Raw genomic sequence first — 56381 nt, forward strand, 5'->3', positions numbered from 1 at the left:
CCGGGTGGTCTTATCGGGCCGGTTGACCTCGATCACCTCGATCCCGGCCGCCAGCAGATGCACCGTCAACCCGGCCCCATACGAACCGGTCGACTCGACCCCGATCGCGGTGATCGGTCCGTGGCCGGCGACCCAGTCCACCAACGCGGCATAACCCGCGCGGGAGACCGGGAACTCCCGATCAGCCAACAACACCCCGGTCTCGGTGAGCACGACCGCGTGATGGGTGCGTTGATGAGTATCGACCCCGGCCACCACCGGGGTCGGGTCTTGAGGCGTGGCATGGTTGGTGGTCATCATGGGTGATGTCTCCCTCTACAACTGGATCGAGGGATGACCTCCCAGGCCGGGCGGACACCACAGTGATGAGACACCGATCAAGGTCCTATCAAGTCACACCCGCCCGGTCTGGCCATCCAAACCGAAAGAGGGGCCCGGCGGGCCGGCCGTCGACAAGTCGCGTTCAAGGCACCCAACCAACAGCGCCAGTGTCGAGATCGGTCAAACGAACAACCCAGACCCCAAAGACATCATCCCCAAGGCCACCGGACCCCCACCACCATCCTCACTGTGTCGAGATGTGCGGCTCGGGCCGGTTCGAAACGCAGCGAGCCGTCCTGCACCGGCGCATGGCGCAACAGCTTCACATCGTCGCGGTAGTCGGTCGAGGTCCGCCACGGGCCGCGATCGCCCTGCCGTGGCAGGGATGCCAGGGATCGCCGCACGTATCCGGCGCCGAAGTCGAGCAGCGGCAGCGTACGCACCCCCTCGGTGGGCAGCTCGGCCCGGCAGACCGCCCAGCCCTCGGCATCCATGTGTGCGAGCAGCCGGGTGAAGTACTCCCCGAGCAACCCGATCTTGAGCGTCCAGCTCGCATTCGTGTAGCCCACCGCGTAGGCGAAGTTCGGGATGTCGTTCAGCATCAGGCCGCGGTAGGCGACGTGTTCGCTGAAATCGACCGGGTTGCCGTCGACGCGCACCCGGATGCCGCCGAAGAGCTGCAGATCGAGTCCGGTCGCGGTGATGATGAGGTCCGCGCCCAGCTCCCGGCCGCTCTCCAATTGCACCCCGCGCTCGGTGAACGTGCGGACCCGGTCGGTCACGATCGACGCACTGCCGGCCCGGATCGCGCGGAACAGGTCGCCGTCGGGCGCGATGCACAGCCGCTGGTCCCACGGGTCGTAGGGCGGGTTGAAGTCCACCTCGACCGGATACCCCTCGGGCAGCAGGCGCCGGTTCACCCGCCGGATGAATCGGCGGACCAGGCCGGGAAACCGACGGGACAGCGACCAGATGACCCGCTGCCGGCGGATGTTGCGGGCGCGGTTGATCGCATGCGCCCGATCCGGGGCGTACCGGCGGCGGGTGCGCACCGCGGCACGGTCCACCGACGGCAGCGGCAGCACATAGGTGGGGGTCCGCTGCACCATCGTCACGTGCCCCGCGGTCTCGGCCAGTGCCGGAACCAGGGTCATCGCGGTGGCCCCGCTGCCGATCACCACGATCTGCTTGCCGGCGTACTCGAGATCCTCCGGCCAGAACTGCGGGTGCACGATCGTGCCCTCGAACCGCTCGGTGCCCTCGAAGCTCGGCGTGTACGCCTGGTCGTAGCGGTAGTAGCCGCCGGCGCAGAACACCCAGCTCGCGGTCAGCTCGGACCAGTCACCGGTGTCGGTGTGCTGGACCCGCGCGGTCCAGCATCCCTCGGCGCTGGACCAGGAGAGCTCCGTCACCCGGCGGGAACAGCGGATGCGGGCATCGATCCCTTCCTCGGCGGCGGTCTCGCGCAGATAGTCGAGGATCATCCCGGCCGGGGCGATGGTCTGATCGGACTGCCAGGGGCGGAACTCGTAGCTGAAGGTGCTCAGGTCGGAGTCGGAGCGGATCCCCGGATAGCGGAACAGGTCCCAGGTGCCGCCGAGGGTGTCGCGGGCCTCGAGGATCAGATATTCCTTGTGGGGCAGGCGATCCTGCAGATAGTGCGCGACGCCGATGCCCGAGAGTCCGGCGCCGACGATGAGCACGTCCACCCGATCACGGCCGGTACCGGTGTTCTCCACGCCCGGTCACTCCACGAACGACAGCTCGAAGCTGCCGAAGCGGCCCCAGTCGCCGGTGATGGTCTCACCGCCGGCGATCGGCAGGGGATCGGTGCAGACCCCGGTGGTCACGAATTGTCCTGCCTGCACGGTGATTCCGGCCGCCGAGAGTTCGTTGACCAGCCAGGTCAGTGCGATCCGCGGGTCGCCGAGGGCGTTGCTGCTGCGACCGGGATGCACGATGCCGTTGCTGTTGCTCGCGCGGACCTCGACGGCGCTCAGGTCGGCGTTCTTCCAGTCCTGCTCGGTGGCGGGTCGCAGCGCCAGCCGATGCCCGCAGGCGTTGTCCAGGATCAGCGGCAGGGTGCCGACCGCGGCCACGTCGGCGTACCGGGTGCTGGGCAGCTCCCAGGAGAGCAGCAGTTCGCCGGCGGCGTCGACCACTTCCTCGACGGTGTACGCCGCAGCGCGCGGCGCGAGCTCCCGGTCGAGCCGGAACGCGAACTCCAGCTCCGCCAGCCGCATTCTGTTCCCGGCAAGGGAAATGGGTCGATCGGGGTCCACCAGCATCGCCTCGCTGGTCAAACCGCCGAGCGGCCCGTCCACCTGCAGGTGCCGCTGCCCGGCGAGCGAGGTCGCGGCGATCTTCCACCCGGCGATCCGCTCGCCGCGCGCCCAGGCCGCCTGGGCGGCGTACGCCTCGGGGCGCGAGCTGGGCACCGCACCCGTCGGGAGCTCGCCGACCGGCTCACCGGATCGCTCGGCATCGATCAGCAACTGCACAGCATCCATGCGGGGCACTCTAGGTCGTCGGCTGGGACCGGCCGAGGCGTCTCGCGGCGCTGGCCGTCTCCTTGGTCACCTGCTCCACGCCGAGCGCACTGCCCAGCCCGAAGTCCGGCATGTTCACATAGACGCCCTCGACCGCTCCGGGCTGCACCTGGTACGTCTCGTGCCAGATGCCGACATCCCCGCTGGTGCCGATCAGCCGGTTGAAACCGCTCCAGGCCGGACGATGGTTCGCATCCGGGCGCGCGGCATAGCGCAACAGGTGCTCGGGGCTGCGCCAGTAGCTGAGCAGCAGGGTGGTCCGGCCGAACCAGTTGTGGAAACCGAGCAGACCGGACTCGGGATCGCGGGCGAGCTCGCGCAGCATCGGCGGCATCTGGCTGATCGTCCAGATGGTGCTGCCGAGCTTCCACCAGCGATTGACGCGCATTCCGATCAGGAAGACGGTGATCGGTTCGGTGACGGGTTCGTGGGTGAAGCGGCCGGTATTGAGCATCAGGCTCTCCAAGGTTTGGTAACGCTGTTACGAAACAGTGTTATGCAAGACTGGGTGAATGGCAAGACCCAGGACCCACGACGCCGGACTGGCCGATCGGCTGCTCGCCGAGGCCGCGGTCCTGGTGGCCGCCGACGGCCCGGACGGGCTCAGCCTGCGTCGGCTGGCCGACAACGCGCAGACCTCGACGACCGCGATCTACTCGCTGTTCGGCGGCAAGGACCAACTGCTGCTGGCGCTCTTCGAACGGGCCTTCCGCAGCTTCGGCGCCAGCCAGCACGGGGTCGCGGTGGGCGACGACCCGGCCTCCGAACTGCTCGCCCTGGGCCGCGGCTACCGGCGCTGGGCGCTGGCCAATCCGCACCTGTTCCAGCTGATGTTCGGACCCGGTGTGCAGCGCACCACCCCGGAGACCGAGCGGCTGGCCGAGCAGACCAAGGAACCCCTGCTCGCGGCGGTACGCCGGGCCCAGGCGGCCGGTCGGATCGCTCCCGCACACGACCCCGAACTGGTCGCACTCGGGCTGTGGGGGCAGGTGCACGGGCTGGTCACCCTCGAACTCACACTGGGGGACCGGGCCGCCGCCGGCCAGCAGGCCGAGCAGACCTTCGATGCCTGCCTTTCTGCCGCCCAGCGCGGTTGGGCGTAGGGTCGGCGCGTGATCATCGGAATCGGCGTCGACGTGTGCGCGGTCGACCGCTTCGCCGGCGCCTGCGCACGGCGGCCCGGGTTCGCCCGCCGCTTCCTGACCGCGGCCGAGGCGGAGCTGTCGATGGCTTCGATGGCCGGCCGGTACGCCGCCAAGGAGGCGCTCGCGAAGGCGCTCCGGATCGAACGCGGCCTGGGCTGGCAGGACGCCGAGGTGCTCGTCGACGAGTTCGGCCGGCCGTCGTTCGCGGTCGCCGGTACTGTCGCGGCCCGCGCCGCCGAACTCGGCGTCGGTGCCATCCACCTCTCGCTCTCCCACGACGCCGGAATTGCGACCGCCTTCGTGGTCTGTGAGGCTTGATCCGTGCCCGAAGCGCCCGGAACGAACCAGCGAATGCCGCAGCAGAGCGCGCCCAGCGTGGGACTGCTGGTGCTGCTGACCTTCAGCTTCGGCTTCCTGATCCTCAACGGCGCGCTGACCCTGACCGGCGGGCGGTCCATCGGCGGGCTGATCCTGCTCGGTGTCGGCGTCGTCGGCCTCATCATCGCCCACATCCTCTACTGGCGGGCCCGGGCGCTGCAGCGGCGGCGGTCCTGAACCAGTCAGGTCTCCTTCTAGGCTGGCTGGCATGAGGTACGCCTACTCGACGCCCGCGATCCGCGCCGCGGAGGAACGTGTGATGGCCGAGGTCGGCGACGGCGCCCTGATGCAGCGGGCCGCCGCCGGACTGGCCGCCGTCTGCGGTGACCGATTGCAGCGCCGGCGCGGGCGCGTCACTGGCGCCCGGGTGCTGGTGGTCACCGGACCCGGCAACAACGGCGGTGATGGCCTGTACGCGGCCAGCCGGCTCGCCCGGCGGGGCGCGCAGGTCTTCGCGTGGCTGGTCACCGAGCAGGTGCACGGTGCAGCGTGGCGGGCCTTCGAGCGCGTCGGCGGGCGCCGGCTGGACACCGAGCAGACGCTACGCCGGATCGCGGCGGGGGACTTCGACCAGGTGATCGACGCCGGCTTCGGCATCGGTGGCCGGGCCGGGCTGACGGGTGACCTCGCCCGGATCGCCGACGCCACCCGCGGCGGACCCGGGGACGTGGTCGCGGTCGACCTACCTTCCGGGCTCGATGCCGACAGCACCCGGCCCACCGAAACCTGCTTCCCGGTCGATGCCACCGTCACCTTCGGCGCCCGGAAACCCTGCCTGCTCAGCGAACCCGCGCGATCGCTCGCCGGGGCGGTGACCCTGGCCGACATCGGCCTGCCACTCGACCCGGGGGAGGCCGAGCTGGCCCAGTGGGAGCTGCCCGAGCTGGCCGCCGCCTGGCCGTATCCGGGCCCGACCAGCGACAAGTACGCCCGCGGTGTGGTGGGCATCGACGCCGGCTCCGCGCACTATCCCGGTGCCGGGCTGCTGGCCGTCGGTGGTGCGGTGCACGCCGGCCCCGGCATGGTCCGATTCCTCGGTGACGAGCGCGCGGGATCGATTGTGGTGCAGCGATTCCCGAATGTGGTCACCGCTGCGGGCCGCTGCCAGGCCTACCTGCTCGGACCCGGCTGGGGGGAGCGCGACGACGCCCGCACCACCATCGACTCGGTGCTCGCCACCGGCCTGCCGGTGGTCCTCGATGCCGACGCCCTGCGGAACCTGCCGCAGCGCCGGCTCGAGCACGCGCTGCTCACCCCGCACGCCGGCGAACTGGCGCGGTTGCTCGAGGTCGACCGGGACCGGGTGGAGGCCGACCCACGGTGGGCGGTGCGGACCGCGGCCGAACGCACCGGCGCCACCGTGCTGCTCAAGGGCGCCACTCAGTATGTCGCCCGACCCGGTGAAAACCTCGTGCACACAGCGATTCCGGGCCCTGCCTGGACGGCCCAGGCCGGCTCCGGTGACACCCTCGCCGGGGTCTGCGCGACCCTCCTCGCGGCCGGATCGGCGCCCCGCGACGCCGCCCTGGCCGGGGCCAGCCTGCAGGCGTACACCGCCGGCCAGCACCCCGGCCCGTGGCCGCCGCAGGAACTCGCCGAACGGTTCCCCGCGGTGATCGCCTCACTGTCGAAGGAGCGGCCATGATCGACCCCGACACCGCCAGCGCGGAGATCGACCTGGTGGCGTACGCCGCGAACCTGCGCGCGATCGCCGACCTGGTCGCCCCGGCCCAGCTGATGGCGGTGCTGAAAGCCGATGCCTACGGCCACGGCATGCTCACCTGCGCCGCCGCGGCCCGGGACGCGGGAGTGCCCTGGCTCGGGGTGGTCACCCTCGGCGAGGCGCTCGCCGTGCGGGCGACGGGGGACCGCGGCCGGTTGCTCGCCTGGATGTATGGCCCGGCGGAGGAGCTGGCGCCCGCGATCGCCGCCGACGTCGACCTCGGCGTACACCGACTCGACCAGTTGGAACGAGTGGTCGCCGCCGCGGCCAGTACCGGCCGACCCGCCCGGGTGCACCTGAAGATCGACACCGGGCTGTCCCGCAACGGCGCCCCGGCGGATCTCTGGTCGGAACTGACCGCCGCCGCAGCGGCGGCCGAACGGGCCGGAAACCTCACGGTGGTGGCGATCTGGTCGCACTTCATCGCCTCCGACGACCTGTCGCTGCCCGCCACCAAGCAGCAGGTGGCGGCGTTCGAGGAGGCGGTGGCCGTCGCCCGGGAGGCCGGACTGGACCCCGAACTGCTGCACCTGGCGAACTCGGCGGGTGCGCTGCAGGTGCCCGAATCCCGTTACGACCTGGTCCGCGTGGGGATCGCCTCCTATGGCGTCGACCCGGGGGAGGGGGTCGCCGCCGGCGCCGGGGTCGAGCTGCGCCCGGTGCTGCGGCTGCGGGCCCGGCTGGTGAACGTGAAACGGGTCCGCGCCGGGGCCACCGTCTCCTACGGGGCGACCTGGACCGCCGAGCAGGACACGGTGCTCGGGCTGGTTCCGCTCGGGTACGCCGACGGCATCCCGCGACATGCCAGCAATGTGGCCGAGGTTGAGGTGGGCGGCCGCCGGGTACCGGTCCGGGGACGGATCTGCATGGACCAGTTCGTGGTGGATCTGGGGCCGGACGCCACCGAGGAGCCGGGTGCTGAGGTCACCCTTTTCGGCGGACCCGCCAGCCCCAGCGCCGAGGACTGGGCGGAGGTCTGTGGCACCATCGGCTACGAGATCGTGACCAGGATCGGTGCCCGGGTACCCCGGGTGACCGCCGGGTCGGACACCCCCGTCCAAGGAGGCTGACCAGAGTGAGTCCCGCGCGTGGTTCGCGGTTGGCGCAGGGTATCGGTCTGGTGACCGGGATCGCCGCCCTCACCGCGGGTGCGGTGGCCACCGGCTGGGAACTGGAGCGCCGGGTCGTCGGGCAGAAGCTGGCGAAGCGCCGCGAACTGCCCGCCGAGGCGTTCTTCACCCTGCGCGCCCCCGGACCGGAGGTGGTGACCCCCGACGGCGTACGCCTGCACGTCGAGGTCGACGAACCGGGCCCCGACGCCGACCCCGAGGCGGTGACGGTGGTGTTGGTGCACGGCTACGTGCTCTCGCTGCACTGCTGGCACTTCCAGCGCAAACACTTCCGCGGCAGCCGCAAGGTCGTCCTCTACGACCAGCGCAGCCACGGCCGCTCCAGCCGCTCCAAGCCGCGGTTCTGCCGGATCAGCCAGCTCGCCAAGGACCTCAAGCGGGTGCTCGATGCGACCACCGAACCCGATGAGAAGGTGGTGCTGATCGGCCATTCGATGGGTGGCATGACCATCCAGCAGTTCGCCCGGCAGTATCCGAAGCTGATCGGCACCAAGGTCGTCGGCGCCGGGTTGCTCGCGACCTCCTCGGGGAATCTGGCCCAGCACTCGATCGTGCCCGGCATCTCCGGTGAGCTGTTCCCGCGGCTGGCCGAACCGATCCTGTCGGTCACCAACCGGATCCCGGCGCTGATCGAACGCTCCCGCCGGGTCTCCACCGATGTGTCGTTCGTGATCACCCGGCGGATGGGTTACGGATCGCAGGTGCCGGCGGAGTACGTGGATTTCCTCAGCGAGATGGTCGCCAGCACCCCGATGGAGGTGGTGGCCGACTTCTATCCGGCCTTCGCCGAGTTCGACGGCCGCCGGTCGATGCCGGTGCTGTCGCGGATCGAGACCGCGGTGATCGGCGGCGAGAAGGACTCGATCGTCCCGGTGGAGCACACCGACCGGATCATCGAACAGTTGCCGGGCGCCGACTCGCTGATCGTCCCCGATTCGGGCCACATGGGCATCGTCGAGCACCACCAGGCCTACAACGAGGTCCTCGACCATCTCGTCGAACGAGCCGAACGCAAGCACGCCGGCTGAGTCCCCTTCGTCTCGTCGCTGGCGCTCCTCGCTCAGGAACCGCGAGGAACGAGCGAGTCGAAGCCACTTGCCCGGCGTACACACCCGGTGAATCGGACAGCTTCCCGAGCCGCGGGCCGGAAGGCGGTGGGATCAGGCGGCGGCGTAGCTGACCGCGTCGATCGCTTCCTGGTAGTGCATCACCAGCTGCGCGCAGGTGGTCTCCCAGGTGCGGTGCTCGACGGCCTCGCGCGCCTTGCGGGCGAAGGTGGCGCGCTTGAAATCGTCGCCGAGCAGGTCGCGGACGTGGGCACGCATCCCGGCCAGGTTGCCGGGCTCGTAGAGCCAGCCGGTGTGCGAGGGGTCGATCAGGTCGATCGGGCCACCGCGGGCCGGTGCGATGGTCGGTACGCCGGAGGCCTGGGCCTCCTGGATGGTCTGGCAGAAGGTCTCCAGCTCACCCGGCGCCACGAACAGGTCGAACGAGGCCATCGCCCGCGGCAGCTCGTCACCGGTGAGCTGACCGAGGAAGACCGCATGCGGCAGGATCCGTTGCAGTTCGTCCATCCGCGGGCCCTTGCCGACGATCACGGTCCGGGTGCCCGGCAGATCGGCCAACACCTCCAGATCGTCGACCTGCTTCTCCGGCGCCAGTCGCCCGACATAGCCGATGATCTTCTCGCCGTTCGGCGCCCAGGACCGGCGCAGCGTCTCGTCCCGTTTGCCCGGCCGGAACCGCACCGAGTCGACACCGCGGCCCCATAGTCCGACGCGCTGCACGCCCAGCCCGACCAGCTGCTGGCGGGCATAGGTCGAGGGCGCCAGGGTCATGGTGGCCAGCTGGTGCACGTTGCGGACCCACTTCCAGAGCAGCTGCTCGGCCTGCGGGATGCCGTAACGGGTCACATAGGTGGGGATCTCGGTCTGGTAGATCGCGACGCTCGGCAGGCCCATCCGGTGCGCGGCCAGTCCGGCGCGCTGGCCCAGCGCGAAGGGCGCGGCCAGGTGCACCACATCGGGGTTGAAGTCGGCGAAGATGCGCTCGAAGCGCCACTGGGGGGTGGTCGACAGCTGCACGTCGGCGTACCCCGGCAGCGCCACCGAGGTCACCGGCACCACCGGGAAACCGGCGTACTCCTTCGGCGCCCGTCCGCTGTGGGAGGGCGCGATCACCATCGCCTCGTGCCCGGTCGCGCGGAGGTGCTCGAGCACCCGCATCACCGAGTGCGTCACTCCGTTGATCTGGGGCAGGAAGGATTCGGTCACAATGGCTACCCGCACATCCCCAACGTAGCCCGCCGCAGGCAAAGACCCCCCACCGTGGAGTCGTCGTGTCCGCCAACAGCAGGTGACGAGTTGGTTGCGATCTCCTCGACTGGGTGATAACGGTTCGGGCTGCTAGACTGTTCGCTTGCGATCGGGCGGTACGCCGACCCGGTCCCCGACTGCGCAGCGCAGCTCGGGACAGAATTAGTTTCGAATCAGACATGGGTGACTCCCTGACGGGGGGCCCGAGGTTCGTCTTCCGCCACCAACTCTGCATCGCAGCACGCCGGGCCTGCCCGGCGTTCGGGGCCGCTGACGTACCTACCAGCGGACCGATGCGTCCAGAGATGAGTGAGTTGTGTCCAAACGCCCCACGACCAAGGTGCGGAGCAAGACGGCCCCGGGCAAGAGCCGGCCCAAGAGTTTCAAGGCCGACGGTACGCCGAAGAAGCGCTGGAGCGCCTCCGAGCGTTCCGAGCGCGGCCATGCCCCGCGCCGCAGCGGCGGCAAGCCCCGTGTCGAGCGGGATCGTTTCGAGCGGTCGAGTGAGGAGCGGCGTACGCCGGATCGCCGCGGTCGGTCGTTTGCGAAGGTCGAGCCCCGTCAGGACCGGGATTTCCGTGATCGTGACGAGCGCCGGGATTTCCGCAGCCGTGACGACCGGCGGGATTTCCGGGACCGGGATGATCGACGTACCGACCGCCGGGACTTCCGCGATCGTGATGACCGCCGGAACTTCCGCGACCGGGATGACCGGCGTACCGACCGTCGCGACTTCCGCGACCGTGATGATCGTCGGGATTTCCGCAGCCGGGACGACCGCCGGGACTTCCGTGACCGTGATGACCGGCGTACCGACCGTCGCGACTTCCGCGATCGCGATGACCGCCGCGATTTCCGCAGCCGCGACGATCGCCGCGATTTCCGCGACCGCGACGACCGACGGGACAACCGCCGGGACTTCCGCGGCCAGGATGATCGGCGTCCGCGCAGCAAGGAGCGCTTCACCGGTGAGAAGTTCGGTGCCGGCCACCACCGCGACGACCGTCGCCGCACCGAGCGCCGCGAGCAGTTCCGTGACGAACCGCGCCACGACCAGCTCGAGGAGCTGGAGCACGCCGACACGATGTCCTGGGAGCCGACCGAGGCGACCGTGACCGCGTCCGCACCGATCGCCGATCAGCCCGAGGTCGACGCCGACGCCCCCGGTTTCGGCGACCTCGGCCTGCCTGAGCAGCTGGTCTCCTCGCTGACCCGGCAGGGCATCACCACCCCGTTCCCGATCCAGGCGGCCACCATCCCCGATGCCCTCGAGGGCAAGGATGTGCTGGGCCGCGGCCGGACCGGCTCGGGCAAGACCCTCGGCTTCGGCCTGCCGCTGCTCACCCGGCTCGCGAACACCGATGCCGACCCGAACGGCCGCCCCGGTGCGGTCGTGCTGGTACCGACCCGCGAGCTCGCCCTGCAGGTCGCCGATGTGCTCGCCCCGCTGGGCAAGGAGCTCGGCCTGAGCGTCACCCTGGTCGCCGGTGGGATGGCCTTCGGACCGCAGATCAAGGCCTTCGACCGCGGTGTCGATGTCGTCGTCGCCACCCCGGGCCGGCTGATCGACCTGATGGACCAGGGCGTCGCCGACCTCACCCAGGTCAAGATCACCGTGCTCGACGAGGCCGACCACATGGCCGACCTGGGCTTCCTGCCCGATGTCACCACGATCCTCGACGCCATCCCCGCCGATGGGCAGCGACTGCTGTTCTCGGCCACCCTGGATCGCGGCATCGACCGGCTCGTCCGGGCGTACCTGCACGATCCGGTGACCCATGAGGTGGATGCCGCCAAGGCCGCGGTGAACACGATGGAGCATCGGGTGCTGCACGTGCTGCCGCACGACAAGAACGCCGCCACCGCCGCGATCGCCAACCGCGAGGGCCGCACGGTGATCTTCGTCCGCACCCAGCTCGGCGCGGACCGGGTCGCCGAGCAGCTGCGCAGCGCCGGGGTCACCGCCGGCGCCCTGCACGGCGGGCTGACCCAGGGCGCCCGCGCCCGGATCCTGGCCGCTTTCAAGGACGGCACCCTGCCGGTACTGGTAGCCACCGACGTCGCCGCCCGCGGCATCCACGTCGACGAGGTCTCGCTGGTGCTGCAGGTCGATCCGCCGATGGGCCCCAAGGACTACCTGCACCGCGCCGGCCGCACGGCCCGCGCCGGCGGTACCGGGATCGTCGCCTCGATCGTGCTGCCGCACCAGCGCAAGCAGATGCGTCGGATCACCGGTCAGGCCGGGGTGAAGGTCGAACCGGTCGAGGTGCGCCCCGAGGGTGACCTGCTGACCGAGCTGACCGGTGCCCGGACGCCGAGCGGTGCGCCGGTCACCGAGGAGGAGTACGCCAAGCTGGTCGCCCCGCGGCGCGAGGCGCGCGGGCCGAAGAAGCGCCGGCCGGCCTGGGGCCGGGATTCCGGTGATCGCCAGGGTGGCCGCGGGCGCGGCCAGGATCGCCGCTCCGGCGGACCGCGCGGTCGCGCCGGACATGGTTCCCGCGGCCCGCGGAGCCGGGAGGGCTGACCGTGGAGCATGCGGCAACCGAACCGGATGAACCGATCCTGGATCTCGCCGTGGTCGAGGTCGCCGACGCCGCGGGCGTGGTCCAGGTGATCCATGCCGCGTTCGGGGCCCGGGCCCAGGTCGATCCGCCGCCGCCCGCGCTCTCGGAGACCGCCGAATCGGTGGCCGCCGAGATCGCCCGCGGTACCGGTGTGGTGGCCCGGGTCGACGGCCAGTTGGCCGGGGTGATCCTGCTGCCGCCGCCGGACCCGGCACAGCCCGGGGTGACCCGGTTGCAGCGGGTCTCGGTGCATCCGGCGTACCAGCGGCACGGTGTCGCCACCGCGATGGTCGAGGCGGTCTGCGAACTCGCCACCGAGCTGGGCTACGTCCGCGCGGAACTCTTTGCCCGCAAGGAGTTCCCGCAGGTCGTCGGCTGGTGGCGGCACCGCGGATTCGAGATCGCCCGCGAGCTGGAGCACGGTTACGACTTCGCCCGGGAGCTGCCGCTGCGGGTCGTCGTGCCCGATGCCGAGGCGATGCGTGCCCTGGGGGTACGCCTGGCCGCGATCCTGCGTTCGGGTGACCTGCTGATCGCCACCGGTGATCTGGGGGCGGGCAAGACCACCCTGACCCAGGGCATCGGTGCCGGGCTCGGTGTGGCTGAGGCGGTGATCTCGCCGACCTTCGTGCTCTCCCGGGTCTATCCGACCACCGACGGACGGCCCGAACTGGTGCATGTGGACGCCTACCGTCTCGGGGATGCCGCCGAGCTGGACGACATCGACCTGGACGCCGACACCGATCACTCGGTGACCGTCGTCGAATGGGGCGCCGGGTTCGCCGAACAACTCGCCGACGAGCGGCTGGAGATCGAGATCCGCCGCGGCGACGACCCCGCCGACGAGACCCGCGAGGTCTGGCTCACCGGCATCGGCCCGCGCTGGGTCGAACTGCGCGAATCCCTGGGAGGGCAGGATGACTGAGGTCACTCCCACGTCGGTTGAGCGAGCGAGGGACGAGCGAGTCGAAACCACCCCAGCCCGCGTCCTCGGTATCGACACCGCCACCGACGTCCGCGTCGGGGTCGCGGTCGATGGTGAGATCGTCGCCCGTGCCGAGCTCGCCGACAGCCGCCAGCACGTCGAGCAGCTCACCCCGCTGATCGCCGCCGCCCTCGCGGAGGCGGGGTTGCGGCCCGCCGCGCTGGACCTGGTCTGTGTCGGCCTCGGTCCGGGTCCCTTCACCGGCCTGCGCGTCGGGATCGCCGCGGCGCAGGTGCTGGCCGCGGTCAACGACATCGGCCTGCACGGTGTCTGCAGTCTCGACGTGCTCGCCGCCCAGGCCGTGCGTACGCCCGGATTCTCTGCCCCGGAAGGATTCCTGGCCGTCACCGATGCGCGCCGCAAGGAGGTCTACTGGGCGGCGTACGCCCCGGACGGCACCCGTCGCGAGGGCCCCTCGGTCAACGCGCCCACCGACCTGCCCGCGCTGCCGGTGGTCGGGCCGGGTGCGGTGCTGGTGACCGGCGAGCCCGGTCCGATCGACCACCTGGACGCCGGCCTGCTCGCCGCACTCAACACCGGACTGCCCGCCGCGGGGACCGAGCCGCTCTATCTGCGCCGCCCCGACGCCGCCGTCGCCACCCGTCGGAAGTCCGCGCTGCCGACGAACCGGCCGCGCCTGCGAGGTAGGCGCCCCGAGGGCCAGCAGGCGCCGCGATGACCACCCGACCCGCCGAGCCGGCCGACCTGGCCGCCATCACCGCCCTCGAGGAATCCGGTTTCGAGGCGAAGGAACGCTGGAGCGAGCGTGCCTGGGCCGAGGAACTCGCCGCCGACAACCGGATCGTGCTCGTCGTCGGCGATCCGGTGCACGCCGTCGCCACGGTGCAGCACGTCGGTGAGGTGGCCGAGTTGAATCGGATCGTGGTCGCCCCCGCCGCGCGCGGCCGGGGAGTGGCGAGCGCACTGCTGAGCGCCGGGATCGCGGCCGCGACCGAACTCGACTGCACCGAGTTGCTGCTGGAGGTCCGCCACGACAACGAGCCGGCGCTGCGGCTCTATCGCGGCCATCGGTTCACCGAGATCGCCCGCCGGGCCGGATACTACGGTCAGGGCGTGGACGCGGTGATCATGCGCCGCGAGTTGGATACCGCCGAGCTGGAGGAGGCGTCGTGAAGCAACCCCTGATCCTGGGCATCGAGTCCTCCTGCGACGAGACCGGGGTGGCCCTGGTCCGCGGCCGCGAGCTGCTCGCCAACGAGGTGGCCTCCTCGGTCGACCAGCACGTCCGCTTCGGCGGCGTGGTGCCCGAGGTCGCCAGCCGGGCGCACCTGGAGGCGATGCTGCCGACCCTGCGCCGGGCCGCGGACAGCGCCGGGGTGAAGCTCTCCGACATCGACGGGGTGGCGGTCACCGCCGGACCCGGATTGATGGGTGCGCTGGTGGTCGGCATCTCCGCCGCCAAGGCGCTGGCGTACGCCCTGGACAAACCGCTCTACGGGGTGAACCACCTGGCGGCGCACTGTGCGGTCGACCTGCTCGACCACGGCCCGCTGCCGGCCCAGACGGTCGCGCTGCTGGTGTCCGGTGGGCACACCTCGCTGCTCAAGGTGGACGGTATCGACCAGATCACCCAGCTCGGCGCCACCATCGACGACGCCGCGGGGGAGGCGTACGACAAGGTGGCCCGGCTGCTCGGCCTGGCCTATCCCGGTGGCCCGGTGATCGATGCCCGTGCCAAGAACGGCGATCCGAACGCGATCCGCTTCCCGCGCGGGCTCACCGCCCGGCACGATCTGGCCAAGCACCGTTACGATTTTTCCTTCTCCGGTTTGAAAACCGCCGTCGCGCGCTGGGTCGAGACGGCCGAACGCGACGGCCGCGAGGTGCCGGTCGACGATGTCTGCGCCAGCTTCCAGGAGGCCGTCTGCGATGTGCTGTCGGCCAAGACAGTCGCCGCCTGTACCGACCACGGCATCGACGACCTGCTGATCGGCGGCGGGGTGGCGGCCAACTCGCGGCTGCGGGCCCTGCTGGAGGAGCGCTGCGCGGCCGCCGGGATCACCCTGCGCCGGCCCCGACCGGCGCTGTGCACCGACAACGGCGCGATGATCGCCGCCCTGGCCGCGGAGCTGATCGAGCGGGGTGGGCAGCCGTCCGGGCTGGAGTTCGGCGCGGATTCCGGGCTGCCGGTCTCCCGCGTCCTGGTCTGAGCCCCGGAGCGATGGGCGTGGACGCCGCGCTGGCCCGCCGGCTGGTCGCCGAACCGTCGGCCCTGGCCGCCGCGATGGGCCAGCCCGATCCGGACTCGCTGGCCGCCGCGACCGCGCTGCGCCGCGACTTCGACCCGGAGCTGGCGACCGCCGCGCTCGGTCAGGCCGCCCTGCGGCACCGGGCCCGCACCAAGTTCGGTGCCGCGGCCGAGCGGATGTTCCTCACCCCGGTCGGCCTGGAGCAGGCCACCCGCCCCGAGGTCGCCCGCTGGCGGGCGGCGCGGCTGGTGGCGGCCGGGGTACGCCGGGTCGCCGATCTGGGCTGTGGGCTGGGCAGCGATGCCCGGGCGTTCGCCGAGGCGGGGCTCGAGGTGCTGGCGGTGGAGGCCGATGAGGCGACCGCCGTGCTGGCCGGGGCCAACCTCGCCGACCTGCCCGGGGTCACCGTCCGGCACGCCCGCGCTGAGGAGATCGAGCTGGCCGCCGACCAGGTCGCCTTCGGCGATCCGGCCCGCCGCCGCGGCGCCGAGCGCAGCTGGCGGATCGAGGATTTCCAACCAGCGTGGGATTTCGTGACCGGACTGCTGGAGCGCAGCGCGGGCGCGATGCTGAAGCTGGGCCCGGGTCTGCCGCACCGACTCATCCCCACCGGGGTCGGTGCCGAGTGGATCTCCCACGACGGCAGCGCGGTCGAGGTGACCCTCACCTCCGCGGTGCTCGCGGATCCGGTCCGTGCCGCGGTGCTGCTGCCGGCGGGGGAGCGGATCGTCGCCAGCGAGGTGCCGCTGCTGGTGACCGGGGTGGGGGCGTACCTGCTGGAACCCGACCCGGCGGTGATCCGCAGCGGTGCGGTGCCGGCGCTGGCCGCCGAGCTGGGTGCGACCCGGCTGGCGGACCAGATCGCCTATCTGAGTGCCGAGGAGCCGGTCGGCAGCCCGTTCGCGACGGTTTTCGAGGTGCTGGAGGTGCTGCCGTACAAGGAGAAGACGCTGCGCTCCTGGGTCCGCGAGCACCGGATCGGCACCCTGGAGATCAAGAAGCGCGGCCTCGACCTGGACCCGGCCGTGCTGCGCCGTCGGTTGCGGCCCAGCGGGCCCGAACGGGCCACCCTGGTGCTCACCCCGACCCCCGATGGGGCGCGGGCGCTGGTGGTGCGCCGCGCTGGGTAGGCTGGCACCGATTCGAGGAGGGCCATGACTATCCCCAGCACGATGCGCGCCAGCGTGCTCACCGCGCCCCGCCGACTCATCATCGAGGAACGCCAGGTGCCCGAACCCGGTCCCGGTGAGGTGCTGCTCCGGGTCGAGTCCGCCGCCGTCTCCGGCTCCGATGTGAACCTCTGGTCCCGCGGCCGCGGCACCAACACCACCCTCAGCGGACCGGTGGTGCTGGGGCGTACCGCCTCGGGACGGGTGGTCGCCGTGGGCGAAGGGGTCTCGCCGGATCGGATCGGGGAACTGGTCGCGATCGAGCCGCTGCTGTGCTGCCGCCGCTGCGCGATGTGCCACGCCGGGCGGTACAACCTGTGCGAGCAGATCTGCTTCCTCGGTACGCCCGGGCACGACGGTGTCTTCCGGGAATACCTGACGCTGGCCGCGGACTTCGCCCACCCGGTCCCCGAGGAGCTGTCGGCCGACGCGGCCGCGCTGATCGAACCGATGTCGGTCGGGTTGGCCGCGCTGCGCAAGGCCCATGTCGGGGCCGGCTCCCGGGTGCTGATCACCGGCGCCGGCCCGATCGGGCTGACCACGGTCGCGGTCGCCAAGGCGCTCGGCGCCACCGACATCACCGTCACCGACCTGTCCGCGGGGCGGCTGGAGCAGGCCGCCGCGGTCGGTGCCACCAGTGTCCTGGACATGACCTCGATGCGGTCCCGGATGCCGGAGACCCACTTCGACGCGTTCATCGAATGCTCCGGCTCACCGGCGGCGCTGCGTCGCGGTTTCCCCGCGATCCGCCCCGCCGGCCGAGTGGTGCTGGTCGGTCGCGGCCCGGAGGAGGTGGCGATCCCGATGGGCCTGATGCAGAACCACGAGCTGACCGTGATCGGTTCGTTCCGGTACGCCAACACCTTCGCCACGGCGATCGACCTGGCCGCCGCCGGCATGGTCGATCTGGACGGCCTGGTGGGGGAGCACTACGGGCTCGACCAGGTGGAGGAATCCCTGGACAGCACCCGGCACGCCGCCGGGCTCAAGTCGATGGTGCACCCGGGCCGCTGAGACCCGTCGGCTGAGCGAGCATCGGGACGAAGCCACCTCCCGGGCATCGGTAGGCGTACCAACGACAACGCCGGCCGATCTCCGAGGAGACCGACCGGCGTTCCGGCGTACATCTTGACCCGCTTCCCCCGGCTTCGCTGCGCCGGGGTCCGCTACTCGAGGTAGGTCAGGCGGCGCCGAGCTGGCCCGACTTCAGCTTCTCGGCGAAGTCGGGGTTCTGCTCGAGCCACTTGGCCACGGCGGCGTCGTTGTCCTTGCCGTCGAACTCGTCGGGGCTCATCATGAAGTTCTCCAGATCGGAGAGCTGCTTGTCGTTCAGCTGCAGGTTCTTGATGATCTGAGCGGCCTTCGGGTTGTCCTGGGCGAACTTCTTGCTGCTCGCCGAGTTGATCACCTCGGTGCCACCCATGGCACCCTTCGGATCCTCCAGGTCACGCATCGGGTAGGCGCTGTAGGCCCAGTGCGGGCGCCACAGGGTGACCGCGACGTTCTCGTTGGCGGAGGTGGCCTTCTTGACCTGGGCCAGCATCGCCGGGGTGGAGGAGACGACGAACTGCATCTTGTCCAGCCCGTATTCCGGGATCGCCTTCTCCTTTGTCTGCTTGGTCAGACCCGCACCCGGCTCGATGCCGTAGAGCTTGCCGCCGTACTGGTCCGACATCGTCGCCAGGTCCTCGATCGACTTGGCCGGCGAGCTGTCATTGACCGCCATGGTGAGCTTGGCGTTGTCGTACCAGCAGCCGAGCTGCTCCAGCTGGTCGCCGAACTGCTGCAGGTACTGCGGGTGGGTGACCGGCATCCAGACATCGGTGATCACATCGATATCGCCCTTGGCGGTGCCGGCGAAGGCCGGGGCCGCCTCGTAGGCGTCGACCTTGACGTTGTAACCCTCCTTGGTCAGCACCGCCTTGAGCAGGTGCGCGGTGGCGAAGGACTCGTCCCAGCCGTTGAAGGCACCGATGGTGATGTCCTTGTCCTTGTCCTCGCCCTGGATGTCGGCGACGTTCTTCGCCGAGCTGCCGGGCTTGCACTCGCCCCAGGTCTTGGCGTAGTCGGCCGTCGCGGCATTGGAGGCGCCGGAGCCGCCGGGGGCGGCGGTGCCGCCGCCACTGTTCGAGGCGCCGCAGCCGGCCAGCAGCAGGGAGCCGGCGAGGACGGCCGCGGGGGCCACGAGGTGCTTCTTCTTCATCGGAGTTCCTTTCCTTCGAGGTGGGGTTCGGCGACATTGCCGGAGGTCTTCTCGGTAGCGGGGTTGTCGGCGTCGGCCTCGGTGACCTGCGCCGGGTCCCCGGTGGTGCGGCGGCGGGAGCGCCGCTTGGTGCTGGTGACGGCCGCGGACACCCGGTCCAGATAGATCGCGATGATCACCACCGCGATGCCGGCGTCGATGCCGAGCGGCACGTTCAGCGAGCTCAGCGAACCGACGACATCGCCACCCAGTCCGCCGGCGCCGGCCATGCCGGCCAGCACGACCATCGACAGGGCGAGCATGATCACCTGGTTGACGCCGGCCATGATCGTCGGCAGCGCGACCGGGATCTGGATCCGGCGCAGGATCCGGCCGGGGGTGTCGCCGAACGACTGGCCGGCCTCGACGAGCTCCTTGTCGACCCCGCGGATGGCGAGTTCGGTCAGGCGTACGCCGGGCGGCATGGCGAAGATCAGGGTCGCGATCGCACCCGGGGTGGGGCCGATGCCGAAGATGGTGATCGCCGGGATCAGATAGACCATCGCCGGCATCGTCTGCATCAGGTCCAGGATCGGCTTCACGATCCGGGAGACGGTGTCGTTGCGGGCCGCCCAGATCCCCAACGGGATGGACAGCAGCAGCGCGAGCACCACCGCCAGCAGGACCAGCGAGATCGTCTGCATCGCGTGCTCCCACAGGTCGAACCCGCGGATCACGTAGAAGCCGATCGCGGTGAACAGCGGGAGCTTCCAGGACAGCGTCGCGAACCCGGCGAGCGCGGCCAGCACGATGATGACCACCCAGTAGGGCAGGCTGTTCAGACCCTCGGAGAGGCTGGTGTAGAGGAAGCCCAGCACTCCCTGGATCACGTCGAAGACGACCGCCAGATTCGTCTGCAACCACTCGATCGCGTCGGCGACGGCGTCCCCGACCGGGAAGCTCGGGTTGAGCGGATCGAAGTTCACTGCGCAGCTCCCTTCGTGGCGGCGGGGCTCGGGGTGGCCGGTTCGACAGGTTGTGCCGGTCGGGCCGGGGTGGGTGCGGGCGGGGCCGTCGGCGCCTCGGCCGGTGTGGCCAGCGAATCGAGCATCCGGTCCCGGCTGAGCAGCCCGACCCGTTCGCCGCGGCGGTTGAAGATGAGCAGCGGTTGCTCCTGGGTCGCGGCCACCCCGAACAGCTCACCGATCGGCGTACCGCGCTTCACCGGTGCATGCTGCGGGGTGATCAGATCGGCGGCGGTGCCGTCGGCGTCCACCGCGTCGCGGAGCAGCACGACCCCCAGGAACTGGCCGTCGCGGCGTACCGAACCCGCGGTGTGACCGAGCCGGACCAGTTCGGTGGCGACCTGGCTGGCCGGGGTGTCGGCCGCGAAATCGGGGGCGGTGTCGTCGGCGACCATGCCGGCGGTGAGGACCCGGCTGCGGTCCACATCGGCGGTGAAGCGGGACACGTAGTCGTTGGCCGGGTTGGTCAGGATCTGGGTCGCGGTGCCGATCTGGACGATCTCACCGCGGCGCATGATCGCCACCCGGTCGCCCAGGCGCATCGCCTCGTTGAGGTCGTGGGTGATGAACACGATCGTCTTGCCGAGCTCCTCCTGCAGCTCCAGCAGCTGGCTCTGCAGGTCGGCGCGGATCACCGGGTCGAGGGCGGAGAAGGCCTCGTCCATCAGCAGGATGTCGGTCTCGGCGGCCAGCGCGCGGGCCAGACCGACCCGCTGCTGCATCCCGCCGGACAGCTCGCTCGGCAGCTTGGTCTCCACACCCTGCAGACCGACCCGGGAGATCCAGTACGCCGCCCGCTCCTCGCGCTCGGCGCGGGGGACCTTGCGCACCTCGAGGCCGTAGCCGACGTTGGCGAGCACGTTGCGGTTGGGCAGCAGGCCGAAATGCTGGAAGACCATCGAGATCTCATCGCGCCGGATCCGCCGCAGTTCGGCCGGATCGGCGGTGGTCAGATTGGCGCCGTTGATCAGCACGGTGCCGGCGGTCGGGGTGTTCAGCCCGTTCAGCATCCGGATCAGCGTGGACTTGCCGGAGCCGGACAGTCCCATCACCACGAAGGTCTCCCCGCGGGCGACCTCGAAGCTCGCGTCGAGGACGGCGGCCGTCCCGGCGACACCGGTCGGGTCGAAGTCACCGGCCCTGATCCGGCGGGCGACGGTGGCCTCATCGCGACCGAAGTACTTGTAGAGGTTTTGGGCGACGATGGACGGGGTAAATGGTTCGTCGGTGGGGTGTGATCCATCTGGTGCGGTCACGGTCACGCGGGCTCCTTCCGGGCAGGCGGGCTGTGCGGTACGCCAAGCCGGGCGGCCGCCGGATGGGGCGAGGCGCCACGGGGGGTGCGGCGTACTCCGGCGGACCGATCCACCTTAGGACGCCGAATCGGTCGGTCCGAGCCATGAGGACCCGTTCAGGTACACCGCCAGGTGCTCAGTCGGCGGCTGACTAGGAGTAATACCGTTATCAGACGTTACCAACGTGTTATATCGCTGCGGCGTGGTCGGCGTACTCGGAACCGGTTTTGGCACTCGGGTTGCCCGAGTGCCAGCGCGACGGTAGATTCAGAGTTGGCACTCTCGAGGCGAGGGTGCCAGCAGCTTGGGACGGCACCCGCGACGACGCCCCGGGACTGTGGACAACCAGAAATCCCCAAACATGAAAGGGGCCTGACGTGGCAGTCACGATCAAGCCGCTCGAGGACCGCGTCCTCGTCCAGCCGCTCGAGGCCGAGCAGACCACCGCTTCCGGTCTGGTCATCCCGGACACCGCCAAGGAGAAGCCGCAGGAGGGCAAGGTGCTCAGCATCGGCCCGGGTCGCGTCGATGACAAGGGTCAGCGCGTACCGATGGACGTCGCCGAGGGCGATGTCGTGATCTTCTCCAAGTACGGCGGCACCGAGGTCAAGTACGACGGGCAGGAGCTGCTGCTCCTCAATGCCCGCGACATCCTCGCCGTCGTTTCCAAGTGAGCCAGGAGTAATACATGCCCAAGATCCTTCAGTTCGACGAGGAGGCGCGGCGCTCGCTCGAGCGTGGCGTCGACGTCCTCGCCAACACCGTGAAGGTGACCCTCGGTCCCAAGGGCCGGTACGTCGTGCTCGACAAGAAGTGGGGCGCCCCCACGATCACCAACGACGGCGTGACCGTCGCTCGTGACGTCGAGCTCGACGATCCCTACGAGAACCTTGGCGCCCAGCTCGCCAAGGAGGTCGCCACCAAGACCAACGACATCGCCGGCGATGGCACCACCACCGCCACCGTGCTGGCCCAGGCCCTGGTGCACGAGGGCCTGCGGGCCGTCGCCTCGGGTGCCAACCCGGTCGGCCTGAAGCGCGGTATCGACGCCGCCGTGGCGAAGGTCGTCGAGCAGCTGCACGCCGACTCGCGCGAGGTGCAGTCCACCGACGACATGGCCAAGGTGGCCACCATCTCCTCCCGCGATGAGGAGATCGGCAAGCTGATCGCCGACGCCTTCGACAAGGTCGGCAAGGACGGCGTGATCACCGTCGACGAGTCGCAGACCTTCGGCACCGAGCTCGAGTTCACCGAGGGCATGCAGTTCGACAAGGGTTACCTGTCGCCCTACTTCGTCACCGATGCCGACCGCATGGAGGCCGTGCTCGAGGATCCCTACATCCTCATCAACAGCGGCAAGATCTCCTCGATGAACGAGCTGCTGCCGCTGCTGGAGAAGGTCATCGGCGCCGGCAAGAGCCTGTTCATCGTCGCCGAGGACGTCGAGGGTGAGGCGCTGTCCACCCTGGTCGTCAACAAGATCCGCGGCACCTTCACCTCGGTCGCGGTCAAGGCCCCGGCCTTCGGTGATCGCCGCAAGGCCATGCTCGAGGACATCGCGATCCTCACCGGCGGCCAGGTCATCTCTCCCGAGGTGGGCCTCAAGCTCGACCAGGTCGGGCTCGAGGTGCTCGGCCGCGCTCGTCGCGTGGTCGTCACCAAGGACAACACCACAATCGTCGACGGTGCGGGGGAGTCCTCCGAGGTCGAGGCGCGCGTTTCGCAGCTCCGTCAGGAGATCGAGCGCACCGACTCCGACTGGGACCGCGAGAAGCTGCAGGAGCGGGTCGCCAAGCTCGCCGGCGGCGTCTGCGTGATCAAGGTCGGCGCCGCCACCGAGGTGGAGCTCAAGGAGAAGAAGCACCGTATCGAGGACGCCGTCTCGGCGACCCGGGCGGCCATCGAGGAGGGCATCGTGGCCGGCGGCGGTTCCGCGCTGATCCACGCCGCCAAGGTCCTCGACGGCGATCTGGGTCTCTCCGGTGACGACGCGATCGGTGCCCGGATCGTGGCCAAGTCGGTCGTCGAGCCGCTGCGCTGGATCGCCGAGAACGGTGGCGAGCAGGGTTACGTCGTCTGCGCCAAGGTCGCCGAGCTGCCGACCAACGATGGCTGGAACGGCGCCACCGGCGAATACGGGAACCTGATCGACGCCGGTGTCATCGACCCGGTCAAGGTCACCCGCTCCGCGCTGGCCAACGCCGCCTCGATCGCCTCGCTGCTGCTCACCACCGAGACCCTGGTGGTGGAGAAGCCCGAGGACGACGAGGAAGAGGACCACAGCCACTGAGCTGAGCCTTCCGGTTCTCACGTGGGGCCGCCCCGGTTCGTACCGGGGCGGCCCTGCTGTTTCTCGTCGGCTCGCGCGCGGCGCGCCCCATCACCCCCACCCCCGCCGCAAGATGTCAGGGGTTATGCACACTTCCGCTGCCGCACACTGTCAGATCGGCCGTAAGCGTTCGCCGGCTCGAATCGCGATCGATCGACAACGAGGGGCTGCAGAACCCGTCCTGGCAGACCGTGCCGGATCGGCCCCACGAACCCTGGCCGGAGAATCATCTGGTGATTGACACCTGCGAGACTTCGCCGACCGAGGCCGTCGAGATCGTCCTGACCGCATGGTCGAACCCCAGAATGCGTCCCTCGTGATCCACGTCCGACGAGAGCATGCGGGTCTGCGGCTCGCGGCGAAGTACGCGGGGTGGATTCTGGGGTTCGACCACTCGGTAACCGCGGATAGCATTCCCGGGCCGCCGCAGGCGAGCGGTATCGGACACAACGACCTGGCGCCCTACAACGTCTGCTTCGACGGGGACCGGCTCACCGGGGTGTTCGACTGGGACCTGGCGGGCCCGACCACCCCGGCGCTGGAACGGTCACCGCGGACGCTGAGCAGCGTGAGCCAGCCGGCGACCAGGGCGCCCAGCCCAGCGAGGCCGGCGGCGGCCGCGATGAACCCCGCCGACCCGAGGGCGAGGGTGCCGAGCAGCGCGGTACCGACCGCGACACCGGCGTTCATCGAGGCGTTGTTCCAGCTCACTGCGGCGGCCCGGCGGTCGCTGAAGGTGATCCCCAGCATGGCCTGCGCGGTGCTGTAGCACGCCCCACCGGCGGCGCACCAGATCAGCAGACCGAGCACCGCCGGTACCACCGCATCGACCGCCAGCGTGCCGACGATCGCGGCCGCGAGCAGCACCGCCCACCCGATCAACGGCGCAGCCAGCGGCCGGCCGGTGGTACGCCACCGATCGATCACCGGGCCGGCCAGCAGCGACCCGGACATCGACCCCGCACCGACCGCCGCACCCAGCGCACCGAGGGCGGCCAGGCCGAAGCCGTAACGCTGACCGAAGATCACCCCGACATAGCTGTACGCCCCGATCCGCGCCGCCTGGGTCAACGTGGTGGCGGCCAGTGTCCCGAGGAAGTCCCGGTACCGCCACAGCCCCAGCGAGGCCCGGATCGCCGCGCCCCGGGTCCGTCGCGGGCGCGCGGCACCGGCCGGGTCGCGGAGGCGTACCGCGATCGCCAGCCAGCTGATCGCCAACCAGCCGGCGATCACCACGAACGGCAGCCGCCACCCGGTGGCCGCCGCCAGCAGGCTGCCCAGCGGGACACCGACGATCTGCCCGCCGGCATACAGCGCCGCACCGACCGAGATCGCCCGACCCTTCTGGTGGGCGGCCGCGGTCTCCCCGAGCAGGGCCCAGATCGCCGGCGCGGCCAGCCCGCCACCGATCCCGCTGACCGCATGGGCGGCCACCAGAACCGGCAGGGTCGGCGCCAGCGCACAGCCGAGATCGCCGAGGGCGAAGATGGCGACGCCGGCCAGGATCACCCGGCGGGGGCTGAGCCCCTCGGTCAGTGCGGCGAGCAGCGGACTGGACACCGCGTACCCGAGCACGTAACCGCTGATCACCCAGGCCGCGCTCGCCTCACCCACCCCGAAATCGCGGGCGATCAGCCCCAGCAGGGGAGGGACCAGGAAGAGCTCGGCGCCCATCGCGAAGAAGACCGCATGCACCAGCGCGTGCTGTGGCCAGGGGGTCCGCTCGGCGGCCGTGGGGGCATTCGACGCAGTGAGTTCCATGCCTCAACCGTGTGCCGGTGACACCGCCCGATGCCAATACCGATTGCTACCGCTGCGATTAGCTGTGCTTATCATGGCGCTCATGCAGCTGGAACGCCTGCAGTACTTCGTCGCCCTTGCCGAGGAGCTGCACTTCTCCCGCGCGGCCGAGCGCCTGCAGCTCAGCCAACCCGCGCTTTCCCAACAGGTGAAGCGATTGGAGCGCCAGCTCGGCGTGCAGCTGTGCGAGCGCGGTCCGCACGGGGTCACCCTGACCGCCGCCGGACAGCGGCTCGCCGACGGCGCCCGGGATCTCGTCACCTCCTACGAGGCGCTGATCGCCGAGGTGACCGCCGTGGGTCACGGCGAGGCCGGCGTGCTGCGGATCGCCCACACCCGCTCCGACGGCGCCGGTGTCGCCCGGGCGGCGCTCGCGGCCTTCGGCCGGCAGCACCCCGGTGTCGAGGTGCGCGCCGAGGTCGGTTGGACGGCCTGGAATCTGGACCGGCTGGCCACCGGTGATCTCGACGCCGCGATCGTGCGTACGCCGATCGAGCGGCCCGGTCTTCGGGTCGAGCCGCTCGCCGAGTCCGAGGTGGTCGCGGTCCTGCCCACCGGCCACCGGCTGGCCCGCTCACGGCGGATCCGGTCTGCATGGTTGCTCGAGGAGGTGGTGCTCTGCTGGCCGCGCCGACAGGCCCCCGCCGCCCATGCCGCGCTGCTGGCCCAGCTCTTCGGGGCCGGGCCGTTCCCCACACTGCACGACGAACCGGATGCCGACCATCTGCTCGCGGCCGTTGCCGAGGGGGCCGGGATCGGGCTGCTGGACCGCGCCCGGGTACCCCGCCTTCGCGGCCTGCTGATGCGACGCTTCACCGCCCCCGAACCGCACCTCGGCATCGGGCTGGCCTGGCGCCCGGACCACCCCAGCCCCCAACTCCGGGCCCTCCTCGCCACCCTGCGACGCGCCTGATCCGGCGTACCCCCAGATTGCAGTTCCGACACAGAATCGGTGCGAGACCCGCGGCCGCTCGAACCACCGGCGCGGCGCGGCTAGCATCACAGGCGGGAGCGGACAGGAAGGAAACACGTGCAGCAGTCGGGGTCGGTGCAGACGGTTGACGCGCGCCCCCCGGGGCTGGTGGCCACCTTGCGCATTCCCGGTGTGCTGCTCGGCATGCTCGGCATGCTGTGCATCGGCATCGCGGTGATGACCCCCGGTTTCGTGCCGAACGCCTCCCTGGACCAGATCGCCCCGCTGCGGATCCTGCGCAGCGTCCTGAAATATCAGGTCGGCCGGGCGCTGATGGCGATCGGCCTGGCGCTGCTGATCTGGGCCTGGCTCAAGCTCCGCCCCGCCCGCGTGCCGCTGCTGAACCACTCCTGGGTCCTGGTGCTGTGGAGCCTGCCGGTGCTGCTGGCGCCGCCGATCTTCTCCTCCGACGCCTTCCTCTACGCCGACCAGGGCTGGATCATCCATCAGGGCCTCGACCCCTACAAGGTCGGGTTGACCGAGGCCGGCGGGCCGTTCGCGATCAACGTGCACAAGGTCTGGCGCGGCACCACCTCGATCTATCCGCCGTTCGCGCTGCTGGTGCAGTACTGGGTCGCGGTCGCGACCGGGTTCCAGGGGCTGATCTCGGTGATCGCGATGCGCATCCCGATCCTGATCGCGGTGGCCGTGATCGCCGCCTTCGTGCCCATGGTCGCCCGGCAGCTCGGCGCCGATGTCCAGCTCGCGAAGTGGTTCGCCATCCTCAACCCGCTGCTGCTGATCCACTTCGTCGGCGGCATGCACAACGACGCGATGATGGTCGCGCTGGTGCTGGTCGCGATCTGGTGCACCCTGCGCTTCGGTACGCCCGGGATGATCGTCGGTGCGCTGCTGGTCGGCGTCGGCGCCACCTTCAAGCAACCCGGCATCATCGCCGCGTTCGCGATCGGGCTGCTGCCGGTGGCGGCCCGGCTCAAGGACCTCGCCCCCGGCCGCCGGTTGCTGGTGATCATCGGTCGCAGCCTGGTCAGCTGCGGCCTGGCCGCCGCCTCGTTCACCGCCGTCTCGCTGGCCATCGGTTTCGAGTTCATGGGCTGGCGGCACGCGGCCAACATCGGTGAGCTGACCTGGGGAATGTCACCGGCCAGCATCGTCGAGCAGTTCATCGGGCCGGTGCTGAACTGGGTCGGGATCCGCCACGGCCTGCTGCCGTTCCTGTCCCGGGTGACGACCGTGCTCAGCGTACTGATGCTGGGGGTGCTCGCCTGGCGCTACTTCTTCCCCGACGTCTGGATCGGACGGCGGGTACGCAACCATTCGGTGCAGCAGGTCGCCGGTGCCGAGCTGCCGGAGACCGACCGCAGCTGGCGCGACCACCCGATCCGCTGGCTCACCTGGGGCTTCTCCGCGATCGCCTTCAGTGGTGCCGGATATCACGTCTGGTATCTGCTCTGGGGCGGTATCTATGTGGGCATGCTGCGGTACCCGAATCGGCTGTTCCGGGCGCTCATCGGGGTGATGATCCTGTTCATCGTCGTCGAGGGCGGCCTCGAGTACTACGGCATGCGCCCGATCGTCGGCTACCTGGTCGGCGCGGCGCTCGGCTGGATCTTCTGGGCCAACAGCACCCGGTTGCAGATCGTGCCGGAACCGGCCCCCGAGGCCGAGACGGCCGAGGAGCGGCCGGCCGCCGTCGTGGGATGAGGTCGTGGGGATGAGGAGTGTCGGATGAGCATCGAACGGATCGCGATCGCCGGTGCCTCCGGGCTGATCGGCACGGCGCTGGCATCTCGGCTGGAGAACCGGTTCGAGGTGGTACGCCTGGTCCGCCGGCCCGCGTCGACGACCACCGAGCGCCGCTGGGATCCGACGGCGGGTTACGTCGAGGGCCTCGGGCTGTCCGACATCGACGCGGTGGTGAACCTGTCCGGGGCCGGGATCGCCGACCGCCGCTGGACCGCCAGCCGGCGCCACGAGTTGCTCGCCAGCCGACTGAACAGCACCCGTACCCTGGCCAGGCTGATGGCGACCGAGGATCGGCCCTCGGTGCTGCTCTCCGGTTCCGCGGTCGGTTTCTACGGCAACACCGGTGACCGCGAGATCGATGAGTCCGCGCCCGAGGGGGAGGGTTTCCTCGCCGATGTCTGCCAGCGCTGGGAGGCCGCCACCGCCGAGGCCGTCCGCGCCGGCGTACGCACCGCACTGCTGCGCACCGGGCTGGTCCTCGACCGCCGCGGCGGGTTCCTCGGCAAGCAGCTGTCGCTGTTCCGCGCCGGGCTCGGCGGCCGGCTCGGGGACGGCAGCCAGTGGCTGCCCTGGATCACCCTCGCCGACCACGTCGCGGCCTGCGAGCATCTGCTCATCAATGACGTCTCCGGGCCGGTGAATCTGACCGCGCCGTTCCCGGTGACCAACGCCGAGCTGACCGACGAACTGGGCCGGCAGCTGCACCGGCCCACCAAGCTGCCGGTCCCGCTGCCGGCGCTGCGGCTCGCCTTCGGCGACCAGCTCGTCGAGGAGGCACTGCTGACCAGCAACCGGATCCGCCCGGCGGCCCTGCACGCGAACGGATTCGCCTTCCGGCACCCGAAGCTGCCGGAGGCCCTGGCGGCCGTGCTCGCCGTCTGATCTGGCCTGCCTGTCGGCTCGCGCCCGCGCGCCCAATCCCCGCTCTTCATCGCAGTCGTCGAAATCCACGCGGGATTCGGCGTCGCGGAGGATTGCTACGCGGGATTTCTCCTTGGTGCTCTTCCAGAGCGGGGGCGCGCTTGCCGACGCTCGCCGACTCGGCGACGCGCGGTAGGATGGGTTGACACTGTTCTCCAGGCCGCAGCGTCAGCGGTCTCCCCACTGATCGCGTGAAAGGGTGCTCGCGTGGCTGATGAGCTGTCCGCCGGCAATGTTCTGGATCCGACGGGCGTGCCGTCGATGTTCGCCGAGATCGGCCTGACCTTCGACGATGTGCTGCTGCAACCCAACGAATCCGATGTCATCCCCTCGGGTGCCGACACCACCTCCAAGGTGTCCCGGAACGTCTCGGTGAAGATCCCGCTGCTGTCCTCGGCGATGGACACCGTCACCGAGTCCCGGATGGCGATCGCGATGGCCCGTGAGGGTGGCCTGGGCATCCTGCACCGCAACATGTCGATCGCCGAGCAGGCCTCGCAGGTCGATCAGGTGAAGCGGTCCGAGGCGGGCATGATCGCCGAGCCGATCACCATCTCCCCCGACGCCACCATCGGTGAGGTCGACGAGATGTGCGGCCACTTCCGCATCTCCGGTGTCCCGGTCGTCGATGAGAACCTGAAGCTGCTCGGCATCGTCACCAACCGTGACATGCGCTTCGAGAGCGACCCCAACCGGCTGGTCCGCGACGTGATGACCAAGATGCCGCTGGTCACCGGTGAGGTCGGCATCAGCAGCGACGAGGCGATGAACCTGTTGGCCGCCAACAAGATCGAGAAGCTGCCGCTGGTCGACTCTGACGATCGGCTCAAGGGCCTGATCACGCTCAAGGACTTCGTGAAGTCCGACAAATATCCCAATGCCAGCAAGGATTCCCAGGGCCGGCTGCTGGTCGGTGCCGCGATCGGCTTCTTCGGTGACTCCTGGGAGCGCGCGATGGCGCTCGTCGAGGAGGGTGTCGACGTGATCGTGGTGGACACCGCCCACGGCCACTCCCAGGGTGTGATCGAGATGATCCGCCGGTTGAAGGCCGAGAAGGCGGCGGCCGGGGTGGACATCATCGGCGGCAATGTCGCGACGTACGCCGGGGCGAAGGCGCTCTGCGAGGCCGGTGCGGACGGGGTGAAGGTCGGTGTCGGGCCGGGTTCGATCTGCACCACCCGGGTGGTCGCCGGTGTCGGCGTACCCCAGGTGACCGCGATCCACCACGCCGCCCGCGCTGCGCGCGAATACGGGGTGCCGGTGATCGGCGACGGCGGCCTGCAGTATTCGGGCGACATCGCCAAGGCGATGGTGGCCGGCGCCGACACCGTGATGCTCGGTTCCCTGCTCGCCGGCTGCGAGGAGTCCCCGGGTGAGCTGACCTTCATCAACGGCAAGCAGTACAAGACCTACCGCGGGATGGGTTCGCTCGGTGCGATGGCCGCCCGTGGCCGCAAGGCCTCCTACTCCAAGGACCGCTACTTCCAGGGCGATGTCACCTCCGATGACAAGCTGGTGCCCGAGGGCATCGAGGGGCAGGTCGCCTACCGCGGTCCGCTCGCCGCCGTGGCGTACCAGCTCGTCGGCGGCCTGCGGCAGTCGATGTTCTACACCGGCGCCTGCTCGATCCCCGAGCTGCACGCCAAGGGCCGGTTCGTGCGGATCACCTCCGCCGGGCTGCGGGAATCCCATCCGCACGACATCCAGATGACCGTCGAAGCCCCGAACTACACCGCCAACAACTGAATCTCTGCGAGGATCTCCTTCATGTATGACATCGGTCGCAGCAAACGTGCCCAGCGCGCCTTTGCCTTCGACGACATCACCATCGTCCCGTCCCGGCGCACCCGGGGGATCGAGGAGGTGTCGCTGCGCTGGAAGATCGATGCCGTCGAGTGCGACTTCCCGATCCTGGCCGCGCCGATGGACTCCATCATGTCGCCGGAAACGGCGATCCTGATGGGAAAACTCGGTGGTCTGGGGGTGCTCAACCTGGAGGGTGTCTGGACCCGCTACGACGATCCGGTGCCGCTGCTGGCCGAGGTGGTCGCGGACAAGGACCCGATCGCCGCGACCCGTCGGATGCAGCAGATCTATGCCGAACCGATCAAGGCCGAGCTGATCACCGAGCGGATGAAGCAGATCCGCGATGCCGGCGTACCGGTCGCGGGATCGCTGTCCCCGCAGAACACCGCCGAGTTCGCGCAGACCGTCGAGGCGGCCGGCGTGGACTTCTTCGTGATCCGTGGGACGACGGTCTCGGCCGAACACGTATCGAGCCGCAGCGAACCGTTGAACCTGAAGAAGTTCATCGGCGCCCTGGATGTGCCGGTGATCGTCGGCGGCTGTGCCACCTATCAGGCCGCCCTGCACCTGATGCGGACCGGGGCCGCGGGCGTGCTGGTCGGCTTCGGTGGCGGCGCCACCCACACCACCCGTGACGTGCTCGGCATCTCGGTGCCGATGGCGACCGCGGTGGCCGATGTGGCGGAGGCCCGGCGGGACTACATGGACGAATCCGGTGGGCGCTATGTGCACCTGATCGCCGACGGTGCCGTCGGCCGCTCCGGCGACATCGCCAAGGCGATCGCCTGCGGTGCCGATGCGGTGATGGTCGGTTCCCCGTTGGCCCGCGCCAGCGAGGCGCCCGGCCGCGGCTGGCACTGGGGCGCGGAGGCCTGGCACGCCGACCTGCCGCGCGGTGAGCGGACGCACTTCGGCACCCTCGGTTCGCTCGATGAGATCCTGCACGGCCCGAGCACCGTCGCCGACGGGTCGATGAACCTGGTCGGCGCGCTGCGGCGTACCCTCGCCACCACCGGCTACACCGAGGTCAAGGAATTCCAGCGCGTCGAGGTCGTCGTCAACTGACGGTGCCCGGTGAGTACGCCCGATGAATCAGTACGCCGCCCGGAGCGCGCGGACCGCGGCGTCCACATCGGCCTCGGTGTTGTAGAGGGCGAAGGAGAATCGGAGCCGGCCACTGCGCGCGGTGCCGACGACACCGGCCTCCCGGAGCCGCTCGATCGCCGCCGGGTCGGGGGAGTCGATCGCCACGATCGCCGAGCCCTGCGGCGGGAGATCCAAGCGGGCAAGGAAATCATCGGCCAGGCCTACACAGTGATCGCGGACCGCGGGGAGGTCCAGACCGGCCAGCCAGGGCAGTGACACACTCGCCCCGACGTGGCTGTACCAGGCCGGTGAGACGTCCAGCCGTCGGGCGTCGTCGGCCAGTCGCAGCGGCATCCCGTACATCGAGGTGGCCCGGTCCGCGCCGGCGTACCAGTTGGCGGCCACCGGACGAATCCGGTCCAGCCGTTCGGAGAAGGCGCCCCAGGCGCAGCCGCGCGGGCTGAGCAGCCATTTGTACCCGGCCGCGATCACCGCATCGGCCCAGTCCAGCGGGTCCGGCAGCCAGCCCACCGCCTGGGTCGCGTCCAGGACGACGATCGTGTCGGTATCACGGACGGCCGCCCGCAGCCCCTCGAGGTCGACGACCCGCCCGTCCAAGGACTGCACCACGCTGACCGCGACCACGTCGGCCTCCCGAGCCGCCTCCGCAATGGCGTCCAGCGGCACCTCCCGTACGCCGATCCCGCGCTCGGCCTGCGCGGCGAATGGCCAGGGCACGCTGGTGAAGTCGCCCTCGGCGACCACCACCCGGGCCCCGTCGGGGAGACTGGCCGCGACCAGACCGATCAGCGCGGACGCCGACGGCCCGATCGCCACCCGGTCCACCGACACCCCGACCAGGTCGGCGTACGCCTGCCGCGCGACCCGGACCGGTTCGTCGAAATCACCGGACAGGGCGCCGCCGCGACCCCAGGCCGCGACGGCCTCGGTGACCGCGGCCAGGGTCTGCTGCGGCGGGATCGCGATGCTCGCCGAGTTCAGATAGCCGACCCCGACATCGAACCGCGCTCCGAAGGCCTCTCGCATGCGGCTCACGATAGGCCCCTGCCCACGCTCCTCGAGTAGTACGCGCAGCGAGCGGGTCAGTGATCACTGGTCGAGCACCGGTTTGCACCCCTGGAGCAGCGCACGGGACCACCGGGGGTCACGCGGACAGCCCGCGGACGCACATTCTCGCTCGCTCAGCCCACCGAAATCTGCGGCTCGATTCCCAATCGGCGCCCAGATCGGTCGATCCTGCGATCGAGCCGCAAATTTCACAGGCCCGCTGATCGGGGTGGGTCCCGCCCGCCGGGGCCGGCCGATCCCACTCCGCGGCTCATCTCCCACTTCGCGGACTGTATGCAGGCCGCAGAGTGAGAGTTGAACCGCGAAGGGGAGCGAACCCGATCAGACCTGCCCCCGGTAGCCGACCTCGGGGCACCGGGATGAAGTTGGTGGGAGGGGCTCTGCTTCATCTCGACACGGCCGCCATTGCTCCGCTCCGCTGCGCATGGCGGCCTACTCGATGAGCGTGGGAACACGGCCGGCATTGCTCCGCTCCGCTGCGCATGGCGGCCTACTCGATGAGCGTGGCGACACGGCCGCCATTGCTCCGCTCCGCTGCGCATGGCGTCCTACTCGATGAGCGTGGGAACCCGGCCGCCATTGCTCCGCTTCGCTGCGCATGGCGGCCTACCCGCTGAGCGTACTCAGCCGCGCGGTGGCACCCGATAACCCGGCCGACCGGCGGTGCCCGCGGCCCGCAGTGCCGCCGAGCCGACGGCCCGGCCGAACCGGCTGAGCGCCGAGGGTGGGGTGTCGGCGCTGGTGAGGGCCGGCGGCATCACCACCACCGGGCAGTCGGCGGCGTACACCAGCCGGTGCGCGAACATCGGCCCGGCGATCAGCTGCCGCGGCGCGTCGACGACCAGCAGATCCGCATCCCGCGAGGATTCCAGCAGCACCTCTAAGGTGCTGCCGCGGCGGACCAGGGTCTGCACCCCATGCTGGGCGCCGAGCACCTCCTCGACGTCGCGGGCGAGCTGCACCTCGGCCTCGTGCCCGACCCCGGCGGGATCCTCCAGCAGGCCGGTGGCCGGCCCCGAGGGTGTCGCCATCGGCGAGTGCACCCGCCAGGCACGGACCGCCAGCACCCGCCCACCGGCGGCCGCCGCCTGGGCCACCGCCCACTCCAGTGCGTGCGGTGACTTGGAGGTGGCGCTGACCCCGACCACCACCAGATAGGGCTTGTCGATCATCGCGAACTCCTGCCTGTGAAGGGATTCATGGGATCAGACGGGCAACCGGGTGGTCTCATTGCCGTGCTCGTCATAGGAGCTCAGTGGGGGAGCGATCTCCTCCAGCGCCTTGCCCTCGGCGTCCACCCCGAACCGGAAGGCCACCAGCGAACCGATCAACGTCACCACCGAGGCGGCGATGTAACCCCAGAACATCGGGGTGCGGCTGTTGGCCTCCTCCGAGGCGGTGATCAGTGCACCGAAGATCGCCGGACCGGTCGCACCGACCGCCTGGGCGACGGAGAAGAAGTAGGAGATCGCCTGCCCGCGTACCTCCAGCGGAAAGATCTCCGAGACCGTCAGATAACCGGCCGAGGCACCCGCGGAGGCGAAGAAGAAGGACACGCACCACAGCGCCACGTGCCCGCCCGCGCTCAACATCTCCGCGCGGAACAGGAACGCCGAGATCAGCAGCACGATCGCCGCCACCGCGTACGTGCCACCGATCATCTTGCGCCGACCGATGGTGTCGAAGAAGTGCCCGAGCAGCAACGGGCCGAGCAGGTTGCCGGCCGCGAAGGGCAGGAAATAGACCGCCGCGATGTTCGCCGGCTTGCCATAGAACTGATCCAGCACTCCCTCGTAGGTGAAGAAGAATGCGTTGTAGAGAAAGGATTGCGTGATCATCAGCGTGATGCCGAGCACCGTGCGAGTGGGGTAGAGCTTGAAGAAGACGTACGCCAACTGCTTGGGCTTCAGGCCCTCGCGCGGCTTCACCCACTCGGCGGTGGAGTCGTCGATCTTCGGCAGCTGCCGCCCGGAGGAGGTGACCTCCGACTCGATGCCGGCGACGATCCGCTCGGCCTGCTCGGCGCGACCGTGGGTCACCATCCAACGCGGGCTCTCCGGGATGTGTCGGCGCATGAAGATGATGATGATGCCGAGCACCGGGCCGATGAAGAAGGAGATCCGCCAGCCCCAGTCGTGCGGCACGTAGTCGGGGTTGAGCAGGAAGAAGCTGGCCGCGGCGGCGATCAGCGCGCCACCCCAGTAGGTGCCGTTGATGGCCAGATCGACGCGGCCGCGGTACTTGCCGGGGATCAGCTCGTCGATGGCAGCGTTGATCGCGCTGTACTCGCCGCCGATGCCCATGCCGGCGATGAACCGGCAGATCAGGAAGATCCAGATCCCCAGATGCGGGCCGGAGGTCTGTCCGGGGGGCGCGGCCGGGGCGAGGCCGGCGAGTCCGGAACCGATCAGATAGACCGCCAGGGTCAGGCTGAACAGCTTCTTGCGGCCGAGGGTGTCGGCCATCCGGCCGAAGATCAGCGCGCCGCTCACCTGACCGAGCAGATAGGCGGTACCGGCGAATCCGACCCAGGTCGGGTCCATCCCGAGGGTCTGCTTGTAACCGGCCAGGGAGACGAACTGCACCTCCAGGCCGTCGAGGATCCAGGCGGTACCCAGGCCGAGGATCACCATCCAGTGGAACCTCGACCAGGGCATGTTGTGCATCCTGGCTGGGATCTGACTCTTGATCGGGCGGTCGCTCGTGGTGCTGGCCGTCGATGACATCCGCGTCACCTCCTGTGGGGCTGGTTCGGGACGCTTGTTGCCCATTACATTGACTGACTATAAGTCTGTGTCGAGGCATTTGGGCAAGCCCCCCGATTCCGGGACCCGGGGCCTACAGTGGCGTCCATGAGTGACCCGTACGCCGAGCTGCACCGACTGCGCGGCAGCATCGACAACATGGACTCCGCGCTGGTCCATCTGCTGGCCGAGCGCTTCAAGGTGACCCAACGGGTCGGCGAGCTGAAGGCGGCGTACGGTCTGCCCCCCGCCGACCCGGAACGGGAGCAGCAGCAGATCGCCCGGTTGCGGGCACTCGCCGAGGAATCGAAGCTCGACCCGGAGTTCGCCGAGAAGGTCCTGAATTTCATCGTCGGCGAGGTGGTCCGCCACCACCAGAAGATCGCCGCGGAACTCCGGCCGGACTGATCGCCGGTATCGCCCCTCAACCGGTCGGTCGTCGGGTGAGCTGCTCGGGATTCTCGGTCGCGGCGGCCCGGGCGGCCTGGATGTGTGCGTATGAGGCGGCCGCGGCGGCCTCGGGGTCGCCCGCCTCCAGTGCGGCCAGGATCGCCGCATGGTCGGCGCGGGAGGCCTCCAGTCGGCCGGGTGCCAGCAGGGTGGAGCGCATCCCGTCGAGGATGAGGTCGTAGATCACCGATTGGGTCTGCACCAGCAGGTTGTTGCCCGAGGCCTGCACGATCCGGGTGTGGAAGGTGATGTCGAGCCGCTGCAGCTCGTCGAAGTCGATCGCGTCGCTGCGGGTGTAGCTGTCCAGGGCGTCGAAGGCCCGGCGTACCTCGGCGAGCTCGGGCAACTGGCGCTCGGCCGCCCACCGGGCCGCCGGCACCTCCAGCACCTCACGCATGTCATAGAGCAGGTCGAGATCGGTCGCGGGGGAGAGCTGCCGGCGCAACCGCTCCTGGGTCTCCGGTTCGGTGACGAAGACGCCGGATCCGTGCCGGACATCGAGCCGACCCTCGGCCTGCAGCAATCTGATCGCCTCGCGTACCGACGGCCGACTGACTCCCAGCAGGGCCGCCAGCTCCCGTTCGGCCGGGAGTCGGTCACCGGATCTGAGCCGGCGTTCGGTCATCACTCTGAGGATCTCACCCTTGATTCTGGCGGTCAGCCCGCGCTGGCCGACAATCCGCCAGGCGTTCTCTTCAGCCATGGTCCTCCTTGGTGAGCCGGCGGGGGGTGTGCGCGGCTCGATCAGATCAGCCTAGCCGCGGGAGAGGGCCGATACCCCGAGATTCACACAGATCGTTGGTCACACGACCCACTTGCCTGTGGAGCTCAGCGACGATCCGGCTGGCAGCTCGGGCACCAGTAGCTGAGCCGCTCCTTGCCCACCGGGCCGAACCGTTCCTCGGCGATCCGGGTGCCGCAGCGTCGGCAGGCCCGGCCCGTTCGTTCGAAGACCCAGGTCCGCTCACCGGATCGGTTCCGGCCGGTGGTCACCTGGTAGGGCCGGGCCGCGTTTGCCTGCAGCAACTGCCGGGCGCGGGTCACCAGCCGCGGCAACCGCTCGATGTCAGCGACCGGCGTACGCGGATGGATTCCCTGCAGGAAAAGGACTTCCGCGCGATAGAAGGTGCCGATCCCGGCCAGATTCCGCTGGTCCAACAGGGCCTCGCCGATCGGCACCGCGGGGTCGGCGCGCAGCCTGCGGAGCGCCTCGTCGGCGTCGAAATCGTCGGCGAGCAGGTCGGGGCCGAGATGCCCGACCACCCGGTCCTCGTGGGCGGTCTCGATCACCTCGGTGACCCCCAGGCGCAGCCCGAATGCCGTCTGGGTGGGGTTTCCAAGGATCGCCCGGATCTGGTACGCCGGATCGCGCGGGGTGCGGCCGGTCCGGACGACCCGCCAGCCGCCCTCCATCCGCAGATGGGTGTGCAGGGTGAGCCCGTTGTCGAAGCGGGTCAGCTGGTGCTTGCCGCGCGCGACCACCTCGAGCACCGTCGCTCCGACCAGCGGCACGGTCGCGTACTCGGGTACGCGCAACTCCGCGCGGGTCAGCTGCTGCCCGGCCAGTGCGGCATGCAGGGCCGCGCAGGAGCGCTTGACGACATCACCCTCGGGCACCGGCCCAGCCTAGGCGGGACCGGCTGGCGAGCTGCCCCAGGGTGTGCGCGCCGACCAGTGCTCCCAGGAGCAGGGCGACGGCCCGACCGTGGCGCGGTCGCTGAGTCGCGCCCGCGGTTTCGAGGGTGCGGGTGGCCCACCACCAGAAGGGGATCACCACGGTCGGTGCGGTCAGCACGCCGGTGGTGTAACCGCGGGTCAGCGCGCTGAGGGCCAGATGCCCGAAACCGTGCATGCCGAATGCCCACAGGGAATCCTGGAAGAACTGTGACCTGCCACCGGTGCGTACGCCCTGTACGGCGGCAGCCGACACGACCGTCCCCATCGCGGCCACTGCGACGTTCACCTGGAGCTGGTCCGGAACCGGCGGGGTCGGCAACCAGCCGGGCAGTCGCCGGTGCAGCCGGCGGGTGCTCTCGACGTAGGTGATGACTTCTTCGAGGTCGTGGGCGAGCCAGGCGAGAAAGAACCCGGCGGTGCTGGTGGTGCTGCGGTTCATGGCTTTCATGGCGACCTCATTTCGCGACCATTAGTAGCGCTACTGACAGTAGCGTAAATCGTCGCGCGGTTCTAGGGTGGACCGGTGACGTCTCCAGCTGGCCGGCCACGTGACCCCGGTCTCGATGCCAAGGTGATCGATGCCACGGTGGACCTGCTGCGGGAGAAGGGATTCCGCGGGTTGCGGGTGGCCGACGTGGCGCGCCTGGCCGGCGTACCGAAGTCGAGCATCTATCGACGTTGGCCGTCGCTCACCGAGCTGGCGGTCGATGCGATGGCGCACACGGTCGGACATCTGGACCCCACACCCAGCACCGATCCCGGTGCGGACCTGGATGCGCTGCTGGTGGCCGTGCACGCCGCGCTGACGGCTCCGCTGGGGCCGGCGCTGCTGCAGGTCGGCATCGATCTGCTCGATCGACCGGAGGTTGCCGCGAGCTATCGGCGGCGCCTGATCGACCCGCTCCGCGATGCCGCGATCGATGCGCTCCGCCGGGGCAATGACCAGGGCCGGTGGCAGGTCGCCGACCCGGCGCTGACGGTGGACATGGTGGCCGGCGCGCTGGTCTACCGGCTCCTGGTCCTGCACGAGGAGCCCGCATTGGACGAACTGAGGGCAGGACTCCAGCGACTCACCCAGGGGTGAGCGCGATCATCTCGACACGCGAGCCACTGCTCCGCAGGCTCCGCATGGCTCGCTACTCGATGAGCGTGAGTGTGGCTCAGATGATGTATTCGGGCTCCGCGAGCGCCATCTGGGCACGGCTGCGGGCGCTGGCCGGGACACCGACCGCGGTGTGCTCGGCCGGTACGTCCCGGGTCACCACGGCGTTCGCGCCGACCGCGGCGCCCTTGCCGACCACCACCGGGCCGAGGATGCGGGCGCCGGCGCCGACGACCACGCCGTCCTCGAGGGTGGGGTGCCGCTTCACCTTCTGCAGGGTGCGGCCGCCCAGGTTGACGCCGTTGTAGAGCATCACGTCATCGCCGATCTCGGCGGTCTCGCCGATCACCACGCCCATCCCGTGGTCGATGAAGAACCGCCGACCGATGGTGGCGCCGGGGTGGATCTCGATCCCGGTCAGCCCACGATTGACGTGCGAGAGCACGCGCGCCGGCAGCTTGCCGGACTCGCCGGACTGCCAGAGCGCATGCGCCGCGCGGTGCATCCAGATCGCGTGCAGCCCGGGATAGGCCAGCACCAGTTCCGCGGTGGAACGCGCGGCCGGGTCGTTGCGCCGGGCCGCCTGCAGGTCCTCGGTGAAGCGGTCCGCGAGCCGCCGCAACAACCCCGGGCGCGGGGTCTGCTCGCCCGCGTTCGAGGCGCTGGGGCGGCCGGGGTCGCCGTCTGCTCGCTGGTGCATGGTCATGTCCGCTCGTCAGGCTGCGTCGGGCTGATGGGTCACTCCACCAGGCCCTCGAAGAGGACCGTGGACAGGTAGCGCTCGCCGAAGTCGGGCACGATCACCACGATGGTCTTGTCGGCGTTCTCGGGCCGGTTGGCGACCTCGACGGCGGCCGCCACCGCGGCGCCACCGGACAGGCCGGCGAGGATGCCCTCGTCGGTGGCGAGCTTGCGCGCGTACTCCTTGGCGGTCGCCACGTCCTCCGGGATCACCTCGTCATAGATGTCGCGGTCCAGGATGTCGGGCACGAAGTTGGCGCCGATGCCCTGGATCTTGTGCGGGCCGGGCTGGCCGCCGGACAGGATCGGCGATTCCTTGGGCTCGACGGCGATCATCTTGACCTCGGGCTTGCGCTCCTTGAGCACCTGGCCCACGCCGGTGATGGTGCCGCCGGTACCGATACCGGCGACGACGATGTCGACCTTGCCGTCGGTGTCGGACCAGATCTCCTCGGCGGTGGTCTTGCGGTGGATCTCGACGTTGGCCGGGTTGGCGAACTGGCGGACCAGCACCGCGCCCTCCTGGGCGCCGAGCTCCTCGGCCTTGTTCACCGCGCCCTTCATGCCTTCGGAGCCCGGGGTCTGCACCAGTTCGGCACCGTACGCCCGGAGCAGCGCCTTGCGCTCGGCGGACATGGTCTCCGGCATCGCCAGCACGACCTTGTAGCCGCGGGCGGCGCCGACCATGGCCAGCGCGATCCCGGTGTTGCCGGAGGTGGCTTCGACGATGGTGCCGCCCGGCTTCAGTTCACCGGAGGCCTCGGCGGCGTCGATCATCGCGACACCGATCCGGTCCTTCACGCTGTTGGCGGGGTTGTAGAACTCCAGCTTGGCGACCAGGTTCGCCTGGGAATCGCCGGCCACCCGGTTCAGCTTCACGAGCGGGGTTCGTCCGATGAGCTTGGTCACGTCCTCGAAGATCGTCATAGCTCCATAAACAACCGCAATGACGGGTGCTATTCCAAGTCCGTCCGGAATCTGGACATTTTCTGCCCGCGGTGCGGTGGGCAGGCCCCTGTCGGATGGGTTCGGTGGGGGTCGTTTGGTTCACTGGAGCGCGTGCGTTCTCCCGGTCTGCTTCCCCGCCGGCTGCTGCTGGTGCTGTCGGTGCTCGCACTGTTCGTCGCCGGCTGCACGATCACCCCGCCGACCCCGCCGGACCAGGGGCTGATCGACCCGGCCACCTGGGCCGCCCGGCAACGGGCGTACCTCCAGCAGGCCACGCAGCGACTGGACCGATCGAATCTGGAGAGCGTCACCGCCAACCTGGCCCGGGCGGCTCTCGAACCAGACTTCCGGATCGACCCGGCCGAGTTCCGACCGGCCGACCTGCGCGAGATCTTCGCCAAGATCGACCAGAACCAGGACACCAGCGACTTCGACCTGATGCGGGTCTTCCTGCTCTGGCGCAGCCAGGGGGACAAGCTGTCACCCGAACTGTCGGATGCGCTGAAGCAGCGGCTGCTGGGATTCCGCTACTGGTACACCGATCCGCGGCCGAACGGGATGATCGACCACAAGTGGTTCTGGTCGGAGAACCACCGGATCATCACCCACACGCTGGAATACCTGGCCGGCTCCGCGCTGCCCGAGGAACGGTTCGCGGTCACCGGGGAGACCGGGCGCAGCCACGCCGATCGCGGCCGGGAGCGGGTCGTGCGCTGGCTGGATGAGAAGGCCCGCTGGGGGTTCAGCGAGTGGCGCTCCGATGTCTACTATCCCGAGGACATCCAGCCGCTGCTGCTGCTCGCCGAATACGGCGACCCCGAGATCGCCGCCCGCGCCACCGCGATGCTGGACGTCTTCTTCCTCGATCTGGCGACCGGGCAGCTGCAGGGCAACTTCGGCGTCACCCACGGCCGCTCCTACATGAAGGACAAGTCGCGGGCCGCGGATCAGAACACCCGCGACATCGTCCACTTCCTCTTCCAGAGCAATCCACAGGGGTACGCCGACTGGGTCGATTTCGGCGCGCTGCTGCTGGCCACCGGCACGAAGTATCGGCTGCCGATCGCGATCGAGCGGATCGCCCGCACACCCCAGGCGTTCACCGACAAGCAGCGGATGGGGGTGGCGCTCGACCCGTCGCAACCGGTGACGACCACCCCGAAACCGCCGCCGGGGACGAGCTTCTCCCGGCCCGAGGACGTCGAGTTCTGGTGGGACCGGGGGGCGATGACGGCCTGGCAGGTCGTGCCGATCTCGCTGCAGACGATCCGTGAGCAGGAGCTGTGGCGGACCCAGCTGTTCGAGCCGATCCGGCCGCTGCTGCGCCAGCCCGGTACCGCGAATGTCGAGGGCGCGCAGTACGTGGCATACGCGCTGGCCTGTCAGGTCAACGCCGGTCTGCTGTCGGAGGTCTCGACGGTGACCTGGCGCAGTGCGAACGCGATGCTCTCCTCCGCGCAGGACTATCGGCCCGGCTGTGTCGGGCGGCAGTACCACGCCTGGCAGGCGACCCTCTCGCCCGATGCGGTGGTCTTCACCACCCAGCCGGGCAATCCCGACCGGGCGGGTGCGAACCGCGGCCGGTGGGCCGATGACGACCTCTACTGGAACGGCGGGCTGACGATGCCGCGCACCGCCCAGCAGGATCGCGCGGCGATCAACATCTATGCACCGCGGTTCCCGCCCGGGCAGGACGCCGCGAACGCCGATGCGAACTATCTGCCGATCACCCACGCCTACTTCCCGACCCAGCATTTCGAGGAGGTACGCCGGGTCGGCGGTTGGACGATCGGCCGGGTCGGCGACGGCTACGTCGGGCTCTGGTCCTATCGGCCCACCGAGTTCGCCCCGGTCGCCCCGAACCCCGCCGGGCTGAACCGGCCCTACGACCTGGTCGCCGCGGGCGGTGCGGACAACGTCTGGATCACCGAGGTGGGGGACCGGGGCCAGTGGGGGTCCTTCGACGCGTTCGTCACCGCCCTGGAGAACTCCCAACCCGCGGTGACCCCGCGCGGGTCGGCCAATGGCGTCGCGCTGGGCTTCGACGTGCAGTTCCGCTCACCGTCGGCCGGGTTGATGGCCTATGGCAGCAGCGGCTTCTTCACCGTCGACGGCCGCTCGGTGGACCAGCGGGCCCCCGGCCGGATCGACAATCCCTTCGTCAAGGTGGCCTCCGGGGATCCGGTGTGGAACGTCTCGATCGACGGTGCCACGCTGGAGATCGACCTGCAGCGCGGTACCCGGACGGCCCGCGTCTCCTGAGCGACCCCACCCGTCGGCTGAGCGAGCGCCAGCGAGTCGAAGCCCGGGTGCGTGGGTCACCAAGTGGTCGAACCGACCGGGCCGGTGGCGGGCAGACTCAGCCGTCCGGATCGGCGAGTCCCAGTTCGTGGGCGAGCTCCTCGACCAGCCAGGACCAGTACGCCTCGGCGGGCTCGGCGGTACCGACCAGGTGGCCGGAGAGCTCCAGGCTCAGCGTGCCGACCAGTCGGGTGAGCGCCGAGATCAGGGCGAGCATGGTGGCACCGTCCAGTTCGGTGTCGAAGAGCGCCGCCGCCTGCTCGAGATTGCCCAGCAATCGCCGTTCGGGTCGGGCCATCGGCGGTCTCGGCCGGGCCCCGGCGTCCTGCAGCAGCATCGCCAGCACCCGCGCGACCCGGCCGGCGGGGGCCAGGGTGTCCTGCGGGGCCTGGTAACCGGGCACCGGCGACCCGTAGATCAGCGCCCAGCGGTGCGGGTTCTGCTCGGCCCACTCGCGCATCGCGGCACAGCAGCGGCGCCAACGGGCCGACGCACTGCCACGGCTCGCGCCCGCGTGCTCCACCGCCTCCCCGAGGGAGTCATAACCGTCGACGATCAGCCGGGTCAACAATTCGTCGCGGTTCGCGACATAGCGATAGACGGCCGAGGAGGACACGCCCAGCTCCCGGGTCAGCGCGCGTACCGACAACCCGGCGGCCCCGACCTCGGCCAGCTGGCGGCGGCCGAGCTCCAGGATCCGCTCGTTCATCTGCTCCCGGGCGAGCTCCCGTGCGGTTGCCATGTCGGCGATCCTGCCATGCCGGGCGGGTGGCGTAGGCGGGGATGCTCGGGCATAGGCTCGGGCCATGGCAACGATCTTCAGTCGCATCATCAACGGCGAGCTCCCCGGCCGCTTCGTCTACCGCGATGACCGCGTCGTGGCGTTCCTCTCCATCCAGCCGATGTCGCTGGGCCACACCCTGGTCGTCCCGATCGAGGAGATCGACCAGTGGACCGACTGCGATCCCGAGCTCTGGCAGCACCTGAGCGCTGTCGCCCAGCGGGTCGGTCAGGCGGTGAAGCCGGTTGCCGGCACCGCACGGGCCGCCACCCTGGTCGCCGGCTTCGAGGTGCCGCACCTGCACATCCATGTGTTCGGCGCCGACGACATGTCCGGATTCCAGCTCAGCGAGTCCGCCGCGAAGCAGTTCGACGACGCCGAACTGGACCGTGCGCAGGCCGAGATCGCAGCGGCATTGGAGCGGTGAAACCTTCACTAGACTGACCGCCATGTCGGTCCCCGAGAACCAGCCCGCACCCGAGCAGGCAGTCGCCGAGCAGAACCACGACCTGGTGATCGTGGTCGACTTCGGCGCCCAGTACGCCCAGTTGATCGCCCGCCGGGTCCGCGAGGCCCGCGTCTACTCCGAGATCATGCCGTCCACGGCGACGGTCGAGGAGATCCTGGCGAAGGGACCCAAGGCGGTCATCCTCTCGGGTGGACCGAGTTCGGTGTACGCCCCTGGGGCGCCCCAGGTGGATCCGGAGCTGTTCGGCCAGGGCGTACCGGTCTTCGGCATCTGCTACGGCTTCCAGGCGATGGCCCTGGCCCTCGGCGGCGACGTCGCCAAGACCGGACTGCGGGAGTTCGGGCGTACGCCTGCTGCCATCACCGACGCCGGCCGGCTGCTCGCCGACCTGCCCGCCTCGCTGAACGTGTGGATGAGCCACGGGGACTCGGTTTCCGTGGCACCACAGGGATTCCGCACGCTCGCGAAGAGCGAGGGTGCGGAGGTCGCCGCGTTCGAGGACACCGAGAAGAAGCTCGCCGGCGTGCAGTGGCACCCCGAGGTCGGGCACTCCGAACGCGGCCAGGACGTGCTCGAATCCTTCCTCTTCGACATCGCCGGCTGCAAGCCCGACTGGACCCCGGCGAACATCGTCGCCGACACCGTCGAAGCGGTGCGCGCCCAGGTGGGCGACCGCAAGGTGCTCTGCGCGCTCTCCGGCGGTGTGGACTCCGCGGTCGCCGCGGCGCTGGTGCAGAAGGCGATCGGCGACCAGCTGACCTGCGTCTTCGTCGACCACGGCCTGCTCCGCAAGGGCGAGGCCGAACAGGTCGAGCAGGACTACGTCGCCGCGACCGGGGTCGACCTGGTGGTCAAGGAGGTCGCCGACCAGTTCCTCGGCAAGCTGGAGGGGGTCAGCGACCCGGAGCAGAAGCGCAAGATCATCGGCACCGAGTTCATCCGGACCTTCGAGGCCGCCGCCCGCGAGATCGCCGACGACCAGGGCATCGACTTCCTGGTCCAGGGCACCCTCTATCCCGACGTCGTCGAATCCGGCGGCGGCGAGGGCGCGGCCAACATCAAATCCCACCACAACGTCGGCGGCCTGCCCGACGACCTGCAGTTCACCCTGATCGAGCCGCTGCGGGCGCTGTTCAAGGACGAGGTGCGCGCGGTCGGCGCCGAGCTCGGCCTGCCCGAGGCGATGGTCTGGCGGCAGCCGTTCCCCGGCCCCGGGCTGGCGATCCGGATCGTCGGTGCCGTCACCCGCGACCGACTCGAACTGCTCCGCGATGCCGACGCGATCGCCCGCGAGGAACTCACCCGGGCCGGCCTGGACCGCGACGTGTGGCAGTTCCCGGTGGTCCTGCTCGCCGACGTCCGCTCGGTCGGGGTCCAGGGCGACGGGCGCACCTACGGGCACCCGGTGGTGCTCCGCCCGGTCTCCTCGGAGGACGCCATGACCGCCGACTGGAGCCGGCTGCCCTATGAGTTGCTGGAGAAGATCTCCACCCGGATCACCAACGAGGTCCCTGAGGTGAACCGGGTCGTCCTGGACGTCACCTCCAAGCCGCCGGGCACGATTGAATGGGAGTGAACAGGTAGCCGGCCATGGGCACCTTGAGCTACACCGCAACGATGTCGATCGACGGGTACGCCGCCGACGCCAGCGGTGACTTCCAGTGGTCGGCGCCGAACACCGAGGTCTTCGACGTCCACGTCGAGCGGATCGCCGCAGTGTCCACCGAGGTGCTCGGCCGCAACACCTACCTGCTGATGAAGTACTGGGAAACCGATCCCAGTGACGAGACCTGGCAGCCCGCCGAGCAGGAGTTCGCCCGTCGCTGGCGCGACCTGGAGCGGGTCGTGGTGTCCTCGACGCTGACCGATGCCGACCTCGCGCCCGAGCGGGTACGCCTGCTGCCGACCCTCGAGCCGGGTGAGTTGCAGCGGATCGTGGCCGCGGCCCCCGGTGAGGTGGAGATCTTCGGACCCACCACCGCCGCCCCGGCGATCCGGGCAGGCCTGGTGCAGGATTTCCGGTTCTTCATCGTGCCCAAGGTCGTCGGCGGCGGGCTGCGCGCGCTGCCGGAGGATGTCCGACTCGACCTCGAACTCGTCGAACAGCGGATCTTCGGCAACGGCACGGCGTACGTGCACTACCGAGCGAGCTGACGGGTTCATCTCGACACGCTCCGCATTGCTCCGCTGCGCTTCGCATCCGGAGCTACTCGATGAACGTCGGTGGGTCAGACCCGGGCGCGGACCACCTGATCGAGCACGTTCAGCGGGAGCGCGCCGCCGTCGAGCACGGCGGAGTGGAACTTCTTGATCTCGAACCCCTCCCGGGATTCGGCCTCGGCGCGCATCCGCTGGATCTCCAACCGGCCGATCATGTAGGAGCAGGCCTGGCCGGGGGAGACGATGTAGCGGTCGACCTCCGGTCGACAGATGCCCTCGGTCATCGGCGAATTCTCAACCATGTAGTCGATCGCCTGCTGCCGCGACCAGCCGAGCGCGTGCAGGCCGGTGTCGACGACAAGTCGGCAGGCCCGCAGCGAATCCGCCGACAGCATCCCGAGCCGCTGCACCTGCGATGAATAGAGTCCCATCTCGTCGGCGAGCCGCTCGGTGTAGAGACCCCAGCCTTCGGCGTACGCCGCATTCTCGCTGTACCTGCGGATCGCCGGCACCGAATCCGGCAGCTCGGAGGCGATCGTCAACTGCAGGTGATGCCCGGGAATCCCTTCGTGGAAAGCCAAAGACTCCAGCTCGAAGATCCCCCACGAGGTCGGATCGTCGATGTTGATGAAGAAGGTGCCACCGCGACTGCCGTCCGCGGCCGGCGGGAAATAGTACGCCTTCGCACCGGTGGTCACCCCCTCGACCGCACACGGCGCCTGGGGCAGCGTCTCGAACCAGTCCGGCATCGCTTCCCAGGCGCGTGCCATCGCGACCCTGGACTGTTCGACCAGTTCCTCACCGGTCTTGAAGTGCAGCGCCGGATCGGTCCGCATCGCGTCGAAAATCCCTTGCAGGTCGTCGGTTCCGGCGACCTCCGGCCCGAGTGCCCGGTACTCGTCGGCGAGCGCTGCGATCTGATCCAGCCCGATCTGATGGATCTCCTGCGGCGTCTTGTCGGTGGTGGTGAAGAACCGCAGCGTGCGGGCGTACGCATCGTCACCGCCGGGAAGAAATGTGAGGCCGACCCGGTCGTCGGGCCGCGCCACCGGGAGCACCTCGTCGCGGAGCACATCGCGGTAGGCCGCCAGCCCCGGGCGTAACTGCTCCTCCAGCACCTGCGCGAAGCGGCGCCGCCAGTGCTCGGCGTCGACCTCCGCGGGCAGGTTGATCGCGGTCAGCACCGGATCCTCGGCGACCGGGGTGGCCAGCAGGGCATCGAGCTGCTCGATCGTCGCCTGCACGGCAAAAGCCGGCGACACGCGCCCTGCCGCGACGCCCTCGCGCTGCCGTTCGGCGAGCTCGGTGAAGTAGCGGCCCACACCCTCGGCCTTGGTCAGCATCGCCTCGGCCACCGTCGCATCGGGTACGCCGAGCATCCCGGCGACCACCGGCAGCGACGCCTGCATGCCGAACACCGGGTCGGCCGCATGCTCGGCCAGTCGGGCCTCCAACAGATCGGCCCGGGTGCCCGCCTCGAAGATCAGGGTCTCCCGAGTGACCCGCTGGTCATCGCTGAGCCCGTCGGTCGGCACCGCAGCGGCCCGTTCGGCGAAGTCGCGGAACGTCGTGACGTGCTCGTCCTCGGCCTGGCGGCCGGCGGACTCGAAATCGCCGACATGGGTGAGCTCACCCTGCAGATGCCGCCAGGTCGGTTCGGCGACCATCAGCGCCTCCCAGTAGTCGGCCGCCAGCTGGTCGATGTCCTCGGACGTGGGGTTCTCGCTCATGGCCGCAGCCTAGGGGAGGGGTACGCCTCAGCGGCTGCCGGCCTGCGCGACCAGGTCCAGCGCCTGCTCGAAGCGCCGCACCCGCTCACCGATCTCGATCCCGTCGGGGTCCCCGCTCACCCGGATCTTCAACCCGAGCAGGGCATCGGCGGGCAGCTCGGCGAGGCAGCGGGTCATCTCCGCGGCATCCATCAGCGAGGCCGCCTCCATCGCTGCCGGTGGCAGATGGCCGTCGGTCCAGGCCGCCCCGAACGGATTGTCGATCGCGGCCGCACCGGAGAGGACCAGCCCGGCTAGCTTCCCGGCCTGCTCCGCCGACCGCAGGTGGGCGAGCGGGGTCCCGACACTGCGGCCCTCCAGTGCGGAGCGCCCCCAGTTGATCAGCATCCCGACCTCCGGATGCTTCGCCAGCACCGTCAGTTCTTCGGCCAGGCCGAGGAATCCCTTCTCCGCCGGGTGATCCGGGGCCGCGGCATCGCAGTGTTCGATGGCCAGCCGGGCCCCGCTCCAGTCGAATTCGGACAGCTCACCCAGCGAGCGGTCGAGAGCCTCGGCGCTGCCACCCCGGGGTGCCGAATGCAGCAGCACCCGGCTCACCGTGCCACCCCGCGCCACGAAGTCGGCGATCTGGTCGGCCAGCCGCCGCGTCGCGTCGACCGCTCGCCGGCGACCGGTCTCGTCGGCTGATGCCAGCCCGACCACCGGATCTGCGGCCATCGCGAGCATGGTCTCGGGGAAGCTGGTCACCACGTGCCGCCAGGTCGGCGGGCAGACCGCGGCCAGCACCGCGCGGGCGGCCGGGTCGGCCAGGTGATGTGTGGGCAGCTCCAGGCCGGACACCCGCGTCAACCCGGTGAGCAGTCGGTGGAACTCCGCGAAGTCGTCCGAATCCGGCGCAGGGCTCGCGGGATAGGCCCCCAGCACAATCGTCATGGAACTTCATTCCACACCATCGGGCGGGATCGGCCAACCCTGCCCCACGCCCTCGGCGATCCAGCGAACCCTGGGTCCATCCAGCGAGCCCTGTAGGACTGGGGGCATGCACTCAGGATTCGCTGGATCGCGATGAGTGGGCGAGGTGGGGGCTCCGACTCAGACGAAGAGCATCCCACCGTCCACCAGGATCGACTGACCGGTGACGTAGTCGGAGTCGGGGCCGGCGAGATAGGAGACCAGGCCGGCGACGTCCTCACCCGTGGACACCCGGCCGAGCGTGATCCCAGCTGCCATCGCGGCCATCGATTCACCCTTGCCGACCTGATTGATCGCACCCAGGTCGGAGTCGATCTGCTCCCACATCGCGGTGTCCACGATGCCGGGGCAGTAGGCGTTGACGGTGATGCGGTGCTCGGCCCATTCCTGCGCGGCCGCCTGGGTCAGCGCCCGCACAGCGAACTTGCTGGAGCAGTAGACACCCAACAGCGGGAATCCTTTGTGGGCGGCGATCGACGCGGCACCGATGATCTTGCCGCCGGTGCCCTGCTGGATCATCTGGCGGGCGGCTTCGGTGTAGCAGAGGAAGACCCCGCGACCATTGACCGCATGCACCTGGTCGTACTCCGCCGCGGACACCTCCAACAGCGCCTTGGTCTGTGCGATACCCGCGTTGGCGACCATCACATCCAACGAGCCCAGCGCCGCCGCGGTGTCACTGACCAGCGCCCGCACCGAATCGGGGTCGGATACATCCCCGGTCAGCGCGACGTGCTCGCCGTTCTCGACGGTGGGCAGCGAGGCGCGGGTCGCCTCCAACTCCTCACTCATCGAGGGCAGGTCGGAGACGGCGACGCGATGCCCGTCCCGGGCGAGGCGGGTGGCGATCGAGCGGCCGATGCCGCGGGCCGCTCCGGTGACGTGGACATTGCTCATCGGGGGTGGTCCTCTCGGGGTCAGGGGTGGACGAGGATCTTGACGTTCTCGTCCTTGTTCTCGATCAGCTGGCGGAAACCGCCGTCGACGATGTCCTCGACGCCGATCCGGCCGGTGATGAACTGCTCGGCGTCGATCCGCCCCTGCTGGAGCAGCTCGATCACCGCGGCGTGATCGCCGCAGTAGGCGCTCGTGCCGATCAGGTTCAGCTCGCGCATCACCAGGCCGAACATGTCGATCTCCGCCTTGTGACCCCAGATCGACACGTTGACCACCGTGCCGCCGTTGCGGGTCGAGTCCAGTGCCGCCTGCAGGGCCGGGGAGAGCCCCACGCACTCGAAGGCGACATCGGTACCGAGGCCACCGGTCTGCTCCCTGATCCGGGCGGGGATGTCGTCGGTGCTCGGGTCGAGCACCAGCGTCGCACCCGCGGCGGGCGCTTTCTCCTTGCGGATCGCCGACATCTCCACCGAGATCACCTGCTCCACCCCGATCGCCCGCAGGCAGGCCATCGTCACCAGTCCGATCGGACCCGCGCCGAAGACGACGGCGGTCTGGCCGGGTTCGATCCCGGAGCGTCGGACGGCGTGGTAACCGACCGCGATCGGTTCGACCAGCGCACCCACCTCGGTCGACAGGTCGCCCAGCGCGTACACCCGCTCGACCGGCGCGACCACAAACTCACTGAACCCGCCACCGCCGCCGGAGAGCCCGATGAAACCGCCCCGCACGCACAGGTTGTAGTCACCGGCGGTGCAGAACTCGCACTCGCCGCAGACGATGAAGGGTTCCACCACCACCCGATCACCGGGGCTGAAGCCCTCCACCCCGGCACCGACCTCGGCCACCACCCCGGCGAACTCATGGCCCAGGGTGAGCGGCACCGACTCCCCGGAGATCGGGTGCGGTGCGTCTGGCGTCGGCGCGAAGATCGGACCGTCCTCGAACTCGTGCAGGTCGGTGCCGCAGATGCCGCACCACTCGACGCGCACCTTGACCGTGCCCGGCTGCACGGCGGGCACCGGCACCTCCTCGATCCGCAGGTCGCGGTTGCCGAAGTAGCGGGCGGCGCGCATGGTGGCGGGTGCTGTGGTGGTGGTCATGCCGCGACGTTAGGCAGTGCCGCCGTCGCTGGGGAGGGTTGCATCGGGTTGCGTGGCCGGTCACTAGACTGGCCGGGTGCCGATCCGCCCCAGCCGTCGCCCCGGGAACCGTTCCCGGTTGGTGCTGCTGGCCGGCGGCATCATCGCCGCCCTGGTGTTCGGGCTGCTGGCCATGCACCAGCTCTCCAGCCATCACCGGATGGTGACCGGTGACACTGCGGCCGCATCGACCGGTACGCACGGGTCGATGGCGATGTCGATGGTGGGCGAGTCGGCTCCGATGGCGATGCCCGCCACGGACGCTCCCGCTCCCGAGCAGGATCATCAGCAGTCCGGCGGGATGTTCTGGAGCTGCCTGCTGGTGCTCGTGCTGGGTCTGCTGCTCTGGCTGGTACGCCCGCGGCTGCGGGTGCTGACCCGGCTCCACCCGGTACGCCTCAGTCGGCACCTGCCGGCGTACCGACTCCTGCTGCGGCCACGCAGCCTGGCCGAACTCTGCGTACTGAGGACCTGAGGGGTCGCGCTGTCGCGCGCGAAAAGTTTCGCGCCGGCACGCGCGCAACACCCTCGCCCGGCCGGGCGTACCGGCCAGATCCTCAAGCACACAAGGAGTTCTCCCATGTTCGATCGTTCCCGATCCACCCGACCCCGCACGCTGCTGGCTGGCGGTCTCATCGGTCTCGCCCTGCTCGGTGCGGGGTGCAGTTCCGGCGAATCCGCCCAGCCCGGATCCGGTGGGGGCGGCCACTCGATGCCGGCCAGTGCGGCCCCGTCGGCGAAGCCGCTGCCCTCCGACGTCGCACCGAGCGATGTGATGTTCGCGCAGATGATGATCCCGCACCACAAACAGGCGGTGCAGATGAGCGACATCCTGCTCGGCAAACCCGGCGTCCGCCCCGACCTCGCCGAGCTGGCCAATCAGATCAAGGGTGCCCAGCAGCCCGAGATCGACCAGATGACCGGTTGGCTCAACGACTGGGGCCAGCCGCTGGAGATGGGCCACTCGATGGGCGGCATGGAGGACGGCATGCTGTCCCCGGAGAAGCTCGATGAGCTGCAGAAGGCGGACACCGCGACCGCGCAGCGGCTCTATGTGGAGGGCATGATCGCCCATCACCAGGGCGCGGTGAAGATGGCCGAGAATGCGCGCCGCACCTCGAAGAATGCCGCCGTGCAGAAGCTGTGCGACGACGTCATCCGGACCCAGAACGCGGAGATCCAGACCATGCAGGGAATGCTCCCCACGCTCTGATCATCGCCCCTCGACACGGGCGCAGAGCGCCCTACTCGGGGATCGTGGGAAATGAGGAGGCGCCCGGTGCGAGTGCACCGGGCGCCTTCGTCATCCGCGGGACCGCAGCCCGTCAGCGCAGGTCGTCACCGTTGTAGACGCCCTGGCCCGGCTGGGTGCCGGTGCCGGTGCCGGTGCCGCCGTAGGGCTGGCCGCCGCCGTTGGCGTTCTTCTTCTGCTGCTGCTGGGAGTACCAGCTGTTGGCCTTCTTGCCCCAGTCCTCGGCGATCGCCTTGCCACCGTCGGCGGGCATCAGCACCCAGGCGAGCAGATAGACCAGCGGCCCGATGCCGGTGAAGATGATCAGCGCGGCCGCGACCAGCCGGACGATGGTGGCATCCACGCCGAGGTACTGGGCGAGGCCCCCGCAGACGCCGCCCAGCATCTTGTCGGTCGAGCTGCGCGTGAGTCGCTTGGATCCGAAGTTGTTCATTGGTGGTGTCCTCTCGATTCGGTTGTCCGGGTGGATCTTCGGGGGATCGGGGAAATCAGTTGCCGCGGCCGCGCACCATCAGGCAGCCGGCGCCGACGAGTACCAGCAGCAGCGGGATGGCCACGCCGAGCACGCCGCGGTCCATCCGGCCGCCGTAGGCGCCCCACAGGACCATCGCGGCGACGGCGATGCACAGCGCACCCGCGGCGAGGGGGACGACATCGGGAGTACGCCCGGGGCGGCGCTGCGGTTCCAGCTGTTGTGCACTCATCGTCGCACCTCCAGTTCGCCGACATCGACATGGGTGTCCAGGGTCAGGGTGGGGGAACCGGGTGGCCCCTGCTGCACGGTCGAGGACCCCTTCAGATCCACTCCGCGCTGCGGACCGCTGGGCAGGGTGGCGGCGCCGGCGTCGACCGACCACTGCAACCGGACCGTGGTGTCCTCGGGCAGGATCACCTGCAGCTGACCGGCGTCGACCGCGATCGTGTGGCTGGTGTCACCGTTCATCCGGAACTCGGACAGATCGACGATCATCGGGCCGACATCCGCCCGCGTCCCACCGGGGGGCAGGTCCGCGGCGCTGCGATAGACGATCTGCGTCGGTTCGGTGGTCAGTTCCTGGTTGCCGGCGGCGGTACCGACGGTGGACACCGCGAGCAGCAGGCCCAGGGCGATCAACCCACGCGGCCGCGGCCGCCAGGCCCCGAACACCAGCGCCACCCCGGTACCGAGCAGGGCCGCCGCCAGGTAGGCGTGGAACGGCGGGTTCAGCCAGACATCGCTCGCTGTCACACCGATCACGGGCAGCAGGATCAGCAGCAGGGTCCGCCAGCGGGCGCGCCGGCGGTCGCGGCGGGTCGGCCGGGTCGGGGCCACCTTGGTGGCGACCGGTTCGGTCGCCGGTTCGGGATCGGCGGGCCCGTAGAGCCCGACCGGATCCGGGTGGGCCAGGAAGGCCTCCAGCGAATAGCCCGGATCCTGCTGCGGCGGCAGGCCGAGGGTGGGGTCTTGGGGCTCCTCGACCGGGCGGCTGGGGCGTACCGGCTCGGCGGGCGGGAAATCGGCGGGATCCACCGGCTGCGACCGACCGACCCGGTCCAGATGCTCCTGGACGCGGGTCTGCCAGGCGTACGCCGCCCGGGTGAAGCGGGTCTGTTCGCTGAACGGCGCCGGCGGGATCGCCGTCCGGTCGTCGGGTTGCTCGGTGACCTCGGCCTGCCTGTCCCGGCGGCCGAGCCGCCCGGAGCGCTGCAGACCCAGATAGCAGACCACGCCGACCACGATCGCCGGGCCGATGCCGAACGGGAGCAGGCTGCCGACCGCCATCGCGGTGAGCAGGGCCGCGACGGCCAGCGCGAGCAGCCACAACGTCCGCGGGGCGCGCCGGGCGCCGGGGATGAACTGATCGATCGCGGCCCGGTCGCTGCCCTGGCGGGGCACCGAGAGCCACGCGGCGGCGTACAGCACCAGGCCGATGCCGCCGGAGAGGGCGAGCAGCACGGTCATCAACCGGACCAGCAGCGGGTCGACCCGCCAGCGATCGGCGAGTGCCACGCACACCCCGGCCACCCGGGCCTCGGTGGTGCTGCGGCGCAGCGTGCTCAGGTCCATGGGTGCCATCCTCCCCGCTCAGCGAAACCCAGACCATCGGGGATCACCCCCAAAAGGCTCGGACTCAGGGCCGGGTCGGGGGAGTCCCGGTTGGCAGGGGGCGGTACGCGTGTGAGGCTGGATGCATCATGGCCACAGAACCGTCCGACACCGTCCCCGGCGGCCGGGACAAGCTCCCCGAGCCGACCGTGCCGGTGTCCACCGACGGCTCCTCGACCAGGCCCGGTGAGCACCCGGCCGACGGTTCGACGGCGCTGCTGCCCACCGAGGACAAGGGCCGTCGCCGCGCCACCCGGGTCGCCGACGGTGCCTGGCTGGGCGGGGTCTGCACCGGACTCGCCGCCCACCTCGGCTGGCCGGTGATGGTGATCCGGATCGGATTCGTGGCGCTCACCCTGCTGCAGTTCATCGGGGCCGTGGTCTATGCGGTGCTCTGGCTGACGATGCCGCCGGCGCCGACCGAGGAGAAGGCACCCGGTCTCGAATCGGCCAGTCGCAGCAACATGCGCCCCGGCAAGCGCCGGCACGGTGCCGATGTGGGGGCCGTGGTCGCGCTCGGCCTCTTCGGTACCGGGTTGCTCTGGTTGGTCCAGGGCAGCGGACTGGGCGTCTCGCAGAAGATCTTCTGGCCACTGGCCTTCGCCGGCGCCGGTGTCGCGCTGGTCTGGCGGACCGCCGACAACCCCGCCGACACCGACGGCAAGGACTGGCGTCGGGAGACCGAGGGCCGGGTCTGGCTGGCTCCGCTGGTCGCCCGCGGCCGGTTGCTCTCCCTGGCCCGGATCATCTTCGGGATGGCGCTGGTCGGCGCCGCGGTCGGCATGGTGATCGCCTCCCAGGCCGGGCTGGCGGAGATTCCGCGGATCCTCGGTATGGCGGGGTTGGCGCTCGCCGGTATCGGGCTGGTGATCGCACCCTGGGCGTACCGCTCCCGGATCGCCCTGCAGACCGCCCGCGAGGAGAAGGTCCGCGCCGACGCCCGCGCCGACATGGCGGCGCACCTGCACGACTCGGTGCTGCAGACCCTGGCGCTGATCCAGAAGCGCGCCGACGAACCCAAGACCGTCGCCACCCTGGCCCGCAAGCAGGAACGCGAACTGCGCACCTGGCTCTATGGCGACGAGATCCGCGAGCAGACCCTGAAGGCGGGGCTGGCCGCGGCCGCCGCCGAGATCGAGGACGAGCGCGGGGTGCCGATCGAGGTCGTCTGCGTCGGCGATCTCGACCTCGACGAGCGGATGGAGGCGTTGCTGCGCGCCACCCGCGAGGCGATGATGAATGCGGCCAAGCATTCCGGTGCGGCGCGCATCGATGTGTACGCCGAGGTGGACGATGAGTTCGTGGAGATCTTCGTCCGCGACCGGGGGCGTGGCTTCGACATCAACGCCATCGGGGATGATCGGATGGGCGTGAAGGGCAGCATCATCGGGCGGATGGAACGGCACGGCGGCAAGGCGCGGATCCGTTCCTCGGCCGAGGATGGCACCGAAGTGAAACTGGAGATGAGTAGATGACCGAGCAGACCGGACCCGAAGCAGACCAGCCCTCCGGGTTGGGCAGCGGCAACACCAGCGCCTCGCCCACCCCGACCGGTACCGACTCGGGGTCGACCCAGGGCCTGCGGGTCGTGATCGTCGATGACCACGCGATGTTCCGCGCCGGGGTGAAGCACGAGATCGGCAGCGCAGTGACCGTCGTCGGCGAGGGCGAGGACGTGCCCACCGCGGTGAAGGCGATCACCGAGACCAGACCCGATGTGGTGCTGCTCGATGTCCACCTGCCCGGCGGCGGTGGTGCCGAGGTGATCAAGCAGGTGCATGCCGTCGACTCGGACCAGAAGTTCCTGGCGCTCTCGGTCTCCGATGCCGCCGAGGACGTGATCGGCGTGATCCGCGCTGGCGCCCGCGGCTATGTGACCAAATCGATCAGCGCCGATGAACTGATCGACGCGATCCGCCGCGTCGCCGATGGGGACGCGGTCTTCTCGCCGCGGCTGGCCGGGTTCGTGCTGGACGCCTTCTCCGGTTCGATCGACATCGCCTCGGTCGATGAGGATCTGGACCGGCTCTCCCAGCGCGAGCGCGAGGTGCTGCGGCTGATCGCCCGCGGGTACGCCTACAAGGAGATCGCCCGGGAGCTGTTCATCTCGATCAAGACCGTCGAGACCCACGTCTCCTCGGTGCTGCGCAAGCTCCAGCTCTCGAACCGGCACCAGCTCACCCGCTGGGCCACCGACCGCCGGCTCGTCTGAGCCGACCGTCGGGCC

General features: G+C 70.0%; 55 protein-coding genes and 1 pseudogene. 31 read left to right on the forward strand and 25 right to left on the reverse strand.

Translation table 11 applies throughout. The features are described from left to right. The 4 genes from BI335_RS16930 to BI335_RS16945 all read right to left on the reverse strand — a co-directional run. Window positions 1–300, reverse strand: a 300-nt coding sequence (locus BI335_RS16930) for an IS110 family transposase (protein ID WP_144009081.1), incomplete at its 3' end; no start/stop codon positions are given. A gap of 230 nt (window positions 301–530) precedes the next feature. Beyond that, complete coding sequence (locus BI335_RS16935) at window positions 531–2060, reverse strand: flavin-containing monooxygenase (protein ID WP_094432403.1); 1530 nt, start codon at window positions 2058–2060, stop codon at window positions 531–533. 6 nt (window positions 2061–2066) lie between these two features. Then, window positions 2067–2831, reverse strand: a complete 765-nt coding sequence (locus tag BI335_RS16940) for a 2-keto-4-pentenoate hydratase (protein ID WP_133626442.1) — start codon at window positions 2829–2831, stop codon at window positions 2067–2069. 10 nt (window positions 2832–2841) lie between these two features. After that, on the reverse strand, window positions 2842–3324 hold the full coding sequence (locus BI335_RS16945) for a DUF4188 domain-containing protein (RefSeq protein ID WP_094432407.1): 483 nt from the start codon (window positions 3322–3324) through the stop codon (window positions 2842–2844). A 58-nt stretch (window positions 3325–3382) separates the two neighbouring features. Here BI335_RS16945 and BI335_RS16950 point away from each other — a divergent pair, with 58 nt between their 5' ends. The 6 genes from BI335_RS16950 to BI335_RS16975 are packed head-to-tail and all read left to right on the forward strand — an operon-like array spanning window position 3383 to window position 8274. Beyond that, entirely contained in the window at window positions 3383–3973 is a 591-nt protein-coding gene (locus tag BI335_RS16950) for a TetR/AcrR family transcriptional regulator (RefSeq protein ID WP_094432410.1), read from the forward strand. A gap of 9 nt (window positions 3974–3982) precedes the next feature. Then, window positions 3983–4333, forward strand: coding sequence for a holo-ACP synthase (locus BI335_RS16955; RefSeq protein WP_094432412.1), 351 nt, complete (start codon window positions 3983–3985; stop codon window positions 4331–4333). Window positions 4334–4366: 33 nt separating this feature from the next. Further along, entirely contained in the window at window positions 4367–4570 is a 204-nt protein-coding gene (locus tag BI335_RS16960; RefSeq protein ID WP_094432414.1) for a hypothetical protein, read from the forward strand. A 31-nt stretch (window positions 4571–4601) separates the two neighbouring features. Then, the gene (locus tag BI335_RS16965) at window positions 4602–6038 is read left to right on the forward strand and encodes an NAD(P)H-hydrate epimerase (RefSeq protein ID WP_094432416.1); all 1437 of its coding nucleotides are present in this window, start codon (window positions 4602–4604) and stop codon (window positions 6036–6038) included. Continuing rightward, a complete protein-coding gene (gene alr, locus BI335_RS16970; protein WP_094432419.1) occupies window positions 6035–7186 on the forward strand; it encodes an alanine racemase in 1152 nt (383 codons plus the stop codon). The genes BI335_RS16965 and alr overlap by 4 nt, the downstream gene beginning before the upstream one ends. Before the next feature lie 5 nt (window positions 7187–7191). After that, the gene (locus BI335_RS16975; RefSeq protein WP_166646863.1) at window positions 7192–8274 is read left to right on the forward strand and encodes an alpha/beta fold hydrolase; all 1083 of its coding nucleotides are present in this window, start codon (window positions 7192–7194) and stop codon (window positions 8272–8274) included. A 132-nt stretch (window positions 8275–8406) separates the two neighbouring features. Here the strand turns inward: BI335_RS16975 and BI335_RS16980 are convergent, their stop codons facing one another. Continuing rightward, a complete protein-coding gene (locus tag BI335_RS16980; RefSeq protein WP_094432422.1) occupies window positions 8407–9534 on the reverse strand; it encodes a glycosyltransferase family 4 protein in 1128 nt (375 codons plus the stop codon). A gap of 343 nt (window positions 9535–9877) precedes the next feature. On the opposite strand from BI335_RS16980, the gene BI335_RS16985 reads away from it, so the two are divergent. Genes BI335_RS16985 through BI335_RS17015 form a run of 7 tightly spaced genes read left to right on the forward strand, consistent with a single transcriptional unit; the run spans window position 9878 to window position 17503 of the window. Continuing rightward, entirely contained in the window at window positions 9878–12085 is a 2208-nt protein-coding gene (locus BI335_RS16985; protein ID WP_094432425.1) for a DEAD/DEAH box helicase, read from the forward strand. Window positions 12086–12087: 2 nt separating this feature from the next. Further along, complete coding sequence (tsaE, locus tag BI335_RS16990; protein WP_229119671.1) at window positions 12088–13050, forward strand: tRNA (adenosine(37)-N6)-threonylcarbamoyltransferase complex ATPase subunit type 1 TsaE; 963 nt, start codon at window positions 12088–12090, stop codon at window positions 13048–13050. After that, the gene (tsaB, locus tag BI335_RS16995; RefSeq protein WP_094432428.1) at window positions 13043–13789 is read left to right on the forward strand and encodes a tRNA (adenosine(37)-N6)-threonylcarbamoyltransferase complex dimerization subunit type 1 TsaB; all 747 of its coding nucleotides are present in this window, start codon (window positions 13043–13045) and stop codon (window positions 13787–13789) included. The genes tsaE and tsaB overlap by 8 nt, the downstream gene beginning before the upstream one ends. Further along, window positions 13786–14244: a GNAT family N-acetyltransferase gene (locus BI335_RS17000; protein WP_094432430.1), complete on the forward strand. Its 459-nt coding sequence runs from the start codon at window positions 13786–13788 to the stop codon at window positions 14242–14244. Before tsaB ends, BI335_RS17000 begins: the two co-directional genes overlap by 4 nt. Next, entirely contained in the window at window positions 14241–15281 is a 1041-nt protein-coding gene (gene tsaD / locus BI335_RS17005) for a tRNA (adenosine(37)-N6)-threonylcarbamoyltransferase complex transferase subunit TsaD (protein WP_094432432.1), read from the forward strand. The genes BI335_RS17000 and tsaD overlap by 4 nt, the downstream gene beginning before the upstream one ends. A gap of 11 nt (window positions 15282–15292) precedes the next feature. Then, window positions 15293–16450, forward strand: a complete 1158-nt coding sequence (locus BI335_RS17010) for a class I SAM-dependent methyltransferase (protein WP_229119672.1) — start codon at window positions 15293–15295, stop codon at window positions 16448–16450. Window positions 16451–16474: 24 nt separating this feature from the next. After that, the gene (locus BI335_RS17015) at window positions 16475–17503 is read left to right on the forward strand and encodes an NAD(P)-dependent alcohol dehydrogenase (protein ID WP_229119673.1); all 1029 of its coding nucleotides are present in this window, start codon (window positions 16475–16477) and stop codon (window positions 17501–17503) included. 166 nt (window positions 17504–17669) lie between these two features. On the opposite strand, the gene BI335_RS17020 is transcribed toward BI335_RS17015, so the two are convergent. Genes BI335_RS17020 through BI335_RS17030 form a run of 3 tightly spaced genes read right to left on the reverse strand, consistent with a single transcriptional unit; the run spans window position 17670 to window position 20952 of the window. After that, the gene (locus tag BI335_RS17020) at window positions 17670–18692 is read right to left on the reverse strand and encodes a glycine betaine ABC transporter substrate-binding protein (RefSeq protein ID WP_094432437.1); all 1023 of its coding nucleotides are present in this window, start codon (window positions 18690–18692) and stop codon (window positions 17670–17672) included. After that, window positions 18689–19657 (reverse strand): ABC transporter permease, encoded by a 969-nt coding sequence (locus BI335_RS17025; protein WP_094432440.1) that lies wholly within the window; start codon window positions 19655–19657, stop codon window positions 18689–18691. The genes BI335_RS17020 and BI335_RS17025 overlap by 4 nt, the downstream gene beginning before the upstream one ends. Next, the gene (locus BI335_RS17030) at window positions 19654–20952 is read right to left on the reverse strand and encodes a quaternary amine ABC transporter ATP-binding protein (protein WP_229119674.1); all 1299 of its coding nucleotides are present in this window, start codon (window positions 20950–20952) and stop codon (window positions 19654–19656) included. The genes BI335_RS17025 and BI335_RS17030 overlap by 4 nt, the downstream gene beginning before the upstream one ends. Window positions 20953–21368: 416 nt before the next feature. Here BI335_RS17030 and groES point away from each other — a divergent pair, with 416 nt between their 5' ends. The 3 genes from groES (at window position 21369) to BI335_RS22510 (ending at window position 24089) form a co-directional block, all read left to right on the forward strand. After that, window positions 21369–21665 carry a co-chaperone GroES gene (gene groES, locus BI335_RS17035; protein ID WP_094359870.1) on the forward strand — a complete coding sequence of 99 codons (297 nt, stop codon included), beginning with the start codon at window positions 21369–21371 and terminating at the stop codon, window positions 21663–21665. 14 nt (window positions 21666–21679) lie between these two features. Continuing rightward, window positions 21680–23281, forward strand: coding sequence for a chaperonin GroEL (gene groL, locus BI335_RS17040; RefSeq protein WP_094432442.1), 1602 nt, complete (start codon window positions 21680–21682; stop codon window positions 23279–23281). Between the two features lie 328 nt (window positions 23282–23609). Further along, entirely contained in the window at window positions 23610–24089 is a 480-nt protein-coding gene (locus tag BI335_RS22510) for a phosphotransferase (protein WP_094432444.1), read from the forward strand. A 35-nt stretch (window positions 24090–24124) separates the two neighbouring features. Here BI335_RS22510 and BI335_RS17050 read toward each other — a convergent pair. Next, window positions 24125–25081: pseudogene (locus BI335_RS17050) on the reverse strand (MFS transporter); the annotation flags it as partial. 82 nt (window positions 25082–25163) lie between these two features. On the opposite strand from BI335_RS17050, the gene BI335_RS17055 reads away from it, so the two are divergent. The 5 genes from BI335_RS17055 to BI335_RS17075 all read left to right on the forward strand — a co-directional run bounded on the left by BI335_RS17055 (window position 25164) and on the right by BI335_RS17075 (window position 31592). Further along, window positions 25164–26033 (forward strand): LysR family transcriptional regulator, encoded by an 870-nt coding sequence (locus tag BI335_RS17055; protein WP_166646865.1) that lies wholly within the window; start codon window positions 25164–25166, stop codon window positions 26031–26033. 117 nt (window positions 26034–26150) lie between these two features. Beyond that, window positions 26151–27758: a polyprenol phosphomannose-dependent alpha 1,6 mannosyltransferase MptB gene (mptB, locus tag BI335_RS17060; protein WP_094432450.1), complete on the forward strand. Its 1608-nt coding sequence runs from the start codon at window positions 26151–26153 to the stop codon at window positions 27756–27758. A gap of 24 nt (window positions 27759–27782) precedes the next feature. Then, on the forward strand, window positions 27783–28682 hold the full coding sequence (locus BI335_RS17065) for a TIGR01777 family oxidoreductase (protein ID WP_094432452.1): 900 nt from the start codon (window positions 27783–27785) through the stop codon (window positions 28680–28682). Window positions 28683–28982: 300 nt separating this feature from the next. Then, window positions 28983–30467 (forward strand): IMP dehydrogenase, encoded by a 1485-nt coding sequence (gene guaB, locus BI335_RS17070; protein ID WP_094360107.1) that lies wholly within the window; start codon window positions 28983–28985, stop codon window positions 30465–30467. A 21-nt stretch (window positions 30468–30488) separates the two neighbouring features. Continuing rightward, window positions 30489–31592, forward strand: a complete 1104-nt coding sequence (locus BI335_RS17075; RefSeq protein ID WP_094432454.1) for a GuaB3 family IMP dehydrogenase-related protein — start codon at window positions 30489–30491, stop codon at window positions 31590–31592. 27 nt (window positions 31593–31619) lie between these two features. Here BI335_RS17075 and BI335_RS17080 read toward each other — a convergent pair whose 3' ends face one another. The 3 genes from BI335_RS17080 to BI335_RS17090 form a co-directional block, all read right to left on the reverse strand. Beyond that, on the reverse strand, window positions 31620–32660 hold the full coding sequence (locus BI335_RS17080; protein WP_094432456.1) for an aminotransferase class V-fold PLP-dependent enzyme: 1041 nt from the start codon (window positions 32658–32660) through the stop codon (window positions 31620–31622). Window positions 32661–33325: 665 nt separating this feature from the next. Further along, a complete protein-coding gene (locus tag BI335_RS17085; RefSeq protein ID WP_094432458.1) occupies window positions 33326–33874 on the reverse strand; it encodes a universal stress protein in 549 nt (182 codons plus the stop codon). 33 nt (window positions 33875–33907) lie between these two features. Continuing rightward, a complete protein-coding gene (locus BI335_RS17090) occupies window positions 33908–35428 on the reverse strand; it encodes an MFS transporter (protein WP_094427426.1) in 1521 nt (506 codons plus the stop codon). Between the two features lie 126 nt (window positions 35429–35554). Between BI335_RS17090 and BI335_RS17095 the strand changes: the two genes are divergently transcribed. After that, window positions 35555–35854, forward strand: a complete 300-nt coding sequence (locus BI335_RS17095; RefSeq protein ID WP_094432460.1) for a chorismate mutase — start codon at window positions 35555–35557, stop codon at window positions 35852–35854. A gap of 16 nt (window positions 35855–35870) precedes the next feature. Here BI335_RS17095 and BI335_RS17100 read toward each other — a convergent pair whose 3' ends face one another. The 3 genes from BI335_RS17100 to BI335_RS17110 form a co-directional block, all read right to left on the reverse strand. Beyond that, on the reverse strand, window positions 35871–36599 hold the full coding sequence (locus BI335_RS17100; RefSeq protein ID WP_094432462.1) for a FadR/GntR family transcriptional regulator: 729 nt from the start codon (window positions 36597–36599) through the stop codon (window positions 35871–35873). Between the two features lie 125 nt (window positions 36600–36724). Further along, window positions 36725–37513: a DNA-formamidopyrimidine glycosylase family protein gene (locus BI335_RS17105; protein WP_094432464.1), complete on the reverse strand. Its 789-nt coding sequence runs from the start codon at window positions 37511–37513 to the stop codon at window positions 36725–36727. After that, complete coding sequence (locus tag BI335_RS17110) at window positions 37500–38021, reverse strand: HXXEE domain-containing protein (protein ID WP_094432467.1); 522 nt, start codon at window positions 38019–38021, stop codon at window positions 37500–37502. The genes BI335_RS17105 and BI335_RS17110 overlap by 14 nt, the downstream gene beginning before the upstream one ends. A 75-nt stretch (window positions 38022–38096) precedes the next feature. Between BI335_RS17110 and BI335_RS17115 the strand changes: the two genes are divergently transcribed. Next, window positions 38097–38657 (forward strand): TetR/AcrR family transcriptional regulator, encoded by a 561-nt coding sequence (locus tag BI335_RS17115; protein WP_094432469.1) that lies wholly within the window; start codon window positions 38097–38099, stop codon window positions 38655–38657. A gap of 76 nt (window positions 38658–38733) precedes the next feature. On the opposite strand, the gene epsC is transcribed toward BI335_RS17115, so the two are convergent. Beyond that, the gene (gene epsC / locus BI335_RS17120) at window positions 38734–39381 is read right to left on the reverse strand and encodes a serine O-acetyltransferase EpsC (RefSeq protein ID WP_229119675.1); all 648 of its coding nucleotides are present in this window, start codon (window positions 39379–39381) and stop codon (window positions 38734–38736) included. 32 nt (window positions 39382–39413) lie between these two features. Next, complete coding sequence (cysK, locus tag BI335_RS17125) at window positions 39414–40343, reverse strand: cysteine synthase A (RefSeq protein ID WP_094432471.1); 930 nt, start codon at window positions 40341–40343, stop codon at window positions 39414–39416. Between the two features lie 132 nt (window positions 40344–40475). Between cysK and BI335_RS17130 the strand changes: the two genes are divergently transcribed. Then, window positions 40476–42626, forward strand: a complete 2151-nt coding sequence (locus BI335_RS17130) for a hypothetical protein (RefSeq protein ID WP_094432473.1) — start codon at window positions 40476–40478, stop codon at window positions 42624–42626. 97 nt (window positions 42627–42723) lie between these two features. Here the strand turns inward: BI335_RS17130 and BI335_RS17135 are convergent, their stop codons facing one another. Beyond that, on the reverse strand, window positions 42724–43407 hold the full coding sequence (locus tag BI335_RS17135) for a TetR/AcrR family transcriptional regulator (protein ID WP_166646866.1): 684 nt from the start codon (window positions 43405–43407) through the stop codon (window positions 42724–42726). A 64-nt stretch (window positions 43408–43471) separates the two neighbouring features. Here BI335_RS17135 and BI335_RS17140 point away from each other — a divergent pair, with 64 nt between their 5' ends. The 3 genes from BI335_RS17140 to BI335_RS17150 are packed head-to-tail and all read left to right on the forward strand — an operon-like array spanning window position 43472 to window position 46069. Then, entirely contained in the window at window positions 43472–43873 is a 402-nt protein-coding gene (locus BI335_RS17140; protein WP_094360111.1) for an HIT family protein, read from the forward strand. 22 nt (window positions 43874–43895) lie between these two features. Then, window positions 43896–45491, forward strand: a complete 1596-nt coding sequence (gene guaA, locus BI335_RS17145) for a glutamine-hydrolyzing GMP synthase (protein ID WP_094359906.1) — start codon at window positions 43896–43898, stop codon at window positions 45489–45491. A gap of 14 nt (window positions 45492–45505) precedes the next feature. Continuing rightward, window positions 45506–46069, forward strand: coding sequence for a dihydrofolate reductase family protein (locus tag BI335_RS17150; protein ID WP_094432477.1), 564 nt, complete (start codon window positions 45506–45508; stop codon window positions 46067–46069). A 74-nt stretch (window positions 46070–46143) separates the two neighbouring features. Here BI335_RS17150 and BI335_RS17155 read toward each other — a convergent pair whose 3' ends face one another. The 4 genes from BI335_RS17155 to BI335_RS17170 form a co-directional block, all read right to left on the reverse strand. Beyond that, complete coding sequence (locus BI335_RS17155; protein ID WP_229119676.1) at window positions 46144–47805, reverse strand: DUF885 domain-containing protein; 1662 nt, start codon at window positions 47803–47805, stop codon at window positions 46144–46146. A 27-nt stretch (window positions 47806–47832) separates the two neighbouring features. After that, window positions 47833–48738 (reverse strand): DUF4862 family protein, encoded by a 906-nt coding sequence (locus BI335_RS17160; RefSeq protein ID WP_094432479.1) that lies wholly within the window; start codon window positions 48736–48738, stop codon window positions 47833–47835. Window positions 48739–48897: 159 nt separating this feature from the next. Further along, window positions 48898–49674, reverse strand: a complete 777-nt coding sequence (locus BI335_RS17165) for an SDR family oxidoreductase (RefSeq protein ID WP_094432481.1) — start codon at window positions 49672–49674, stop codon at window positions 48898–48900. Between the two features lie 20 nt (window positions 49675–49694). Beyond that, complete coding sequence (locus BI335_RS17170; RefSeq protein WP_208109365.1) at window positions 49695–50777, reverse strand: 2,3-butanediol dehydrogenase; 1083 nt, start codon at window positions 50775–50777, stop codon at window positions 49695–49697. A gap of 76 nt (window positions 50778–50853) precedes the next feature. Between BI335_RS17170 and BI335_RS17175 the strand changes: the two genes are divergently transcribed. After that, window positions 50854–51291, forward strand: coding sequence for a DUF6153 family protein (locus tag BI335_RS17175; RefSeq protein ID WP_133626451.1), 438 nt, complete (start codon window positions 50854–50856; stop codon window positions 51289–51291). 105 nt (window positions 51292–51396) lie between these two features. Continuing rightward, a complete protein-coding gene (locus BI335_RS17180; protein WP_094359916.1) occupies window positions 51397–52029 on the forward strand; it encodes a DUF305 domain-containing protein in 633 nt (210 codons plus the stop codon). Between the two features lie 112 nt (window positions 52030–52141). Here BI335_RS17180 and BI335_RS17185 read toward each other — a convergent pair whose 3' ends face one another. Genes BI335_RS17185 through BI335_RS17195 form a run of 3 tightly spaced genes read right to left on the reverse strand, consistent with a single transcriptional unit; the run spans window position 52142 to window position 54115 of the window. Beyond that, a complete protein-coding gene (locus BI335_RS17185; protein WP_094432483.1) occupies window positions 52142–52501 on the reverse strand; it encodes a PspC domain-containing protein in 360 nt (119 codons plus the stop codon). A gap of 55 nt (window positions 52502–52556) precedes the next feature. Continuing rightward, a complete protein-coding gene (locus tag BI335_RS17190; protein WP_094359920.1) occupies window positions 52557–52772 on the reverse strand; it encodes a hypothetical protein in 216 nt (71 codons plus the stop codon). Then, complete coding sequence (locus tag BI335_RS17195) at window positions 52769–54115, reverse strand: PspC domain-containing protein (RefSeq protein WP_172421933.1); 1347 nt, start codon at window positions 54113–54115, stop codon at window positions 52769–52771. Before BI335_RS17195 ends, BI335_RS17190 begins: the two co-directional genes overlap by 4 nt. Window positions 54116–54243: 128 nt before the next feature. Here BI335_RS17195 and BI335_RS17200 point away from each other — a divergent pair, with 128 nt between their 5' ends. Both BI335_RS17200 and BI335_RS17205 read left to right on the forward strand, forming a co-directional pair. Then, the gene (locus tag BI335_RS17200; protein WP_094359924.1) at window positions 54244–55629 is read left to right on the forward strand and encodes an ATP-binding protein; all 1386 of its coding nucleotides are present in this window, start codon (window positions 54244–54246) and stop codon (window positions 55627–55629) included. After that, complete coding sequence (locus BI335_RS17205; protein ID WP_094400552.1) at window positions 55626–56366, forward strand: response regulator; 741 nt, start codon at window positions 55626–55628, stop codon at window positions 56364–56366. The genes BI335_RS17200 and BI335_RS17205 overlap by 4 nt, the downstream gene beginning before the upstream one ends. Window positions 56367–56381: the final 15 nt, after the last annotated feature.

This window comes from Enemella evansiae, assembly GCF_002250705.1.
GTDB classification, from domain to species: domain Bacteria; phylum Actinomycetota; class Actinomycetes; order Propionibacteriales; family Propionibacteriaceae; genus Enemella; species Enemella evansiae.

Bases quoted from the DNA above. Each gene is read 5' to 3' on its own strand.
- BI335_RS17000 (WP_094432430.1), top strand. From the start codon at position 13,786: ATGACCACCCGACCCGCCGAGCCGGCCGACCTGGCCGCCATCACCGCC.
- alr (WP_094432419.1), top strand. From the start codon at position 6,035: ATGATCGACCCCGACACCGCCAGCGCGGAGATCGACCTGGTGGCGTAC.
- BI335_RS17135 (WP_166646866.1), bottom strand. From the start codon at position 43,407: ATGGCAACCGCACGGGAGCTCGCCCGGGAGCAGATGAACGAGCGGATC.
- BI335_RS17180 (WP_094359916.1), top strand. From the start codon at position 51,397: ATGTTCGATCGTTCCCGATCCACCCGACCCCGCACGCTGCTGGCTGGC.
- BI335_RS17080 (WP_094432456.1), bottom strand. From the start codon at position 32,660: ATGCGAGAGGCCTTCGGAGCGCGGTTCGATGTCGGGGTCGGCTATCTG.
- BI335_RS17150 (WP_094432477.1), top strand. From the start codon at position 45,506: ATGGGCACCTTGAGCTACACCGCAACGATGTCGATCGACGGGTACGCC.
- BI335_RS17190 (WP_094359920.1), bottom strand. From the start codon at position 52,772: ATGAGTGCACAACAGCTGGAACCGCAGCGCCGCCCCGGGCGTACTCCC.
- BI335_RS17090 (WP_094427426.1), bottom strand. From the start codon at position 35,428: ATGTCATCGACGGCCAGCACCACGAGCGACCGCCCGATCAAGAGTCAG.
- BI335_RS17015 (WP_229119673.1), top strand. From the start codon at position 16,475: ATGACTATCCCCAGCACGATGCGCGCCAGCGTGCTCACCGCGCCCCGC.
- BI335_RS17170 (WP_208109365.1), bottom strand. From the start codon at position 50,777: ATGACCACCACCACAGCACCCGCCACCATGCGCGCCGCCCGCTACTTC.
- epsC (WP_229119675.1), bottom strand. From the start codon at position 39,381: ATGACCATGCACCAGCGAGCAGACGGCGACCCCGGCCGCCCCAGCGCC.
- BI335_RS17100 (WP_094432462.1), bottom strand. From the start codon at position 36,599: ATGGCTGAAGAGAACGCCTGGCGGATTGTCGGCCAGCGCGGGCTGACC.
- BI335_RS17200 (WP_094359924.1), top strand. From the start codon at position 54,244: ATGGCCACAGAACCGTCCGACACCGTCCCCGGCGGCCGGGACAAGCTC.
- BI335_RS17185 (WP_094432483.1), bottom strand. From the start codon at position 52,501: ATGAACAACTTCGGATCCAAGCGACTCACGCGCAGCTCGACCGACAAG.
- guaA (WP_094359906.1), top strand. From the start codon at position 43,896: ATGTCGGTCCCCGAGAACCAGCCCGCACCCGAGCAGGCAGTCGCCGAG.
- cysK (WP_094432471.1), bottom strand. From the start codon at position 40,343: ATGACGATCTTCGAGGACGTGACCAAGCTCATCGGACGAACCCCGCTC.
- BI335_RS17075 (WP_094432454.1), top strand. From the start codon at position 30,489: ATGTATGACATCGGTCGCAGCAAACGTGCCCAGCGCGCCTTTGCCTTC.
- BI335_RS17110 (WP_094432467.1), bottom strand. From the start codon at position 38,021: ATGAAAGCCATGAACCGCAGCACCACCAGCACCGCCGGGTTCTTTCTC.
- groL (WP_094432442.1), top strand. From the start codon at position 21,680: ATGCCCAAGATCCTTCAGTTCGACGAGGAGGCGCGGCGCTCGCTCGAG.
- BI335_RS16950 (WP_094432410.1), top strand. From the start codon at position 3,383: ATGGCAAGACCCAGGACCCACGACGCCGGACTGGCCGATCGGCTGCTC.
- BI335_RS17065 (WP_094432452.1), top strand. From the start codon at position 27,783: ATGAGCATCGAACGGATCGCGATCGCCGGTGCCTCCGGGCTGATCGGC.
- BI335_RS16965 (WP_094432416.1), top strand. From the start codon at position 4,602: ATGAGGTACGCCTACTCGACGCCCGCGATCCGCGCCGCGGAGGAACGT.
- BI335_RS17195 (WP_172421933.1), bottom strand. From the start codon at position 54,115: ATGGACCTGAGCACGCTGCGCCGCAGCACCACCGAGGCCCGGGTGGCC.
- guaB (WP_094360107.1), top strand. From the start codon at position 28,983: ATGTTCGCCGAGATCGGCCTGACCTTCGACGATGTGCTGCTGCAACCC.
- BI335_RS16960 (WP_094432414.1), top strand. From the start codon at position 4,367: ATGCCGCAGCAGAGCGCGCCCAGCGTGGGACTGCTGGTGCTGCTGACC.
- BI335_RS17085 (WP_094432458.1), bottom strand. From the start codon at position 33,874: ATGATCGACAAGCCCTATCTGGTGGTGGTCGGGGTCAGCGCCACCTCC.
- BI335_RS17155 (WP_229119676.1), bottom strand. From the start codon at position 47,805: ATGAGCGAGAACCCCACGTCCGAGGACATCGACCAGCTGGCGGCCGAC.
- BI335_RS16945 (WP_094432407.1), bottom strand. From the start codon at position 3,324: ATGCTCAATACCGGCCGCTTCACCCACGAACCCGTCACCGAACCGATC.
- BI335_RS17165 (WP_094432481.1), bottom strand. From the start codon at position 49,674: ATGAGCAATGTCCACGTCACCGGAGCGGCCCGCGGCATCGGCCGCTCG.
- tsaB (WP_094432428.1), top strand. From the start codon at position 13,043: ATGACTGAGGTCACTCCCACGTCGGTTGAGCGAGCGAGGGACGAGCGA.
- BI335_RS17095 (WP_094432460.1), top strand. From the start codon at position 35,555: ATGAGTGACCCGTACGCCGAGCTGCACCGACTGCGCGGCAGCATCGAC.
- BI335_RS17020 (WP_094432437.1), bottom strand. From the start codon at position 18,692: ATGAAGAAGAAGCACCTCGTGGCCCCCGCGGCCGTCCTCGCCGGCTCC.
- BI335_RS17010 (WP_229119672.1), top strand. From the start codon at position 15,293: ATGGGCGTGGACGCCGCGCTGGCCCGCCGGCTGGTCGCCGAACCGTCG.
- BI335_RS17140 (WP_094360111.1), top strand. From the start codon at position 43,472: ATGGCAACGATCTTCAGTCGCATCATCAACGGCGAGCTCCCCGGCCGC.
- BI335_RS17205 (WP_094400552.1), top strand. From the start codon at position 55,626: ATGACCGAGCAGACCGGACCCGAAGCAGACCAGCCCTCCGGGTTGGGC.
- BI335_RS22510 (WP_094432444.1), top strand. From the start codon at position 23,610: ATGGTCGAACCCCAGAATGCGTCCCTCGTGATCCACGTCCGACGAGAG.
- BI335_RS17055 (WP_166646865.1), top strand. From the start codon at position 25,164: ATGCAGCTGGAACGCCTGCAGTACTTCGTCGCCCTTGCCGAGGAGCTG.
- BI335_RS16940 (WP_133626442.1), bottom strand. From the start codon at position 2,831: ATGGATGCTGTGCAGTTGCTGATCGATGCCGAGCGATCCGGTGAGCCG.
- BI335_RS17160 (WP_094432479.1), bottom strand. From the start codon at position 48,738: ATGACGATTGTGCTGGGGGCCTATCCCGCGAGCCCTGCGCCGGATTCG.